Origin of the sequence: Prosthecobacter sp., from assembly GCF_029946185.1 — a bacterium.
Lineage (GTDB): Bacteria > Verrucomicrobiota > Verrucomicrobiia > Verrucomicrobiales > Verrucomicrobiaceae > Prosthecobacter.
On record NZ_JAQSEA010000123.1, the window covers coordinates 1 to 48,353 of the forward strand.

Here is a 48,353-nt window from a genome sequence, read left to right on the forward strand (position 1 = left end):
GTCTCGACTCCCGTGATGGATGGCAGACCGGCGGTGACTCCGGCCCTGCGCTGGTTCCCGGCAAAATCGCCGAGAGCAAGCTCTGGCACGCCGTCAGCTATGCGGACCGCGATTTAAAAATGCCGCCCAAGCGCAAGCTGAAGGAGAGCGAAGTCGCCGACCTCAAGCTCTGGATCGAATCCGGCGCTCCCGATCCGCGCGATGAAGTCGCCAGCACGGAGGGCAAAGCCAAATCCGCACGTGCGGATGACAGCTTCTGGTCCTTCCAGCCGCCGCAGTCCACGCCGCCGCCCCAGGTGAAAAACACCGCCTGGCCCGCGAATGACATTGATCGCTTCATCCTCGCCAAGCTGGAGGAAAACAACCTCACACCAGCGCCAGATGCCAGCCCTGCCATCTTGCAGCGCAGACTTGCCTTTGATCTCACGGGACTGCCGCCGGATCGGATCGCTCTGTCGGATATGACTTATGAGAAGCGTGTGGATGAACTCCTCGCCTCCAGCGCCTTTGCCGAACGCTTTGCCTCGCACTGGCTGGACATCACCCGCTTTGCTGAATCCTCTGGCGGGGGGCGTTCCCTGCCCTTCAAAGACGCATGGCGTTTCCGTGACTACGTCATCGAATCCATTCGCGACAATGTGCCGGTGGATCGCATGATCACCGAACATCTGGCGGGCGATCTGCTTCCAGCCGCAGACGCCGCCGCACGCCGCCGTCAGGTCACGGCCACCGGCTTCCTCGCTCTGGGCCCCACCAACTACGAGGAGCAGGACAAAGGCATGCTGCGCATGGACATCGTCGATGAACAACTCGACACGATGGGCCGCGCTTTCCTCGGTCTCACCATTGGTTGCGCGCGCTGTCACGATCACAAGTTTGATCCCATCTCCGCCCGCGACTACTACGCACTGGCGGGCATTCTGCGCAGCACCAAGACGCTGAGAAATTACACCGACAACGTCGCGCATTGGATCGATACACCGCTGCCGCTCGATGGCGCTGCCGAGACCGCTTTGCAAAAGCACGAGCAGCAGGCGAATGCGCTCAAAGAGCAAATCGCCACGCTCAACAACAGCCTGCGAGATGCCGGCAGCGCCGATCTGAGAGCACGCAAAAACATCGTCTTGAGCGATCTTCCCGGCATCGTCGTCGATGACAGCGCCGCGCAGAAGGTAGGCCTGTGGAAGCAGTCCACCAGCTTCGCCCCTTACATCGGCAGCGGCTACATCAGTGACAAAAACGAAGGCAAAGGCGAGAAGACCGTCACCTTCACGCCCAAGATTCCCAAGACCGGCCGCTACGAGGTGCGCGTGGCCTTCAATGCCGGGCCCGACCGCGCTGCTAGCGCCACCGTCACCATCCTGCATGCGGACGGCGAGGAATTGAAAGCTATCAAGATGACCACGGACTCCCTCAAGGGTCTGCAGTTTGCCACCCTCGGCACGTATCGCTTTGAAGCCAACGGCCAGGGCTTCGTCCTCATCTCCAATGCCAACTCGCAGGGCTACGTGACAGTCGATGCTGTGCAGTTTCTGCCTGCGGATGAAGCCACCCCGAGCCAGCCGGTGGCCAAAAAGGAATCCCCCACCGCGATCAAGCTCAAACAGCGGCTCGCTGCCCTGGAGAAAGAACTCAAAGCTCTGCAAAAGGACCAGCCCGACCGCCCCGAGGCCATGTCCGTGGCGGACGACAGCCTGCCGGAAGACGCCAAGATTCACATTCGCGGCAGCACGCGCAATCTGGGTGCCAGCGTGCCGCGTGGGTTCATCCAGGCGGCGCTGCATGGCGGTGCTCCGGATGTCCCTGCCGAAGCCAGCGGCCGGCTGCAACTCGCGCAATGGATCACCTCACGCGCCAATCCGCTGACGGCGCGCATCATGGTGAATCGGGTCTGGCACTGGATCTATGGCGCTGGGATCGTCCGCACTACGGACAACTTCGGCTCCACCGGCGAAGCGCCGAGCCACCCTAAACTGCTTGACCATCTCGCCATCAAGTTCATCGAAGACGGCTGGAGCCTGAAGCATCTCGTCAAACAGATGGTCATGAGCCAGACGTATCGCATGGCTTCCACGAATGAAGCCTCAGCCGCCCAGCATGCGCTGGATCCCGACAACCGCCTGCTGAGCCACATGAACCGCAAGCGCCTGGATGCCGAGTGCATGCGCGACGCCATGCTCACCGCCGCAGGCACCCTGGATCGTGAATTCGGCGGCCCCGGTGTCAGCGATGTCAAAGCGGTCGATGCGAACGATCAGAAGATTCAGAACATCGAGTACGGCTACCAGTTCCTCGACACCCGCCGCAGCCTTTACACCGCTGCCTTTCGCAATGTGCGCCACCCGCTGTTTGAAGTCTTCGATTTCGCGGACATCAACCAGCCCATCGCGCAGCGCACCACCAGCACCGTCGCCACGCAGGCACTCTTTCTGATGAACTCCCCCAAAGTCATCGAACAGGCGCGCAATGCCGCAGATGTCGTGCTCAAGTCATCGACCGAAAACGATAAGCGCATCGATTGCGCCTTTCAAAACTCCTTGCAGCGCGAACCCACCGCGAAGGAGCAGGTACAAGTCCGCGACTTCCTGGAATCCAGCCTTTCCGGCAACGCCACCGCAGATGACGTGCGCGACCTCTGGGCTCGCTTCATCCAGACGCTGTGGTCCACGCCGGAGTTCCGGTTCTTGGATTAACATTAGAGAAATCTTCAGCGCCACGCCGCTGACCACTGCTTGGCGAAATAGGTCAGAATCATGTCCGCGCCTGCACGGCGGATGCCGATGAGGGATTCGTGCACGATCTTGGTTTCGTCGATCCAGCCACCTGCGGCACCGGCTTTGATCATCAAATACTCACCGCTGACCTGATAGGCGGCAATGGGCAGCGTGGTGGCGCCGCGCAGTTTAGCGATGATGTCGAGATACGGCCCTGCAGGCTTCACCATGAGGATGTCGGCGCCTTCAGCTTCATCGAGCGCGGCTTCGCGCAGGGCCTCACGCGCATTGGCGGGATCCATCTGGTAGGTTTTCTTGTCCCCTGCCTTCGGCGCGGAGTCCAGCGCGCCGCGAAACGGGCCGTAGTAGGCGCTAGCGTATTTGGCGGTGTAGCTCATGATCGAGACGGATTGAAACCCCGCGCCATCCAGCGCAGCACGCAGTGCGGCCACGCGTCCGTCCATCATGTCGCTCGGGGAAACGATGTCCGCACCGGCACGCGCATGGCAGAGGGCCTGCTGGCAGAGCACGGCCACGGTTTCATCATTCAAGATGCGGCCATCATCGGTCACGAGTCCGTCGTGGCCGTCGCTGTTGTAGGGATCGAGCGCCACATCGGTGATCACCGTCAGCGTGGGGTGCGCGCTTTTGAGCGCACGGATTGCACGGGGCACCAAGCCATCATCCGCATGGCAGGCCTCGGCTCCGCGGGTTTTCAGTTCATCCGGAATGCGCGGAAACAACACGACCGCCGGAACACCGAGCGCGTGCGCGGCGCCTGCCTCCTGCACCAGACCGTCGAGGCTCCAGCGCGTGCAACCCGGCATCGACTCAATCGGCGTGTTCGTGGTTCCTTCTTGCAGGAAGAGCGGATAAATCAAATGACCCGGCGTCAGTTCCGTCTCGCGAACAAGATCGCGGACAGCAGGAGACTGGCGGTTGCGGCGGGGGCGGATTGGAAGGTTCATCTGCCTTGAATATAGGCGGCAAGGCAAGCCAAGGGCAAATGCCGAATCAGGCCATCGCAGGCAAAACATTAACCGCAGAAAATGCGAATACGCGTGTTTTGGGATACTCCCGCATGAGACGATCTTGCCGTAGTGGGGTGAAATAGATTATTCCTACTTGCCCGGTGGGCGTAGTCATTTCATTATCATTCCATGCGACTGACCAAACGCGGAGAATATGCATTGCGCACCATGATACGCCTGGGCATTGCCGAGCACCAGAAGGAAGGCGTGATCTCGGTCTCCAGTCTGGCGGAGCAGGAGCACCTGCCCTTCAAGTTTCTTGAGGCCATTCTCTTTGAATTGCGCACCGCAGGCTATGTGGAAAGCATGCGTGGCAAGTATGGTGGCACCCGACTCGCGAAGCCGATGAAGTCGATCAAAATGGGCGAAATCGTACGCTTGATCGACGGCAAACTGGCACCCATCGGTTGCGCCAGCGAGACGGAGTATGAGAAGTGCACCTGCCCGGATGAAACTCACTGTGGTTTGCGCATGCTCATGATCGATGTCCGCAACGCCATCGCCAACATCCTGGACCGTTACACCTTGGAAAATGTGGTGGAGGTCACCCTCCGCAAGCAGCAGCAGTGCGCCGCGACAGCCACCAAAAAGACCACCGCGAAAAAGACCGCCGTAACGCGCCACGCCAATCCGTCGGATGGTTTCCTGGCCGTGCTGCTGGACTCCGTGGCGCAATAAATATTTCACGAGCTTTGGCTCGCTCTGGAATCGCCAGGCCCTCACGGAGTGCGCTGACGCTCATGCACATTCGGCCCTGAGTTGAAGGCCTTGGGGACGCCCTGCCCTCCTCACTGATTTACACCGGGGACAGCATCCCCTGCCCGCTCACTCGCCGGTGATCCTTACCTCGTAATAGCCGTAGGTTCGCTGAAGTTTTGAGCGGAGGATGCCGGACTTGTAGAAGATCGGCGGGCCGCTTTTTCGCGTATGCGGCTCGTAGATTCATGCTTAGCACAAGCCTGCCGTCCTTCGCCAAGGCGTTCTTTTTATCCCAAGTCCACGGACACCAGCTTCCCACATTGGCGGTCCACTTCTGCGGGTCGGCTTCCATCCCGTCAAACTCATCGGAGAACGCGGGTTTCGCCACCCACTGGCCAGTTTGGCCCACCGGGTTGGTGCCTTTGGATTGAGCAGGTTCCGCAGCATTGGCATTCAGCGTCCCGATCAACGGTTTGGCGAGGAGTAACAGGCGTTTAGTTTTCGTCATCTCAGCCTGCAGTCCACGATGCATCGCGACATCTATCGTGGGGGTCTAGGCTACCCAAGTCGTCGCGGGGAGCGCCAGCGGCGGGGAGCTTTGGTCAGGGCATCCATGGAGAGGGCAAGACCCCAGTCATTAGCAGCTGCTTTTTCGTATATGCAAATAAGTTGCATTTTAAGCACTGTGAATATATTGCAACTTTGTTGCATGTGAGCGGCCCCACCAATGATCTCACTGACCACTCAGGGATCGCCTCTTCATCTCGCCTTTCTTCATCCCAATTCACCCAAACTCATGCTTAAACCCAAACTTCCAGTCACTGTGCTCTCCGGCTTTCTCGGCGCGGGCAAAACCACTTTGCTCAATCACATTCTACGCAACCGTGAGGGGCGCAAAGTGGCTGTGATCGTCAACGATATGAGCGAGGTCAATGTCGATGCGCTGCTGGTCCAATCAGGCGATGCACACCTCTCGCGCACCGAGGAAAAAATGGTGGAGATGAGCAACGGCTGCATCTGCTGCACGCTGCGTGAGGACTTGCTGCTGGAGGTCTCCAAGATGGCGCGTGAGGGACGCTTTGACCACCTTGTCATCGAGTCCACCGGAGTCTCCGAGCCGATGCCGGTGGCGGAGACCTTTACCTTCAAAGATGAGACCGGGCACTCCCTCTCCGACATCGCCCAGCTCGACACCATGGTGACGGTGGTGGATGCGCGGAACTTCCTGAATGACTACTACAGCACCCATGATTTGCAGGATCGCAATCAGGGCGTGGGTGAGCAAGACGGGCGCACCATTGCGGATCTGCTCACCGACCAGATCGAGTTTGCCAACGTCATTCTCATCAACAAGACCGATGCCGTGACGGCGGAGGAACTGAAGGAGGTGCGCGGCATCATTCAGGTCCTCAATCCGAAAGCGCGGGTGCATGAGACCGTGAAGTCTGAGGTGCCGCTCAGCACTGTGATGGGCACGGGTTTGTATGAACTCAGCGAGGCGGAGCAAAGCCATGGCTGGCTCGACTCCCTGCAAGGGCACACGCCGGAGACTGAGGAGTACGGCATCAGCAGTTTTGTCTTTCGCTCACACCGCCCGCTGCACCCGGAACGCTTTTCGGCGTTTGTTCATGGCACCTGGCCGGGGGTTATTCGTGCCAAGGGGATGTTTTGGCTCGCCACACGCATGGAGCTTGCAGGCTTCCTCAGTCAGGCGGGCGTGATGCGCTCGACGAAAGCCCTCGGCTTCTTCTGGAGCGCGGTGTCTCAAGCGGAATGGCCGGAGGATGCTGAATCTATCGCCGAGATCGAAGGGAACTGCCGTGAGCCTTATGGCGACCGGCGAAATGAGATTGTCGTCATCGGTCAGGACATGGATCGTGAAGCCCTGCTGGCGGAGTTCCAGGCCTGCCTGCTTACTCCGAAGGAGATGAAGGGCGGGCCTGAGGCATGGGCTAGGCTGCCTGATCCTTTCCCCGCCTGGACACCCATCGAACCCGAACACGATCATGCGCACTGATCCCACTGTGTTGATTGTAGGTGCCGGCCCGGCAGGCCTCGGCTGTGCGGTGGCACTGAAGCGCTGTGGCATTGAAAACGTGCTCATCTTGGACAAGAGCGGCGTTGGCGCATCTTTTGAAGCCTGGCCCAAACAGATGCGGATGCTGACGCCGGCATTTCACAGTAATGCCTTCAGCGTGGTGGATCTGAATGCGATCACCCCCGGCACTTCACGGGCGAAACATCTGCATGTACAGCATCCCACAGGGGCGGAGTATGCGCTTTACCTGAAAGCCGTCGCGCATCAATACGGGCTACGGTTCCTTCATGCTGAGGCGCATTCCATCCAGCGCAGCGCGGATGGCTTCGTGGTGGAAAGCTCCAGATGCCTTCTCTCGCCGCGCTTCATCATCTGGGCGGCTGGGGAATTTGGCCGTCCTGAGACGGGTGGCATCGCCGGGGCCGGCCTTTGCCTGCACAGCTCCAAGGTGCATGACTGGTCTGCGTTGCAGGGGGAGAAGTTCACCATCGTCGGCGGCTTTGAGAGCGGCATTGATGCTGCGATCCAGCTTGTCTGGCTGGGCAAGGATGTACACGTGATCTCGCGTGGCGAACCCTGGGCCGTGCAGTCTGCCGATCCCGGCCGCACACTCTCCCCGTTCACGCGTGATCAGCTCAAGCGCTGCATCTGCGATGCACCCGGCAGCCTGCGCTTCTACAAGCATGCTGACATCGCGCGGGTTGCCAAAGTCCACGACGGTTATGAACTCACTACCGTGGATGGCACTCTCTTTCACAGCCCCACGCGACCGATTCTTGCGACGGGCTTCCGCAACAGCATGAAAATGGTGCGCCGGAATTTCGCCTGGAGGGGCGATCAGGCGGTGCTGGATGAGGCCACCGATGAATCCACCCTCACACCCGGCCTGTTTTACTCCGGCCCGTCGCTAGTGCATGGGAATGCAGCGTTTGGTTTCATCTATCAGTTCCGTTCTCGTTTTGGCATCATCGCCCGCACCATCGCGGAGCGCATGGGGCTGGAATGGCAGGAGCCGCTTCGGCTCTGGCGCGAGCGCGGCTTCATGGTCGAGAATCTCAGCTGCACCACGGACTGCAAGCGTGGCGGAACTGCCGAAGCAGAGAACAACCCCCAATTATTCGCGCATGCAGCCGCCTAACATCGCCAACCAACGCGGTCTGCTCAACGACGTGCATCGTGGTCTTGGCCAGCAGATGTTCTTCTGGGGGCGGGATGTGATGACGTCCGGCAATCTGCTGATCGACCATGGCTTTGAGCGCCAGCCTTCGCCGGGACATCAGGGCACAAGCTGCTACCGCAAAGCGTGGCGCGGAGGGCTGATCGAACTGCATGGGCACTGCGCGGGCTGGTATCCGCAGGAGGCGTCCGAGGCCCCAGGCTTCATGTTTGTGCGCACGCGCAGGTGCAGTTATGCGCATGAGCAAAACCAGCCTGTCGACCCCGGCTGTTATGAGACGCACCAGAGCAAGCTGAGCCTTCAGACGCAGATGGATGCCGCGCGCCATTTCACGGCCTGGCTCACCGAATATGAAGAGTGGATCATCCAGCAAGCGGGCCTCACACATCGCAATGAATGCTTCGCGATGTTTCGCAAGCTTGCCGACTCAAAACCCTGGCTGCCGCCGCAGCAGGCCCTGAACTGGTGGCAGCGCTTTGCGGCGAATGACGCACGCCTTGTCCGCGCCCGAAACTTTGCCAGTTGCTCACAGGCAGTCCATGCAGCCCTGCGTTGAAAAGTCTCTGCATCACCATGAACTCCCGCCACCACATCACCATGGCTGACAGCAATGCCGAGCTCAGGGACAAGATTGTGAGCGGCCTGCAAGAGCGGGGAATGCGGCGCACTCCTGCGTTGGTCAATCTGATAGGCGAGATGGTCGCACACACCCAGCCAGCCTCGCTGCATGACTGGTCCAAACGTCCCGGCCTGTCTGAACACGATCCGGCGACGATCTACCGCATCATGATGAAACTGGAGCATGCCAAGGTGGTGAGGCGCGTGAACATCAGCGAGCGCTGCTCATACTTCCAGATCATCTTATCTGACGCTCAGCCGGACTACCTGGTATGCACAGACTGCGGCGACCTCCAAACGGTAGAAACTCCGCCCGAACTGCGCGCCATGGAGGAACGGTTCATCGTCCAAGCCGGTTGGCAGGGTGTTCGGCACGAGCTGGAGTTTTTTGGGCTGTGCCCGCATTGCGCCCAAAAGGATAACGCCCAACAATTTGTTATCGCAAATTAATTGCGTTATTAATCCAGCGCTGTAAATCAGACCTCGGCTCAACCGAACCCAATCAGTCCCTTATCCCCGCGCTTGAACACCCCTCGTGACAATGACTCGAATCCCTCTGCAACTCCCGTTGTCCGGCTCACCGTGGAGCGGGCGGACGGGACTGTCAGCCCGGTACCAGAGGGGGAGTTTCGTTCCGGCGCAGGCAGGCTGCTGTTTGTGCGCCGTGGCAGCCGCATCGAAATTCGCTGCCCTCGCAGCAAGGAACTTTTCCTTATCCATTTCAGCCTTCATTCGTCCACTGGGACGAATTGAGGCAACCAATTTCGGAAGGTGATCATCACCATCTGGAAAAACTCGAGGCCGGAGGTCGCAGAACCCGGAGCCCTTCAACATGAAACAGACCCAAACCAAACATCATGAAGGTATCCAATCATATTCTCGCGACACGCATGGCGCGTCGTTACAACCAGCAAGGCCTGACGCTCATTGAGCTGCTCGTCGTGCTTGTCATTCTGATCGCCCTCGCAGGCATCCTCATCCCGCAGTTGCCGAGTATGCTCGTCCGCACACACGCCGCTGCTGGCTCGACCAACCTCTCCGAGGTGAACAAGCGCATCCAGGAGTTTGAGCAGCTCTACTTCCAGCAACCCTCGCTGCTGGATAATCTAGTTGCTTCGGGTGGGGCTACGTTGGTGGACTATCTTCCAAACGAAGGGGGTGCGGCTGGCGGTGAACTGGTGCCCTTGGCACTTGATGCTGATCAGGCAGCCTCCTTGATCGGAGCAGGTATCAACACGTTCTCGGCTCTTCTTGAAACGGCTCCTGCCAATGCAACATTCGATCCGTATGATGGTGTAGCAACCATTGCTCCGGCTGCCACGGTTTCTGTTGCAAGTGTTACTCAGGCTGCTGTTCAGAGGACTCTTCGTCCAGGTTCGGTTGCAGGTGATGTCTTTGTTGCCTTTGGCGTGGGTCAGCGCAGCGAAATGATCGGGCGTACTATCAGTGAAGCGCCATATCACTTCGGTGAAGGCTCTGGCGACACCCCTGACGCGGTTTATTCCCGCTTCCTTGCTGTTTACAAAGTCGAGGACGCTGCTGGTGCATTGGAACGCGCTGAATTTGTGGGTGTTCTGTCGATCCATCCTGACAGACTTGGAAATGCAACAGATCACGTTAACGAGTTTTTCGAGAATGACCTCTAGTCCCTACGGCATCGCCTGATGCTTCCCAGCGCCCCGCTATTTCGAGGAGCTGCACGCCCCGCCCGGCATGTCCGGGCGGGGTCATTTAAAAGGAGAACGCAGATTCCATGCTCATCAAACACTCTCATCACAGACGCAGCGCGCAGCATCATTTTGCCGCAGCGCTGACGTTGCTGGAACTGCTCATCGTGCTGATGGTGCTCATCGCCGTGGCGGGCATCGTCGTGCCGAATGTCACCTCGACTCGCAACTTTGCGCAGCAAACCGCAACGGAGCAAACTTTGATCAACGTGCGCACGGCCATTTTGGGTGCGGATGGAAAGAAAGGCCTGTGGCATGACCTTGGTGAGCGCGATGAGTACCTGCCGCTGACGATGGCGGATCTCTTCATCACAGATCCCAGCACGTCACCATTGTCATTCAGTCTTCCAGCGAACCTGCAAACTTATGATCCCAACAGCCGCCTAGGCTGGCGGGGCCCTTACTTGATGAATGGCCCTACGGTGCTGGATGGCTGGGGGCATCCGGTCGTCATTCAAACACCGGATGCACATTACATCCGGCTCGTTTCCACAGGCGAGGACGGCGTTCTGGACACTCCGCCCGCCGTGAACTTGCCCCCCATCGCTGACTGTGGCGATGACGTGGTGCTTTTCCTCCGCGTGGCGGACACCCGGACCCCATGAAATTTCAACGCATACGCTTCAATCAAAACGGACTCACCTTGCTGGAGCTGCTCGTCGTGCTGACCATCCTCGTCGTGCTCTCCACCGTGGCCATCACCAGCACCAGCGGCGTGGCCGATCAGGCCCGCTACGAGGCCACGCAGCGCGCGCTGGAAAACATCCGCGAGGCGGTGGTCGGTCCCGCCAATCAGCGTGACGCAGACGGCTCGTTGCTCATCACGGGCTTCGTCGCCGACATGGGGCGGCTGCCACTGGCGACCTCAGAAGCCGTGACCGGTGGCACTATTTTCACTCTCGCAGAGCTGTGGGAAAACGTGAACGGCATGGCCGCCCACGCCGTGCGCCAGGCGTCCGCAGATTATGTGGATGATGATGCCGAAGCGGATGCTGAGGTGTATCTCGCCACCGGCTGGCGCGGCCCGTATCTCCAGCTTCCGCCGGGAAGCACTTCCCTGCGGGATGGCTGGGCGGCGGAACTCGCTAATCCTGATGGCGTGGTGAGCGGCTATCCGAATGCGCTGCTGCGGACTCAGGCAGGCGTGGACATCTCCGCCATCACTGAGCAGATCGGTCAGATGCATTCCTTCGGGGCCAATGCCGCCGAAAATGGAGCAGACACCGGCTATGAGCGTGACTTGAGCGTGATGATTTCCGCTGCTCAAACCGCAGCCACGGAAGCGGTGACCATCGAGGTCCGAAACGCCGACGGCACGCCTGCGACTGCGGTGCCTGCGGATCAAATTATCGTACGTCTCTTTGCTCCTGATCCGGCAACGGGCTTGATCACCGTGACTCGTGAGGAGGCAGACTTCACAGCCAGCACGCTCACCCTTAACTTCTTCCCCACCACACCCGGCCCGCGTGTGCTGCGTGCCTACTATGACACAGGCAATGACGGCAGCATTCAGCGCTCTTCCGTCATCGTGCCAGTCATGCTGCGGCACGGCGGCAACATGCGCACGATCATTCTCACCGTCCCATGAGCCGCACGCTACTGCTTGTCACTCCCAGCTTCATTGCGCGCGGCGACTTCGATGCACAGGGCCGGCTGGCTGCTGTCGCGCAGTCGGTGCCGCATGCGAATGTGACGGACGCGGCCTCGCTCACGCTGGCGGCGCTGGCTTTGCTGAAAGCTGCACCGCGCCGCGTGTGGGTACTGACCACGGCGGCGGTGACGGCGGTGATCGAGACCACGCCGGGCCGGCTGCAAGGACTGGACGAGGGGGAGCTGGCCTCGGCCCTCGCCTATGAGGCGGAGGCACTGACCGGGCTGCCAGCGATGTCCAGCCAGACGAGCGCACGGCATCTGCCATCCGAGCATGCGGGCAGCGAATCATGGTGGGTCACGCAGATCTCCCAGCGGGTGCGGGGGGAGATCGAAAGCGAGATCACCCAGCGAAGGGCGCGGCTGGAGGGCATCGCGCATCCGGGCGGTTTGCTGCCGCAGGGCAGTGGCAGGGAGGGCTTAGAGCTATGGCATGATCTGCTATTCATGCACCGTCCGGCGGGCTTTGACATTCTGCCGGTGGATGAATCTGCCTCTTTGGAGGCATTGATGTCGCGGTTCCCCCCTGCATCCAACCAACAACAGCGCTGGATTTTAACAACGATGCATGCCATGGCGCTGACTGATGTGGAATGCCACAGCCTGCATGATGATACCATGCTGCGTGGCTGGCTGGTGGCGGCCCATCAAATCCTGACCGCGCAAACGCCTGCCGTGCCCGTGCTGCTGCCACCTGTGCAGCCGATGAGCGCGGTGAGCCGTGCGTGGCTGTCCGTGGCGGCGGCGGCGGGTGTGCTTATGCTCTGCGCTGGTCACTGGTGGCTGGCGGAGCAGCGGCTGCAGTCCGCCCAAGCGGAGATCAAAACGCTCACCTTGATCGCCAAGCAGCGCGATGAGCTACAGACGCTTTCCGCCGAGATGGGCAAAGTGCGCGCGGACCTCAATGCCGCGCGCCTGCACCAGGCACAGGCCCTGCGTGGCTTTGGTGCGATGCTTGCCGCCGTGGCAGACCTGCGCCCGGAAGGGCTGCTGGTGCGCGCTTTGAAGGAGCCCGGCAGCGCAAGTCCTGGCGGCAGCAGTTTGCGCCATCACGGCACGGAAGCTGTGATTTCCGGCATCTGCCTCAAGCAGGCGCTTGCCGCAGAATTTTCCAACGCGCTGGGCTCCCAGCTCGCTCCGCATGGCTGGAGCGTGCGGCCTGCGCGCACCACCGCCCGCCTGGTAGGCAACACCCCCGTGTGGGACTTTGAGATTCCGCTGCGGCTCGACGGCGGCAGCAAGACCACCAGCACTGCACAAGCCGCTTCCCAACCATGAAAGCGAAAGCCCGGCCTCCTCTAACCGCACGCGAGCGTGTGCTGCTCCTCATACTGCCCGGCGCGCTGGTGCTGGCGCTATACGCCGTCTTCATCAACAACAGTCATCTCGATACGGTGAACAAAGTCACGCAGCAAAGTGACAAGCTGCTCATCCAGGTCGGAGCCATGAGCGCGAATCCGCAAAAGCTCGCCGCCGATCTCCAACGGGTGAAAACTGAACTGGCGGATCTGAAACACAAGCTGGCCGCTTTCTCCGAGGGCGGCAGCGATGCGGTGCAGCGCTCCGAGGCTGTAGTGATGGTGGGGGCGCTGCTGCGCAAGCATGCCATGGTCGTCGTCGAAGAAGGCCCGTCTGCACGGCAGCTTGCTTCATCCGCCCCCCCGCGCGCAGGCACCAAACAGGCGGCACCTGCCAGCGCCGATGCTGTGTGGCAGGTGCGCTTCCTCGGCACCTGGAGCGGTGTGCAGGCCGCGCTAGAAGCGCTGCCCAAGATCGAAAACTCCGCCTGCCTGCCGCTAAGCCTCAGCATGGCGGAACCTGCAACCCCAACCTCTATGCACGAGTGGACGCTGCGCCTGCGATTGTGATGAGTGCCGCCGCCTTGCACCTCGAATCCCTCCTCGACCGATGTCTCGACATCGGGGCCTCGGACATGCACCTTGCCCATGATGCACCACCCTACTTCCGCGTGCAGGGGATGCTGACGGCTGATGAATCACTCCCCCGCGTGTCGGAAGCACAAATGGAACACTGGGCGCGTGATCTCACCGGCCAGGCCAGCGGCCCTGTGGTGCGTGAGAACGGCAGCTATGATGGCGCATTGACGAGCATGAGCGGCGTGCGTTTCCGCTTCAATATCTACAAGGTGCAGAGCCGCATTCACCTCGCCCTGCGTCGGTTGGACGACCATTTTCGTCCGCTCTCTGAGCTCGGTCTGCCGGAGTCATTGAACAAGCTCTGCCTGCAGCCCTACGGTCTTGTCGTCATCGCCGGCCCCACGGGATCGGGCAAAACGACGACGCTGGCGACACTGCTCGACCACATCAATCAAACACGGCGATGCCATCTCATCACCATCGAAGACCCGGTGGAGTATGTGCATGAGTCCAAGATAGCCCTGGTGAACCAACGCCAACTCGGACTGGACACACCGAGCTTCAATGACGCGCTCGTGGCCTCGATGCGGCAGGACCCCGATGTCATTCTCGTCGGTGAAATTCGCGACCTCACCACCATCCGCACGGCCATCACCGCTGCGGAGACTGGACATCTCGTTTTCACCACGGTTCACGCGGGAGATTGTGTGGGTGCCATCGAACGCATGGTGTCTGTCTTCCCGGCGGGAGAGCAGGATGGCATCCGCCGTCAGCTTGCGCTGGTGCTGCGGGCCGTGGTGGCTCAGCACCTGCTCGTGGCAGATGGCAGCGCGCGCAAACCGAGGAACAATGGCAACGGCGAGGCTGAGATGAAAGGCCGGCGGGTGCTTGCGGCAGAAATCTTGATCGCGAACCAGGCAGTGGCCAATCTCATCGCCACGGGCAAGAGCAATCTCATCTACTCCGCCATGGAATCCGGCATGCAGCAGGGCATGCAGACCATGGAGCACAGCTTGGCCAGCCTGTACCTGCGGGGTGACATCTCCGAGCAGACTGTCAACGCCCTCTCCCGCCAGCCCGCGCAGGTCTTTGAGCGCGCCAGCCGCATGCGCACACGCTCCACTGAATCCGCATGACAACCTCTGCCTCCAGCACCCACTCTTTGCTCGATCTCGATGCCGTGCGCATCGACACGGTGCAGGCTCTGCGCCTGCCTGCGAGCATCGCGCTGCGGCGCAGGCTGCTGCCTTTCGCCGTGCATGAGGGGCATGTATGGCTGGCCAGCCAGCATCATGAGAATGAGGCAGGGCTGCGGACCTTGCAGCGCTACTTTGAGTCCCCTCTGCGCGTGGTGAGAGCGGAGCCGGGATCGCTGAGCCGCGCTTTGGAAAAACTCTACCGCGATACTCCGCTGGCAGGCGCGAGCACGCTCAGCCGCTACACCGAGCGCGGGGCCGCCGCAGCGACAACGGAGAACGCGGATGGGGAGTCGGATGCCACGCAGCTTGCCAATGAAATCCTGCGCGCCGCCATGCTGCGGCAGGCTTCGGACATTCACTTCAACCCTGGTGAAAAAGAACTGCGCATTCGGCTGCGCGTCGATGGCATGCTGGAAGAGGCCTATCGTCTGCCCATGAGCGTGCATGGCGGTCTGCTCAACCGTTTCAAAATCATCGCCGGACTGAACATCGCGGAGCGCCGGGCCTCTCAGGATGGAGCCTTCCGCCATAATGAGGGCGGCGCACGCGGCCTCGTCGTCGATGTACGCGTGGCAACGATTCCCACCCGTCATGGAGAGCGGCTGACCCTGCGCCTGCTCGCGGTGGACAGCAGCCGCTTCAGCCTCAGCGCCCTTGGCATGAGCGCCGCGCATCATGCAATGTTTAGTGACGCCATTGCCAAGCCGCATGGCCTCATCCTGCTGACCGGCCCCACGGGATCAGGCAAGACGACCACGCTCTACGCCGCGCTGCGCGAACTCATCGCCGCCGAGGTGCAGAACATCATCACCATCGAAGACCCCATCGAAAACGAAATACCCGGCCTCGTACAGGTGGAGGTGGACAGCGCGGACAAGGTGAACTTCGCCAGTGCGCTGCGCAGCATGCTGCGCCATGACCCCGATGTGGTGATGATCGGTGAGATACGCGACCGTGAGACTGCTGACATCGCCATCAAGGCCGCGCTCACCGGGCATCTGGTGTTTTCCAGCCTGCATACCAACTCCGCCGCCGGTGCCGTGGTGCGCCTGGCGGAGATGGGAGTGGAGCGTTTTTTGATCGCCTCCACACTGCGCCTCGCAGTGGCACAGCGGCTTGTGCGCAAGTGCTGCGACCACTGCCTGCAGCCGCGTGCGATCCGCATGGATGAAGCCGCACTGCTGGCGCAGCCCGGATTGCAGGGAAAAGAATGCTTTGAACCCTCCGGCTGCCTGTACTGTGCCGGACGTGGTTATACCGGACGCATGGGCTTGTTTGAAATGCTGCCTGTAGATGAGGAATGGTCGCAGACCATTGCCCAAGGTGCTGATGAGGCTGCGCTGACCGAGCGCATGCGCCAGCGCGGCCTCCCGCTGCTCGTCCACGATGCCGCCGAAAAGCTGCGCTCCGGCAGCGTGTCCATGCCTGATGTGCGCAGTGCGGTGACCGTCTGGTAAAATAACGTATGCCCGCCTTCCTCTACCATGTCCGTGATGCCTCCGGAGCCCGCCTCTCCGGCACGCTGGAGTCCGCCTCCAGCGCGGCAGCGGCGTCAGATCTACGCGGACGCGGCATGGTCGTGCTCAGCGTGGAGGAAGCGCAGGAAGGAACCATCCGCTCGCGCGGCTGGGCACCGTCCGAACTGCTGTGGATTCGCTCGCTCGACATCGAGATCAGCCTCTATCAGCTTGCCACGCTGCTGCGCAGCGGACTGACATTGCTCAGCGCCCTGCGCCTCGTGGCAGAGCAGGCGGAGCGTGGTCGACTGCGGCGAGTGTGGGAGGAGGTCGTCATTGACGTGGAAGGCGGGCGTACCTTTGCCGAGGCTCTGGCACAGCACCGCTGCTTCAACCGCCTCGTTGTGCAGCTTGTAAGCGTGGGGGAGCAGACCGGCCATCTAGGCCCAGTGCTGGAACGTGCCGCGGTGGTGCTGGAGAAGAAGCGCACTCTGCGCGCCGGCCTGCTGACCACGCTCATGTATCCCACCATCGTGTTCCTGCTCGCCATCGGGCTGGCGGTTTTTATGGTCATCGGCGTGCTGCCAAAGCTCCAGGTCTTCCTGCGGGCGATGGGCAAGAAACTGCCGCCAATGACACAGCGCCTGCTCGACCTCAGCGATTGGGTTCAAATCAATGGCATCACCACCGTGATCGTCAGCGTCACCCTGCTCATCGCTTTGGTGATGCTTTTCCTCTGGCCTGCGGGCCGCGCAATGATCGATGCACTGGCACTACGCCTCCCTTTGCTCGGGAAAGCCTTGCGCACCGCAGGCACGGCCATGTTTGCCACCAGTTTCTCCGCGCTGCTCAGCAGCGGCGTCACCCTCATTGAGGCATTGCGGGTGAGCGAACGGTTGATGGGGAACAGACGCCTCTCTGCCATCGTCACCACCGCGCGTGAGCAGGTCATGCAGGGAGAGCCGCTGGCACGGCACTTGGATCGCAAGCACGGCTTCATGCCCATGCTCCCGCGCATGGTCGCCGTAGGTGAGTCATCAGGCACGCTCGACACCGTGCTGGATGAAGTCGCACGCTTTCACGAGGCGCAGCTCGACCGCCTGATCAAGCGCCTCAGCGCGCTCATCGAGCCCGTCGTCATCGTCACTGTCGGCACCGTGGTGGGCTACGTCTATATCTCCTTCTTCATGGCCTTATTCGCCGCCAGCGGCCCCGGCAACAATCTTCACTGACACTTCTCTCATGCCTATGAAACACCTGCTAATGATTTACGCCTTGCTGACGGCCGCCGCCTTGGCGCAGCAGCCGCACCCGGAGCCGCCGAAACCGCAGGCTGACCCCACCCAACCAGACGAGGCCTTGCAAAAGCTGCTCATGGCTTCGGTGCAAAACACAGCCTCCTTGATCAACGTACCTTCCGTGCAAATGCGTGGCAAGATCATTCAAAGCAGCGGGCAAGGGCTTGTCATCATCGAGGTGAATAAACAGATCCTCGCCTTGAAGAAAGGTTCGACGCTGAGTCTTTCAGGTCAGTACAGCCACCTCAGCCTCCAGCTCACGGAACTGACCTCCGAAAATGCCACTATCGAGGTGCTTCCCCTGAAACAAACCCTGCGCCTGCAATGAAATCACTGCTCTTTCTCCTCATGTTTGCCGTCAGCGCGTCTGCCCAGATGACGCAGATGGAAGTGATCGATCTGCGTCAGGTGCCGCTGGCGGATGCAGCGCGCATCTTGTCGGAGGCCGGCGGCTTGAATGTCGTGGCCTCTGTTGAGGCAGGGAAGATGCCTGTCAGCCTCTATCTTGCCAATGTCACGCCCCGCGCTGCGGTGGAAGCCCTCTGCCGCTCGCACAATCTCTGGTTCAAGGATGACGAGCAGTCTGGCATCATTCGAATTCACACTCCCGAGGAGTACAAACGCGACCTTGGCAGCTTCCAGGAGGAAGTTACCGAGGTCTTCGACATGCGCTTTCCCAATGCTCAGTCCTTTGGCAATGCCATTCGCGACCTCTACGGCAACCGCGTCCGCATCAGCCAGAACTTCCAGCAGCAGAACAACCAGGAGACTCAGGAGCTGCAGCAACGCTTTCAGCGGTTTGACATTGTCGATGGCCGCAGCCAGAACATCGTGGCCGGCAACAGCGGCGGCGGCGGCAATGGCAGCTCCAACAACAGCCAGACGGGCCAGAGCAATCGTAACGGCCTCTCAGGCTCTTCTCTCAACTCACTCTTCGGCTCGGGCTCGCAGAACAACCTCGGCAATCGTGGGCAGAACCAGCAGAGCCTCCAGCCCCAGCGCGTCGAAGGTCTCACCGCCGAGGAAATCCAGTCTTTGCAGCTCAGTGCCGCTGAGGAAGGAGCCGCCGCTGTGCAGCGCATGCTTGATGACCGCGTGGACATCTTCGTCACCGTCATTCAGCGGCTGAACAAGGTCATCGTCCGCACCAGCGACAGCCGCGCGATGCAGCAGATCAAAACGCTGGTCAAAAACGTGGACGTGCCCACACCCACCGTACTGCTTGAGGTGAAGATTCTTCGCGTGAGCCTGAATCAAGGCTTCACCAGCGCCGTGGATTATCTCTTCGACAACGGCCGTTTCCAAGCAGGCTTTGGAGCGAATCCTGTTCAACCAGGCAATCTCAGCTTCCACTTTGCCAGCGGCAACTTCAACGCCCGCATCCAGGTGTTGGAGCAGAAAGGTCAGGTGCGTGTCGTGTCCACACCCACGCTCCTCATTGCCAACAATGAGGTCAGCCGTCTCTTCATCGGGGAGGAGCGACCGCTCAATCGCAGCTTCAACGGCGGAACAATCGTGACCGGAGGGGTGAACAACGCAGTGGCCACTGGCAGCACCGACATCGAGTTTCGCCCCGTGGGTACGACGCTGCTCATCACGCCCAATATCAACGCTGACAAGACCGTCACCCTGCGCCTCTTGCAGGAGAACTCCAACATCAACGTCAACGGTGCCACCGTGCTGGTCCCCAGCAACAACGGCTTCACTCCCCAGACCATCGACACCGTACAATCCCGCACCGTCAGCGGCACCGTCGTGGCAAGAGATCGGGTGCCCGTAGTCATCGGCGGCCTCATTGACTCCAACTTCAATGATACCCGGGCGCAAGTCCCTCTGCTGGGCAAGATCCCTGTGATTGGCTTCCTTTTTGGCAACCGTCAGAAAACCAAGGCTCGTGAGGAACTTGTCCTTCTAATCCGTCCGCATCTGGTCGATCCAACGGAAGGCGGAGCCATTGCCAGCAAAGAGTTTCTGGATACCAACAACATCAACGCACTCCAATCCATCGCGACAGAAAATGCAGTCAACGACAGCTTGGAGAAAAGCTTGCCGCCGCCCGTTCCCTCGCAAGTAGAACCCGCCTCCAAAAATCCGCAAGGGCAGCCAAGAAAACGAACGCTGATGGACATTTTCAGAGGCCGTCATTGATGGGCGCACGGGCTTATAGCGTCTTATGATTCCGCTTGTTTTAATAACCGGCTTTCTTGGCAGCGGTAAGACCACACTCGTGCGCCAGCTTGCCACGCTACTCGAAGCCAGCGGCGTCGAACGGCACTACATCCTCAATGATTAGGGTGGTTCGAGCATCGATGCTGAGACTCAGCGCTGAGGTGGACACCATCCTTTGGCCAGGATTGCGTAAAGTGAAGCTATGATGCTCACGGGGTGTGCTGCTTGAGATCCTTCGGTGAGCTTGTCTCGATAATGAACGAGCATAGTCCCAAGCTGGAACCAAAGCAGACTGTCAATTTCCACCCTAATGTGAGCCGAATAGCTTATTGTGAGGCGGACGAACGATAAACTCAAAAAAGTGTCCGAGAAATGTCCGGGTTGAACTTCAATCCGACAACAAAAAAAAATATAACTCATTAATAATGAGTGGCGCACCCGTCAGGATTCGAACCTGAAACCTTCTGATCCGTAGTCAGATGCTCTAATCCGTTGAGCTACGGGTGCGTTGAAACTTTCTGTCCCGTTGTGTTTGAAACAGCGGGCAACGAGAATAGACCAGTGCGTTGTTTTGTCAAACTCTGTGGAGAGATTTTCTTCACTTTTTGCAAACTCATCAGCGCGACTGCTCGTACGCATGCGCGACACGCAGCACGGTGGCTTCATCCAGCGCTTTGCCCACGATTTGCAGACCGACAGGAAGCGCCTTGCCTTCCACCTCCACAGTGCCGCACGGCAGACTGATGCCGGGCAGTCCGGCCAGATTGACGGGAATGGTGAACACGTCTTCCAGATAAGCCGCCAGCGGGTTGTCTTTGAGCTCGCCCAGCTTGTGCGCAGGCGTGGGGCTGGTGGGGGAAAGGATCACATCCACCTTCTTGAAGGCCTCGGTGAAGTCGTTGCGGATCAGCGTACGCGCCTTCTGCGCACGAATGTAATACGCGTCATAGTAGCCGGAGCTGAGCATGTAGGTGCCCAGCAGGATGCGCCGCTTCACCTCGGGGCCGAAACCTTCCGAGCGGGACTTGGTGTACTGCTCCAGCAAATCCCCTGCACTGCTGCTGCGGTGGCCGTAACGCACACCATCAAAGCGGGCGAGATTGGCCGATGCTTCGGCGGGAGCGAGCACATAGTACGTGGCGACGCCAAGCTCGGTGTGCGGCAGACTGATTTCTTCAATGATCGCTCCCAAAGACTCCAGCTGGCGGATGGCGGCCTGCACACTGGCGGACACTCCGGGATGGATGCCATCGATGTAATACTCTTTGGGCAGGCCAATGCGCAGGCCCTTGATGTCGCGGCCAAGGGCTGCGGTGAAATCGGGAACTTCGACATTCAGGGAGGTCGAGTCGTGGGCGTCGTAACCACAGAGGTGATTCAGCAGCAGCGCGGAATCCTCCACTGTTTTGGTCAGCGGGCCGATCTGGTCAAGCGAAGAGGCAAAGGCCACGAGTCCATAGCGGGATACTCGGCCATAGGTGGGTTTGATGCCCACGCAGCCGCACAGCGCTGCGGGCTGGCGGATGGAGCCGCCGGTGTCCGAACCCAAAGCCGCAACGGCAAGATCCCCCGCCACCGCCGCCGCACTGCCGCCGCTGGAACCGCCCGGAACGCGGGAGAGATCGCGCGGATTGCGCGTGATGCCGAGGGCAGAGTTCTCCGTGCTGGAGCCCATGGCAAATTCATCCATGTTCAGCCGGCCAAACGGGATGGCACCGCCGGCACGCAGCTTCTGGATGGCGCCTGCGTCGTAGGGCGCGGTGTAGTTTTCAGCCAGGATGCGCGAGCCGCAGGTGCAGGGCTGGCCGGTCACGTTCATGTTGTCCTTCACCGCGATGGGGATGCCGCCCAGCGGTTTGGTGATATCGGCGCGGTCGGCTTCCGCGAGTGCGGCTTCGACGTCCCAGGACAGATAGGCACCGATCTCCGCATTGCCTGCTTCGATGGATTTGGCGACATCCAAAACGATGTCTCTTGGCGTGATTTCACCCGCAGTGAGGCCTTTGCGCAAGGCTGCGATGGTGGAGGAGGCGAGCATAGGAAAGAGAAAGAGCGGGAAGCAGTGCGGCGGTTGGACGGTTACTCGATCACCTTGGGGATCTGGATCTGGTCGGCGAAACGTTTCGGCGCGTTGGACAGCGCCTGCTCCTGCGTGAAGCCCGGGCGGGGTTCATCCGCCCGCAGCACATCATAGACGGGCATGGCGTGGGCCGTCGGCTCCACTCCATCCAGATTGTACCGCGTCAGTGTGTCGATGTAGGTCAGAATACCATTCAACTGGGACTCGTAGCGCGTCGCTTCTTCGTCGGTAAGCGTAAGCCGGGCCAGCTTGGCCACATGGTGGATGTCTATCTGATGAGCTTCAGGCATGAGGAAACAGTCCTTTCTTGCCAGCGGGACAGATGCTTTGCAAACAAAAGGCACAGACTGTTTGCAGTCTGTGCCTTGAAAAACTCGCCTGTTGGCTGTTACCAGCCCTGGGAAGAGGAATACGGAATCTCTGAGCGGAAGCCCACTTCAGGAGCGAACTCGGTGTAGCCCCACCAAGTGTCCACATTTTCCTTGTGGTGATAAGGTGGGCGGTAGGTGCGCTTCCAGCTCGGGATTGGGAAGGTGGCAATCTCATAGAGACCGTAGCCAGCTCTCACCAGAGTGCGCTTGGTTCCTTCGACAAGAAAGTCAGAGGCTGCGGCGATGGAACCGTCAGACTCGTTGGTTTTGCGCCAGACAGCCGGGTATTCAAACCAGCCAAACATGATGTTGCCGATACCGCGGCTGAGTTTCCGGCTCCACGTAAAGTGGTGTCCGGCAGGAGACTGGATGTCACCATAAGCGATGCTTGAGAGGGCGCAGAGGGTGATGGCTAGGAATAGAAAACGATTTTTCATGTGGCTTAATGATGATTAACAAAATTTGCGCGTCTTTGGCAACCATTAAGTTACGCTTTTTTACATTGTTCGTTTCCGCCTCGTCACGGGTACGCAGCGTTCTCCCCACACCACGCTAAATGAGAGTCAACGCAGCCCTGTTCTTGGTTGCCGGCTGCGGATTGCAGCAGCGGGGCGGACAGGAGGAAGATCACCCACGTACAGCAGTGCGCCAGATCATGCTCCAGTCATAAAGCGGCCTTCGCAGTATTATATACCGGTGTGAAACTCAGACTCACTGCCGGTTCCGCATGCCGCGCCACTCGGCACGATGATTTTGCGCCCAGTCATTGAGGGCGTACTCGAACCCGACGTCATGGCCTTCCCGCTCGCTGGCGAGCCACTTCAGCCTTTGAATTTCCTCCTGCTCAGCAAGGAATTCGCCATAGGGAGTTCCAGCTTGTGCGGTGATGGAGGGGCTGTTCATCTGCCACAGATCCATGAGTTCACCCAAGATTCAAGCACGAGCTGCCGGGAGCTTGGAGCTTTCCAAAACCGCCCCTGAGCTAAGGATTTTTTCGACCTGTCAAAGAAAGGAAATGACAAGATCTGAGCACACCTTATATAATCAGTGACTTAAAGTCACACGTTCACGCCGAAGTAGCTCAGTGGTAGAGCATCGCATTCGTAATGCGAGGGTCGCGGGTTCAAATCCCGCCTTCGGCTCCATCAACGCGTGTTTGCTATGACCCATCCGAGCATTGCTGACAATGATCCGCCACGCCGCAGCCGAGCCCGGCGGCGGGAGGCCATGATCAACGCCATTGCCACGATTCTCGGCTGCATGGCCTTGGTGGTCATGATCGCCACAGTCGTGCGGGTCGTCATGATCAAGCTCTGGGAGTCCGCCCGGGTCAATCCGGAGTACGCACAGTCAATGTATGAAAAGGATCAGGGGCAGCACTGGTCAGGCGATACCAAGGAGCATCCAGCCCTTCTGGGCAGTCCCTCAGAAGTCCACCCATCAACAGACGTCCCCAACCGTGAGATCCCAGCCTCTGGCGTTTCCCAGTCTAGTTCACTGAAACTCATGGCTGTCGGCACGCCAAGCCCCACTGCCATAGAAGACATCGAGAGTAAACGGCCCAAAATTGAACACGCTCTCCGGGGGTTTTATGAGGCCACCAGCTTGGACCAGCGGCTCGCTTTTGCCCGTGACCCCCAGCGCGTGCGCGCTTTGATGGAGAACTACGATCGCAGGCATCCGCAAGTGCCACTCGAGTGGAAAAATCTTGGCTGGATTCTGCCAGTGGAGGAGGAGGGTTACCGTTTCGGATATGCCCAGGCCGTCTTTACCAATGCCGAGCCTGTCAGCCTCATCATCGAAGAACTGGTGGACGGCACCTTCCGGGTGGACTGGGAAAGCTCAGTGCGTTACGGCGAAATCGACTGGGAGGAATTCATCAAAACCCAGCCCTCAGCACCCACGCTCTTGCGAGTCATCGCCTCTAGGCCTCAGAACATACCACCAGAGGCCCCTCCCATGGGCAGCGACATGCTCGAAATCACGCATCCTGACGATAATGACGTCGTCTATGCCTACTTTGATCGTAAAGATCCTAAATTTCAACCACTTCTCCAGCAACTGCAGAGCGGAAACTGGAAAGATGTCCCTCTAACTTTACGACTTTGCTTTCCAGGCCCACCGGGCAGCGGCAAAAACGCACGGATCGCAGATGTCGAAGGCAAGGGATGGCTGATATTGCATGGAACCAGGAGCTAGACTGTGAGCAAACCTACACGAAATACGAAAAAGGCGGCCCAAGGTAAGGCCAGGCCTGTTGCGACAAAATCCAAAAAAACCGTGGCCTCCAAAACCAAAGCCAAACCCGCGCCAGCCAAGAAAGCGCTGGCACAGAAGAAACCGGTTCCCGCCAAGAAGCCTGCGGCTAAAAAGCCCGCGCCTACCAAGGCCGCCCCCAAGAAGGTGGTCAAAAAGTCTCTTCCCCCAAAGGCTGTGGTGAAGAAACCTGCGGCCAAAGCTCCCGCGGCAAAAACCAAACCCGTCGCGGTGAAGCCCGCTGCGGCACCCACCAAGTCTGCTACAAAACCGGTCGCTAAAGCGGCTAAACCGGCCGCCGCAGTCAAAACGCCTGCGCCCCCTGCCCCAGCGAAAGCGGCTCCCGCCGTCAAGGCTCCTGCAGCCGCTGCGCCAGCCAAAAAGCCTGCTGCACCACCTGCGGAAGTGGCAGCACCCGCCACCGCCCCTGTGGTCGCCGAGGTCAAAAAAGCTCCTTCACAGCCGCTGCCGCCTCCCGGCCCCACCAAGTCTGGCGCATTGTTTTACGACTCCCACATGCACACCCCGCTGTGCAAGCATGCCTGGGGCGAGCCGGAAGAGTACGCCCAGCAGGCCGTCAAGGCGGGCCTGAAAGGCATCATCTTCACCTGCCACTGCCCCATGCCCAACGGCTTCTGGCCCACGGTGCGCATGTCGGAAAGTGAATTCGAAATCTACCTCGCGCTCGTGCAGCGCGCCGCCGACGCCTTCAAGGGCAAGCTCGACGTCCGCCTCGGCATTGAGAGCGAATACTACCCCGGCTGTGAGGAATACATCGCCGCCCTGCACAAGCGCGCCGACTTCCATTACGTGCTCGGTGCCGTCCACTGGCAGGCCAAGGAATACCTCAATAAGTACGAGACCGGCACCATCGAAAACTTCCGCCGCACCTACTTCGAGCATCTCGCCAAGTCGGCTGAGTCCGGCCTCTACGACTGCGTGGCCCACCCCGATCTGGTGAAAAACTACCATCCGGACTCCTGGTGCTTTGCCATTGTCAAAAATACGGTCTCCGGTGCCCTCGATCGCATCGCGGCCACCGGCGTGGCCATGGAACTCAACACTTCCGGCCTCAACAAGAGCTACTCCGAAATGAACCCGGGCAATGAAATGCTGCGCATGATGGCGGACCGCAAGATCCCCATCGTCCTCGGATCGGACTCGCATAAGGCTGTTCGCGTCGGTGAGCATTTCGTCACCGCCTTGAACCACCTCACTGAAGCAGGCTACGAAAACGTCAGCTACTTCCTCAACCGCCAGCGCATTGATCTCCCGATCTCCGAGGTGCTAGCCAGTCTGAAGAAAGCCGCTGACCACAACGCCTAATACTGCCCCATGGTACGCACAGGCATCGGTTACGACGTCCACCCCTTTGAAGCAGGCCGCCCCCTCGTCCTCGGCGGTGTCACCATCCCGCATTCGCATGGCCTCAAAGGCCATTCGGATGCGGATGTGCTCAGTCACGCCATCGCTGACGCCGTGCTCGGCGCTCTTGGCGAGCCCGACATCGGCCACTGGTTTCCCCCCAGTGATCCCACCATCGAGGGCATCTGCAGCCTCAGAATCCTCGAAAAGTGCGCCCAGATCGCCGCAGAGAAAGGCATGCGCATTGAGAACGTGGACTCCTCCCTCATCGCTGAAGCCCCCAAGGTGAATCCCCACGCCGCCGCGATGAAAAAGAACATCGCCGCCGCTCTCGGCATCCAGCCAGATCAGGTCGGTGTCAAAGCCACCACCAACGAACGCCTAGGCTTCGTCGGTCGGGAGGAAGGCATCGCCGCCATGGCCGTCGCCTGCCTCAGCAAAATCTGATCCAGCCGACCCGGCTGCTCCGCCTTTTTTGTCTTCTTGCCAGCATCTCAGCAAGAGTGGAAAGAACTCGTGCTCCGTCCTCGTGTTCACTTCGCATTCGTCATTCCTCATTCTGATTTCGTCATCCCCTCATGTCCGACTCCGCTGCTGCTGCCGCTCTCGTCTCAGGTTACAACAAACTCAAAGCTGCCCTCGGCAAGCGCATCGTCGGGCAGGAGGCCGTCATTGAGCAGGTCTTCATCGCCATCGCCGCCGGCGGCCACAGCCTGCTCGAAGGTGTGCCCGGTCTCGCCAAGACCCTGCTCGTCAAATCGTTCGCGGATGCCATGCATCTGAGCTTCCGCCGCATTCAGTTCACGCCCGATCTGATGCCTGCCGACATCACCGGCACCGAGATCATCCAGGAAGATGCCGAAACCGGCCGCCGCAAGCTCGTCTTCCAGCAGGGCCCCATCTTCTCGCAGATCATTCTCGCGGATGAAATCAACCGCACCCCGCCCAAGACCCAGGCCGCGCTGCTCGAAGCCATGCAGGAAAAGCACGTCACCGTCGGTCAGGTCACGCATGAACTGCCCAAGCCCTTCTTCGTCCTCGCCACGATGAACCCCATCGAGCAGGAAGGCACCTACCCGCTCCCCGAAGCCCAGAAAGACCGCTTCCTCTTCCTCATCAAAGTCGATTACCCCACCCGCGACGACGAACGCGAAATCATCAACCGCACCACCGGCGGCGAAACGCAGGAAATCGAAGCCGTCCTCACTGCCGAGGAACTGCAGGCCGCGCAGCAGCTCGTCCGCAAGGTGCCTGTGCCAGATCACGTCATCGACTTCGTCCTCGATCTCGTCCGTTCCACCCGCCCCACCGAGCCCGACGCTTCCGAATACGTCAAAACCATGCTCAGCTGGGGTGCCGGCCCACGTGCCAGCCAGATGCTCGTCCTCGCCGGCAAAGTCCGCGCCTTGCTCCGCGGCCGCACCCACGTCACCACGGACGACATCGAAGCCCTCGCCGCCCCTGCCCTGCGCCACCGCCTCGTCCCCACCTTCCACGCCGAAGCCGAAGGCATCACCGTGGACCAGATCGTCGCCGAGTTGCTCAAGAAGACGAAGAAGAGTGAAACGCGCGTGCTGTAAAATGCAGTCAAGAGGTCAATGAATAGTCAAGACGGTCAAGACGCCGCAAACAAACCCTCTTGACCACCTCTTGACTCACCCCTCACCCCTCACCCGTGGCCACGCTCTCCGACATCCTTCACGCCGAAGACATCACCAGTCTGCAGTCCCTGCAGCTCTTTGCGCGTACCGTCGTCGAAGGCTTCACCACCGGCCAGCATGCCTCGCCGCACAAGGGCTTCAGCGTCGAGTTCCGCCAGCACCGCCCCTATGTGCAGGGCGATGAAATTCGCCGCCTCGACTGGAAAATCTTTGGCCGCACCGACCGCTTCTACATCCGCGAATTCGACGAAGAGACCAATCTGCGCGCCACCATCGTGCTCGATGCCAGCGGTAGCATGGGCTACCGCGGCCAGAAAGGCGTACTGAAATTCGACTACGCCCGCAAGCTCGCCGCCTCCCTCGCCTACCTGCTCATGTGCCAGCAGGATGCCGTGGGCCTCATCACCTTCGACTCCAAAGTGCGCGACATCATCCCCTGCCGCACCAAAATCACGCATCTGCATCTGATGCTCGAAACCATGGTCAAGACCGAGCCCGGCAAAGACACAAGCCTCGCCCCCGTGCTCGAATCCCTCGCGCAGCGCCTCAAGCGCCGTGGCCTCGTGATCCTCATCAGCGACTTCTTCGACGACCCCGCTGCACTCCTTCGCTCCATCGGCATCCTGCGCAAAAAAGGCCACGAGATCATCGCCCTCCAGCTCTGGGACCGCGACGAAATCGACTTCCCCTTTGGCAACTGGGCCCGCTTCGAAAACCTTGAAAGCGACGACGACTTCCTCCTCCTCGATCCCGCCACCATTCGCCAGCGCTACATCGAAGCCCAGCAAAACTTCGCCACGCAACTCAAAGACGGCTTCCGCAAACACCAGGTCGATTACTTGAGCCTGCCCACGGATGAATCCCACTCGGCGGCGCTGCGCAATTACCTCGCGCTCCGCATGCGCTGACACCCTGTTTGCCTTTTCCGACTCCATGAGCCACCTTCCATCATGAGCGCCGCCGTTCTCGAAGCCGTCCTGCAATCCCCGGACCTGCCGGAGATTATTCAGCACGCCCTGGGTGTATTGGCCGCCGAGCGCAAGCTGCGAGAGAAGTTTTACGCGGACATCACGCCGGAGCACAAATGGGAGTTCATTCAGGGAGAGATCATCATGCACTCCCCCGCGCTCAACCGGCACCTGCAGGCCAACCAGGCCCTTTTCAAGCTCATGGAAAGCCATGTGAGCACCCAGCGGCTGGGAACTGTGCTGATCGAAAAAGCCATGACCAGTTTCCCGCGCAACGACTACGAGCCAGACCTGATGTTTTTCGGCCTAAGCAAAATGGGCCTCATCTCGCCGGACACGCTCAGGTTTCCCATCCCCGACCTCATTGTCGAAGTGCTCTCTCCCTCGACAGAACATCGCGACCGCGGCATCAAGTTTGAAGACTACGCGCTGCATGGTGTCGGCGAATATTGGATCGTGGACACCGTCGCGGAGACCGTGGAGCTTTACCGCCTTGAGGGCAGCAGCTATCCGCCCGTGGCGGCTCAAACAGACGGGCTTCTTAGCAGCGCAGTCATCCCCGGATTCGAAATGCCCGTACGGGCCATTTTTGATTCTGCAGTCAACGCCGAGGCCATGCGCCGCATTTGGAATCAGGAATGAGCTTCCTCAACGGCATCCTCCTCGCGGGCGCAGCGGCCTTCCTCATCCCGCTGCTCATCCACTTGTTCAACAAGCGGAAGGTCACCACCGTACGCTGGGGTGCCATGCACCTGCTGCATGAGGTCATCCGTCAGCGAAAGCGCAAGATGAAGGTCGAGCAGCTCCTGCTGCTCATCACCCGCATCGCCATCCCGATTGTGCTCGCGCTCTGCCTCGCACGCCCGGTGCTCACCGCCCTGCGTTCCCTCGGCCTCGGCAGTTCTTCGCTCATCGTTTTGCTGGACGACTCCTTCTCCATGCGCGCCCCCGCCGCACAGACCACCCTGCCCGGCGGCACCGTCATGCAGCAGGCACGGCAGGACATGCAGACCATGCTCACCGATCTGCCAGACGGCTCCAGCGCGCAGGTCGTCCTCTCCGGCGGCACACCGCGCAAGCTGCTCGATCAAGCCACTTCGGACCTCGATCTCGTGCCCAAGCAGCTCAGCGATGTGCCCTCCATGTCCGGCCCGCTGGCCGCGAATGACGCCTTCCAGGCTGCCACTTCGGCTTTAAAAGACGCACCCAATGCCGCGCGCGAAGTCGTCATCGTCTCCGACTTCCAGGAAGCCGACTGGAAAGCCATCGCTGAGGGTGCTGCACTGCCTGCACTGGAAACTCTCTCCAAGCAGGAGCCCAAGCCGCAGATCACCTTCTTCCGTGTCGGCAGCGATCTCGCGGAAAATCTCAGCATCGCCAGCGCAGACATCTCCGCACTCGTCGCCGCCGAGTCCCAGCCCATCGGTCTGCGCGTCCGCATCAAGAACCACGGCAAGCGCCCCTGGCAGGACATCCCCGTCCACCTCGAAGCCGACGGCGCACGCCTGCGCACCGCGCGCGTTTCCCTCGCCCCGGAAGGCGAAGCCGTGCTCTCCTTCACCCATGCCTTTGATAAAGTCGGCGACCACTCGCTCTCCGTCCGCCTCGAAGGCGACAGCTTCGCCGACGACAACGCCTTTCACTCCATCGTGCAGGTGCGCAATCAGCTCAACGTCCTGCTCATCGACGGCAGCCCCGGCAAAGAACCGCTCAGCGGTGCCACCGACTTCCTTGAGATCGCCCTCACGCCGCACACTGTCGCCGCAGCCTCTCACAAGGATCTCATCCGCACCAAAAAAATCGAACTCCGCAAACTGCGCGATGACGATCTCCGCCAGCAGGAAGTCATCATCATGGCCAACGTCCAGCGCCTGCAAGGCGGCAGCATGAAGAGCATCGATAAATTCGTCACCGACGGCGGCGGCCTGCTCGTCTTCGCTGGCCCGGACTGCGACCTCGACTGGTACAACCGTGAATTCTACCGCAAAGGCGAAGGCCTCTACCCTGCCGCCATCAAAGGCCAGGCCCGCGCCGATTCCGACTCCCTGCCCGCGCGCATCCTCATGCAGCGCTTCACCCATCCCGCCGCGCTCTACTTCAACGACGCCCGCGCCGGACGCCTGCAAGACGCCGAATTCCGCCACTGGTTTGAATTCGTACCGCAGGGCGATCAGACCCAGCGCATCTTCAACCTCGACCGCAACGTCCCCCTAATGATCGAGAAAAAGCACGGTCGTGGCCGCGTCATCGCCGCCGCCACCACCGCCAATGCCGCGTGGAGCAATCTGCCTCTACAGCCCTTCTTCGTCCCGCTCATGCAGCGCCTCACCACCTACCTCGCCACGGAAGGCAGCGCGCCTGCTTGGCAACTTGTCGGTGCCACGATCCGTCTGCCACTCGAAAAAGCCGAACTCGGCTCCGAGTTCACCCTGCGCGATCCTACCGGCCAGACTCAGACGCTGAAGTCCGCCAAGGAAGGCGAATCCGTCTTCGTCCAGAGCCCCGCCATCACCCAGCCCGGCATCTTCCAACTCCAAAAAGTCGGCACCGAAAAGACCACCCTGCTCGCCTTCAACATCGACGGCACCGAGTCCAATCTCAAAGCCCTGCCGCCCGCCGAAATCCAAAAAATCGCCACCCGTTACGACGCCGCCTACGCCGACACCCTGCCCGCCTACCAAGCCCTCGACCGCACCCGCCGCCACGGCAGCGAACTCTGGCAGCCCCTGCTCATCGCCCTGCTGGTCCTTCTCTTCGCCGAAGTGCTGCTGCAACAACACATCGCCAGGGGCTGAAACAGGCATAACGACCGATTGAAACACCGCTCTAAAAAACGTATTTAACTGCATGCACGCTGCGGCCCCATCCACCAACTCCCTGCTTTCCCGGATCACGATTGATCCCGAGATCTGTCATGGCAAGCCCACCATTCGCGGCCTTCGCTATCCAGTGGAGTCGGTGCTCGAATACCTTTCCAGCGGCGACAGCTTTGAGGAGGTACTGGCCGAGTTTCCTGATTTGGAACGAGATGATCTGCGCGCCTGCATTGAGTTCGCGAACCAGTCGCTCAAACTTCGGAGCTGGCAGCTCATCGCAGCATGAAGTTCCTGATCGATGCTCATCTGCCACCAGGTCTGCGCCAAGTTTTTGCGACGGCAGGGCATGATGCCCTTCACACGCTTGATCTTCCAGATCAGAACGCCTCGCGTGATGGCATCCTCAACAACGTCTCCATGGCCGAGCAGCGTGTAGTGGTCACCAAAGACACCGACTTCTACTATTCCACCAACGCGTCTCCGTCATCGCCTGACTTCCTTTCTCAATGACCCCGCAAACCGAAACCACCCTGCGCTTCACCGGCGGCTATCCGCCGCTCCCGGTGATCCTGCTCGCGTTCGGTCTCGCCGCGCTGATGTGGTTCATCTACCGCCGTGAGTTAAAATTCATCAGCAGTCGTGCCGCGCAGGTGCCCGCCATCCTGCGTTCGCTGGCAGTCTTCATTCTCGTGCTCGCCCTCGCGGGTCCGATCCTCCGTCATGTCACCACCTTGCGCCAGTTGGGTCGTGTCGTGGTCGTGGTGGACAGCTCCGCCAGCATGCAGCTCACAGACGAAGCCCCCGGTGTTGCCGCAGGCACTTCCAAAGCCCGCTTTCAGCGCGCCGAAGATCTCCTGCTCAAAGGCACCACACCTCTGCTCAAAAAACTCGCTGAGACTCAGGACGTGGAACTCGTGGCTCTGCGCGGCATGAACACGCAGCGGCTGTGGTGGTACCGCCAGGGTGGCAAGGACACCTCCGGCGAAATGCCCGCTACGTTTGAGCTGCCAGCCACCTCACCCATCACCAATCTCGATCAAACACTGCGCGCCGCCCTCGGCCCCGCCACCGCAGGTACCGCGCTCGTCGTGCTCACTGACGGCCAGCACAACTCCAGCGGCTCTCCCGAAGAATTCAGCACCGCGCTCAAGACCAGCGGCACGGCCATTTTCACCATCGGCTTTGGCACCGAAATCCCACCGCCGGATCTCGCGCTGCTGGCCGTCACGGCTCCCGAATCCGTCTTCTCCAAGGAAAACTTTCAGGGCCGTCTAACCGTCAACGATAGCATGCCCGCTGGTGTTCCCGCCACTGTGCGCATCGAAAGCCAGGGCAAGGTGCTGTGGAAAAAGGATTTCACCACCACCGGCAAAGGCGAGAAGGGTTTCGACTTCATCTTCCCCGTCGCCGAACTGCCACCACCTGCACCCGGCCAGCGCGACAAAACACTGCGCAGCGTGAACATCCTCATCTCCGCCAGCGGCGACCGCGCCGCACTGGAAAAGACCCGCTCCAACAACGCCCGCGAACTCTCCATTCACCTGTTGGAAAAGAAACGCAAGGTGCTCATCCTCGACGGACGCCCGCGCTGGGAAACACGCTACATCCACAACCACTTCGACCGCGATGAGCGCTGGCAGGCCACCATCATTTTCGATGACATGTCCGACAATGCCGCCAATGGCACTCTGCAAAAAGACTTCCCCAAAACCCGCGACGACCTGCTCAGCTACGACCTCATCATCCTCGGTGAAGTCACATTGAACCGCCTTAAAGCAGAGAGCCTCGACTGGATCATCGAGTTCGTCGAAAAGCGCGGCGGCGGTTTGATCATGATCGACGGCCAGCGCGGCAAACTCCACGAATGGAGCCAGGGCAAAACCGCCCCTCTCATCCCGGTCAAGTTCACTGCCAAAACCACCAAGCTCACGCCCACCAGCCTCGAACTCACCACAGACGGTCAGCGCTTTGATGCCCTCCGCCTCAGCGACAGCCCCAGCGCCAACACCGCGCTCTGGCCCACGCTTTCCAAAGTAAACTGGCACGCCAATGTCGAGGCCCTGCCCGCTGCCATCACGCTCGCCAAAGCGCAGCAGCCTGCCATCGTCTTCCGTCAGGTCGGAGCCGGGGCCGTGCTCTATCTCGGCACCGATGAACTCTGGCGCTGGCGCTTCCAAGTCGCCGATTTGTACCATCAGCGCCTCTGGATGCAGCTCGGCGCATGGATCGCCGCGCCGCCATTCCAGATCGACCAAAAGAAACTCTCCGTCGGCACCGACCGCCTGCGCTACTCACCCGGCGAAGCCTCCGAAATCCGCGTGCGCGTCCGCAATGACAAAGGCGACATCATCGCCGATGCCCAGCCACGTGCCTACCTCCTGCACGACGGCACCGAAGTCGCCACCCTCCAGCTCGAAGCAGACCCCACCCACATCGGCGTCTATCGCGCCCTCACCCCACCTCTCAAAGCAGGCACCTACGAGATCGCCGTCGCGGAAAGCCCCAGTGCCCCGCGCAGCGATGCACGCCTCTCCCTCCACGTCTCCGACACCGGCAATCCCGAGTGGGCCACGCTCACCATGAATCGCACCCTTCTCGAAACCATGGCGACCAACAGCGGCGGCCGCTTCCTGCGCGAAGAACAAGCCGCCACCGATCTCCCCGGCCTGCTGCAAAGCATCGACCGCAAACAAGTCATCACCAAAGAGACCAATCTATGGTCCAGCTGGTGGTGGTTCGGCGCCGCCATCCTTCTTCTCACCATCGAATGGCTCATGCGCAAACGTTTGAAACTCGTCTGATCATGGCCACCTCAAACGATCTCACCCAGCTCGCCGTCCGTGTGTCACCGAGCGCCAGGACCTCCGCTTTCGCCGGCTGGACCGCCGATGAAAAAGGCCGCCCAGTCCTCCTCGTGAAACTGGCTGCCCCACCCGTGGACGGCAAAGCCAACACCGAACTCATCCGCTTCCTCGCCGAGTCCCTCGACTGCCCCAAAAGCCAGATCACCCTGATACGCGGCACCTCCAGCCGCCAGAAGACCCTCGAGCTTCCCGCATCACTGCTGGAACGTCTGCCGAAGTAGCTGTGCTCAAGTTTTGAGCCAGACTTCAAGACAGCTTAGTGCAACCTGGAGGTGAAGCTCACGTCGGCGTGATGATGCTAGGGTGTTGAAGATGCCTCAGCTCCCAGCTGTGTCGCAGGGCCTCGCTGCCGCTGTTTATTGCGAATGACTATGCTCACTTCGGAGGTCAAAATGAACAGCACTCCAACACACACGACCATAATAACCTTTGTACCCCATGGAAACTTGATGAGACAGACCACGAAAAGTAGAACCATCGGAACAACGAGCCCATAGAGTAGCCCCCCCGACCAGCGGCAGCACCCCATTGAGGTGCAGCCCTAGAACAATAGTCGCGATCACCATCGCCGTCGTCAGCACAGCAACACCGAGTCCCATCAGCCATCGAAGGCTTTTCTTTCGTGTTTTTTGCTGGATTTTCATGTCCTTACAGGTGTCGTCACCCCCGCGCCCGCTCCAGCAGATTCATCATCAAGAAAGACAGCAGCAGCGCCAGTTGTTCGCCCTCATCGGCCGGGCCTTCCTGCACCAATCCAAAGCGGCCTTCGAAGAAGGCGGACTGCTTGGTCAGACGCAGTGTGGTGGCACCGCCTTCGCCACGCGTAGCGATATAACTCGGATGCAGCATGAACCCGGCGAACATTCCCACGACGGGGATCTCTCCCACCATACCATCCAGCATTTTCGTCCATGGATTCGCTTCCTGAATCGCAAAAGTCGGCGTCTGCGCACCGGGAGCGAACACATCGTAGTGCGCACGCCACATGGATTTCAATCCGCGCCGCCCCACCGCCCCCAGCACCTGACCACTCGGAGATTTGAAAGTGTAGCGCGCCGACCAGTCGATGATGCGGTCCGCCTCAATCGTCGCCAGCAGCGTCTGCCGCGTGTCATCCGTAAACACCTCCACCTTCTCCTTAAAGCGAAACAGCTTCTGCTTCACGTAGCAGACCGTCCTGCCACCGGCATCCGTCACATAGATCTGCGGCGAAATCGCCAGGAGTTTGAAACGGAAAGTAAGCGGGTAGTTCATGCGAGCGCCAGTGTGGACTGACGGCACGCGCTTGCAATGATATAACCGCGCTGGGTTTGCAATCAGTGGACGAGGCTCAAGGCTCATCACGCCCAACCAAACTCCCCAGCAGCGCATTCACACACGCCGCAGCAAACTCCGGCGCATTGATCTCGCACTCCATTTCCACCAGCGGAATGCCAGCACGCAGGTGCTTCCGGATCGCCGCAAACAAAGCCTCATCCGCAGCCGCATCATAGAATGGCTTCCCCTCCGCACTGATGATGCTGATCGCCTTCAGCGGCAGCAGCACCGTCACCGGACCGGTGTAAGCATTCGCCTTCTCCGCCAGGATGCGCCCCAGCTCTGCGCACTCAGCCGCGTTCGTCCGCATCAGCGTCACCTGCGGATTATGGATGTAAAAGTGGCGTCCTTCAAATTTCGCCGGAACACTCGCACGCTCGCCGAAGTTCACCATGTCCAGACACCCCGGCGTGATGATGGCCGGAACACCCACCTTCCCCGCCGCATCCAGTCGCGAAGGCCCCGCACCGAGAATGCCGCCCACAAGTTCGTCCGCCCATTCCGTCGTGGTGATGTCGAGCACCCCCGCAAACATGCCGCTTTCAATCAGCGACTCCATGATCTTCCCACCCGTGCCGGTGGAATGGAAAACGAGCACTTCATACCCAGCGTCTTCCAAGATCTGCTTCGCCCGGTTCACGCACTCCGTCGTGTTGCCAAACATCGAGGCCGCAATCAGCGGCTTGTCTTCACCTTCAGGCACCGTCGTTTCCACCATCCCGCAGATCGCCCCCGCCGCACGCGCCAGCAGCACTCGCGAGATGCGATTGATCCCGCTCACATCCACGATGCTCGGAAACATCACGATGTCCTTCGTGCCCACATACGGGGCCACATTTCCAGCCGCTAGCGTAGAGACCATCACCTTCGGGAATCCGACCGGCAGCGCCCGCATCGCCGCCGTGCCGATCGCCGTGCCACCACCACCACCGAGGGAGATCACACCCTGCACCTTGCCGCTTTCGACCAAGGCCGACAAAAAAACCGCAGCCGCACCCGCCATCGCCGTCACCGCCTCGCCACGATCCTGCCGCACCATGATCCCCGCGAGATCCACCTGCCCCGCCGCCGCGACCTGCTCCCGCGTCACATCCGGCTCCACCTGCGGCACCTCCCCGCTGCCCGTATCGATGAGCAGCGTCTGATGCCCGCGTGCGCGGATGATTTCCGCCACGTAGGCGTGTTCGTAACCTTTGGTGTCGAGCGTGCCGAGAACTGCGATGGTTGCCATGGTAGCAGAATAAAAGCGGCTGCCAGAAGAACAGCAACCGTTTCACACCACCTCCTATCCGCCCTCCACCCAGCTTGACGTTCTGAATCGCTCAAAAAAATCCTCCGTGCCTTTGCACCGGCTTATGACATAGTCACGTATATGCCAGCGGCATCTCCAGTTTCATCAGCACCAGCGCCTCAGCAGGACCGGCTTCGTCTCGCCAAAGAGGCATTCGAAACCTACCGCACGCGCTGCTTCTGGTCGTTGGCTCCGGATTTTGCAGTGAATGAAGCCACACTGCCAATCCTCATCGCGGGACTGCGTAAACATGGAGACCGGGCAGCTTTTCAGATCGCCGCCCAGCTATGCCTCTAACTGCTTTCCAGCACGAGGTCTTCACCACCCTCCGGCGCAGCCGCAGCCCGGACAGCTTCGTCTTCGGAGCCACCGTGCTCAATGCGACAGCGGCAACACCGCGCTATTCACGAGACATCGACCTTTGCCACGATCTGGAAACCGCCGTGGCCGAATCTGCGGCGGCTGATGAGGCGGCGCTGCTCGGTGCAGGCTACACGGTGACTTGGCAGCTTCGCCAGCCCATGTTTCAGCGAGCCACCGTCACCCGGCACGACGGCAGCGTAAAACTGGAATGGGTCTATGATTCTGCCTTTCGCTTTTATCCCGTAGAACCAGATGCTGAACTCGGCTGGCGGCTGCATTTTGCCGATGCTGCCACCAACAAACTGCTCGCACTTTCAGGGCGTGCCGAGCCACGCGACTTCGTGGACGCCATCCATCTGGATGAAACTTACCTTTCGCTTGGCACCCTCGCCTGGGCTGCCGCAGGCAAGGATGAGGGGCTGAATCCCCTTCTCATTCTCGATCTGGCGGATCGTTTCGCTCGTTATCGCCAGACGGACATCGACAGCCTGCACCTCGCCGCCCCTCTGAGCCTGCCAGAGTTAAAGGCCCAATGGTCTCAGGCCATCGAAGCGGGCCGTCAGCTCATTGAAAAGCTGCCAGCGGGGGAAATTGGCTGCCTCTACCTCGATCCGCTGACGAATTCACCCGTCACCCCGGTTCCAGGCTCGCCTGACATGGATCGCCTCATCCGCCATCGCGGCTCCGTGGGTGGTTCATGGCCGCAGCTGGTCAATCGGTAATTTGGGAGAAAAACCCACCATTTTTCACCCCCGGTCGCCTCCGGCATTGAACACGTCGGTTTCCTCGCCAAGTCAGGAGGTTCCCACCCATGTCCCAAGCCGTCTTCCGCACCATCCCCCTCCGCGAACTCAACGCCGACCAGCTCCTCGACCTCTCGAAGCGCATGAAGCTCTCGCTCTCACGCGCCGACATGCTCGCCGTGCAGAAGATTTACCTCGACGAAGGCCGCGAGCCCACGGACGTCGAAATGGAAGTCATCGCCCAGACCTGGAGCGAGCACTGCAAGCACCGCATCTTCGGCGCGAAGATCCAGCACACGCTCGATGGCAAGGAAGAAGTCGTGGACGGGCTGTTCAAGACCTACATCCGCGCCGTCACGGAGGAAATTTGCAAAACCAAGCCCGACTTCGTGCTCGGTGCCTTTGAAGACAACGCCGGCTTCGTCCGCCTCGACGCCGACAAAGCCGTCTGCCTCAAGGTCGAAACGCACAATCACCCCAGCGCCATCGAACCCTACGCAGGTGCCAATACCGGCCTCGGCGGCGTGATCCGCGACATCCTCGGCGCAGGCAAAGGCGCGAAACCCGTCGCCTCCATCGACGTCTTCTGCTTCGGCCCACCCGACATCGAGCAGGAAGACATCAAGGCTAAGGACGTCATCCACCCCCTCGGCGTCATGCGTGGCGTCGTGCGCGGCGTGCGCGACTACGGCAACCGCATGGGCATCCCCACGGTGAACGGCGCGATCCAGTTCGACGACACCTTCATCTACAATCCGCTCGTCTTCTGCGGCACCGCAGGCATCATCCCCATCAAGGACATCGCCAAGGAAGTGAAGCCCGGCCACCTCCTCGTCGCCGCCGGCGGCCGCACCGGCAAGGACGGCCTCAAAGGTGCCACCTTCTCCTCCGCCTCCCTCACCACCGGCTCGCACGAAGAAGACCAGACCGCCGTGCAGATCGGCAATCCTATCGAAGAAAAGAAGGCCGCTGACTTCGTGCTCGCCGCCCGTGAGAAGGGCCTCATCCAATTCGTCACCGACTGCGGAGCAGGTGGCTTCAGCTCCGCCGCAGGCGAAATGCTGCGCGATACCGGCGGCGAAGTCTGGCTGGAAAACGCCCCCCTCAAAGCTCCCGATCTCGAAAGCTGGCAAATCTTCATCAGCGAATCCCAGGAGCGCATGGTCATCGCCATCGACGAAAAAGACCTCGCCGCGATGCACGAACTCGCCGCCATTTATCAGACCGAGCTCTGCGTGCTCGCCAAGGCCGACGGCTCCCAGCGCCTCAAAGTCCTCCACCATGGCACCACCGTCTGCGATCTCCACGTCTCCGCCCTTCACGAGGCCCCGCGCCGCGAGATGAAGGCCAAATGGCGCACCCCGCCCGCCGTGAAGCCAGTCGTGCCCGTGCGCCCAGAATCCTGGACCGACACGCTCAAGACCCTGCTCGCCGATTTCTCCATCGTCTCCCGTGAGCCGATCATCCGCGAGTACGACCACGAAGTGCAAGGCAACACCGTCCTCAAGCCCCTCGCCGGTGCCAGCGGCGACGCCCCACAAGACGGCAGCGTCATCCGTGTCGATGGCAGCGATCAACTTGTCGCCCTCGCCTGTGCCTTGCTCCCTGAGTGGGGCAAGACCGACCCCCACCTCATGGGCCGCGCCGTCGTCGATGAGTGCGTGCGCCAGCTCGTCGCCATGGGTTCCAACCCGGACCGCATCGCCATCCTCGACAATTTCTGCATGGGCAATCCCGACAACGAGCGCGAGCTCGGTGCCCTCGTCGAATGCACCAAGGGCATGGCCAAGACCGCCATCGCCTACGCCTCCCCCTTCGTCTCCGGCAAGGACAGCTTCTACAACTACTTCATCACGGATGAAGGCCCGGTCTCCATCCCCGTCACCCTGCTGCTCAGCGGCTTCGGCGTCGTGGAAGATGCCAAACACGTCATCGGTGCCTCCCTGCGCCGCGTCGGCAGCAAGATCGCCATCCTCGGCAAAGCCAGCGCCGGACTGCGCGGCAGCATCGTCGCCAAGTACACCAAAGGCATCGGCATGGACGCCGGCCCCGACTTCTGCGAAGTGGAAAGCCTCGCCGCCTACCGCCGCTACTTTGAACTCGTGAAGCAGGGAGCCATCCTCAGCGCCCACGACATCGGCGAAGGCGGCCTCGCCGTCGCCCTGGCCGAAATGGCCTTCAGCGGCAAAGGCGGCATCCGCATCGCCACGGACAAGATGCCCGCCCACGCCGGCCTCACCACCGCAGAGCTCCTCTTCGGCGAAACTCCCGGCCGCCTCCTCATCGAGATCGCCCCCGAGCACGTCAGCGCCGCCGAAGCCTCCGGCCTCACCATCATCGGCGACTCCACCCGCGATCCTTACCTCTACATCTCCCACAACGGCACCACCCTCATCGACTCCCCCGTCGATCAGCTCAAGCCGCTCTGGCGCGACGGCTTGGTGAAGTATTATTGAAAAAAACAGGGCCGCCCTGTTCCATTCAGAACTCGCTCACGGAATCAAATCCACTGCATCCGCATGGTTTGAGACAGCCCTTGATCCAAGGTCGCAAGTCGGCCTTGGCGTCTTCTTGCCAGTTCTGCCAGCCAGGCATCCGTGACCTGCCGATGACCTTGCAGCCTGCGGCACGCCACCTCTTGATAGCTGAATCCCTCTTCCCAAAAATGGTATCCAGCCATTTGGCGTAGCAAGCTGAGGGTTCTCCATGCTGCTTCCGCCGAAGAATCAGGCGCGGACATCATGTGCATGCGCAACAGCGTCCCCTCGGTCACGGCACAGGTCGCAAACTCCCGGCTCTGCGCATAAAACCAAGCCACCGCGCGCTTATTCGTCTTCAAGCCGGGCCACATCATCGTTCGTGATGGACTTGCCGCCCTGCACCAGCGGAAAACGGATCATGCTGGCACCTTGCCCAGCCACCGCGCACAGTGGCGAATTTGTTCGAACCAATGCCAGCGCATCCCTCACCAACCGTTCCAGTCGGGAAGCAGTGACGGCATCAAGTTGCTGAAGGGTTTGATCGACTTCGAGGGCAAGACCACTCATATGCAAGAATCATAAGGCGACATCTCGGATCTGCAAATCCCAAGTCCCCGGCCGAAATGGCCTTCAGCGTCAAGGTCACCCCCACTTCGCCTCGGACTAGATGCCCGCCCACGCCGGCCTCACCACCGCAGGAAAAAAAAGATGCCGGGCGTCACTTAAGCAAGTACCCACATAATGCTTATTTACAATGGATTGAATCAGTCGGCTGGTAGCGCGTGACCAGCGTAGGGCGGCAGCGAATTCGCGGAGGGAATCTGGCAGCCGCCTGCGGGCAGCGCTGGTAGGTGGCAGGCCTGGGAGGATCGGGGAAGGGTCACCACCTTGCACGCGCCAACAAGAACAGATGAGAACCCTTCTAACCATTTGCTGGTCAATGTTTTAAACGGATCTCCTCACAAAATGCCCGGCATCTTTTTTACGGCATCTTTTTTACGCCGTCAGATGCAACGCATCACTCGTGCGGATAAAACTCAGTCAAACTGTCCAATCTTCGATCTTGATACCGTCCACGCGGCTGAACTCACCTTTGTTGTTTGTCACGAGTGTCCAGTCGTGTTGGAGCGCGATTGCGGCGATCTGCATGTCATGGGGTCCGATGACCTTTCCCTGGGTTTCCAGTTCCTTCCGCAGACGTCCGGCGATGGCGGCGGATTCGTCGTCGAAAGGCACGGAAGCATGACGGCTGAAAATCGTCTCCAATTTGGCAAGACGGGCAGCTTTGTCCTCATATCCCTCAGCGCCGTGGTATAATTCTTCTTTAACCACAGAACACAGCCAGACCTCCTCTGGCGGCACCTCACGCAGTTTTTCTTGCAAAGCCTGGCAGCGACCTTTCAAGAGTACGATCCAGTGGTTGGTATCGAGAAGCCAAGGCATTACCACGTCTCCCTTGTTTCATAAGGCAGCTCCACAGGCTCATTCCATTCGGCACCTTCAAGCGAGCCGTAAAGATGCTTCCAGTATGATTCAAAGTGGTCTTTAACCGGTTGCACCTCGTTCTTCCGTGGCATCAAAGAACGCAGTTGAGTCAAAATTTCCTGCGCCACGCTTTCAGGCGCACGGGCAATTTCCTCGATGAGCAAAGTTCGAGCAGACATGGGTCGATTATCCCCGGAAAAGGCAGGCAGGTCAAGGCAGGCTTGCCAATCTGGCTGTGCTACACACCGCGATTGATCCGCACCAACCGCCCCTTTCCTAAGGTGAAATTTGGGAAAAGCATCTGCCCCACGCACAATATCCACCGCATGTCCTCACCCAGCGCCCTCCTAAAAGCCCTCGCGCTCCTGCAAGCGCTGTTCCTGCTGCCTGCGAGCCTCTTCGTATTGTGCTGCGCGGTCACATGGCAGGGCATGCTGCTAAGCACCTCGGGCCTTCTGCTCGCGATCTCTCCACTGCTCTTCTGGATCGGTGACGAACGTGGCTCAGTGCTCCAGATGCGTTTGGGAAAACTGCTGCTCGGCATGGCCTGCGCAGGAGCCGCCCTCGTCCTCTGGCAAACACCGGATGCACACACACCGGGGACGGCCAAGATTCACTCACGCTTTTCAGACGGTGGCTGGCGCTATGACCGCTTTTCGATGGGCTCCGTGCTGCCGGAGATTGATCAGATTCACCTCGGCTATGCCGTGGCATCCGCGTTCGATCCCTTCTTCAATCAGAAGCAGCGGCGTGATCTGTCTGCAATGACCGACACGATATATGCCGAAATCAGCACCGACCTAGACTTCACCGCCGTCGGCTCGGCGCTGCCCACCATCTACCATGAGATCCGCTTTGGGGACTTCCGTGACGGGCATTACTTCCATTACATCCCAGCCAAGGTGGACCGAGGCAAGCCCACACCTGCCCTCGTCTTTCTCCATGGCAGCGGCGGCAACTTCAAAGCGTACATCTGGCTGCTGTCAAAGCTGGCCGATGAGCTCGGCATCACCATCATTGCCCCCACGTTTGGCATGGGAAATTGGGAGAAGAAGGGCGGCTACGAGGCCATCACTCGGGCCATTGCCGATGCGGGGAAACACGCGGCGATTGACCCGGATCAGATCCACCTCATGGGCCTCTCCAATGGCGGCAAAGGACTCTGCCTCGCCGAATCATCCTCCGGGCCGAAGTTCCGCTCGCTCATCTTCCTTTCTGCCGTGCTGCATGGCCGCATCAAGCCGGCGGAACTCGCCACACGTTTGCAGCCGCGCCGCGTCCTCATTCTCTCCGGCGGCAGCGATGACCGCGTGCCTTGGAAGTATGTCTCCGGGTATGCGGAAAAGCTGAAGTCGGGCGGGCTGGACGTCACCGCCCACCGCTTTGACGGCGAAGATCATTTCCTGTTTTTCCGCCAGAGCGATGAGGTGTTGAAACTCGTTGCAGGCTGGATTGCTGCCAGCCCGGCGGCACGCATGCCGCCACCGCATTGAATTTCCACGGCCTCAGCGCGGTCTGCGCTTCTCGGCCATGGCGACTTCAGCTGCCTGAATGAGCTTCTGGAGCTGGACGTCATCCGGCTGAATGCGTGCAGCGGCTTGATAATGGTCCAGCGCCCGATGCGGCAGACCGGTTTGAAAGTACACCAGCCCCAGTGCTTTATGCGTCTGTGGATCTTCCGGGATGGAGGTGAGGATGTCCCGGAAAATGGAAACGGCTTCATCGTACCTGCCCACTCCTGCGAGACTGAGGCCCAAGGTGAAGGCCACCGGCGGCTTGGTGGTTGCAGTTTTGTCGATATTGATGAGCTGCAGCGTGATGTCGAGCGCCTCCTTGGGGCGGTTGAGCCTGAGCAGCGAATTGGAAAGATTGAGCAGACCGTTTTGAAAGCGCGGTTCCACTTTGAGCGCCTCGCGGAAGCAGTGCACCGCCTGCTCGTTCTTCCCGGCGTCGGAATAGGCCGCGCCCAAATTTCCCCAGGTGCGGTATTTGCCCGGACTTTTGGCAACCGTGTCCTCCCACAGGCTTTCACGCGTCCGCCAGACATTGTTGCGAATGCAGGTCTTCCAGGAAAGCGCCCCCACACACAAGAGCGTGAGCACAGGAATCCCCACCCGCAGCATCTTGCCACGCAGGCCGCTGCTGCTGATCCGCACCCAGTCCAGCAGGCATGCCACCAGAATAAAAATTCCGATCGATGGCAGGTAGGAGCGGTGCTCCGCCACCAAGTCCGGCAGCGGCGTCAGCCCCGACGACACGGAGATGGTGATGAAGAACCAGCACACGCAGGCAAAGCCCAAAACAAAGCGCACATCCCCCTTGAACCGGCGGAACAAGCCCCATGCTGTCAGCACGATGCCGCTCAGCACCGCCAGTGCCAGCAGCACCGGCCCCTGCAGAAGAGAACTATAGAGCGGCCATTCAGGATCGAGATTCATCCCCTTGGGCCAGAACATCTGCCTCAGGTAGTGGGTCATCACCGTCAGTTCGGTCACGAAGTACTGCCAGTGAGTCAGCGGCGCATCGCGTGAGTTGACGATGTTCATGGCGGCATTGAAGTCAAACCCGCCATTCTGCGCTGCCGCCGTCATAAACACCAGCACCGGAATGAGTGGCATGAGCAACAGCAGCGGAAGCGCCCTGATGACAGCCGTCCGCAGACGTGAGCCGATCACCAGCCAGTCCAGCAGCACCGCCACCAAGGGGATCATGAAGGCATCTTCTTTCGTCTGCATGGCAAGCAGCAGGGCCACCACTGCAACACCACGCAGCAGCCACCTCCCCCACGTTGATCGCATAGAGAACGAAGCAAAATACAGACACAAACTTAAGAGTGAAAACAGCACCACCAGTGAGGTGAAGCGCTGAACAATGTAGGTCACGGATTCCGTCGCGAGCGGATGAGCCGCAAAAAGCAGAGCCGCTGCAGCGGAGATAAACAACACGGAACTGCGCTGCAGCTTGACTGCCAATGTCGAACGACGGAGCAGCACAGTCACGAGTGCATAGATCAAGATCGCATTCAACGCGTGAATGGCGACATTGATCAGGCGGTACGAGTAGGGGTTGAATTCATCCAGCTTATAATTCAGGCGAAAACTCGCATAGGCGACCGGACGCAGGACGGCATTGACGGCATAATCGGGATCAGACCCCATCCTTAACGGACGAGTCACGAACTCATTGAAGTCCTTCAGATAGTCAAAGGTGTTGCCACCTCGGAAGAACGGATTGTCTTTCAGATAGGTGTGGTCGTCGAACGCCATGGGAAAATCGGCCGTCCAGACATAAAGGCTGGCACACAGCCCCATCAGCAAAGCCACCAGAGCAGCATGCACCCAAAACCATGATGCACGGGAAGGTTTGACGGACTCTGGCAACTGCGGTGCAAGAGCCTCAGGAGCTGGAGCGTTGAGAACAGAAGGCCTCGTGACGGAGGGCGTGACGTTTTTACCGCTGGGATGCTTGCTGCGTGTGCGTTTTGACATGGCTTCGGTAAAGGTGAATTTAGAATTCCCGTACTTTGCCCCGAAACGCACCCCTTCATCAAAAGACAAGACCTGTAGCGTCAGACGCCACCACACCTAAAGCAATCACACAGTCCCAATTCAGGCACCATGGTCACGAACCCATTGCCCCGCACGCAAATACAGTTCAGCGGCACTGCGCAACTGAAGCTTTTCCTTAATTCGGGCACGGTATGTCTCCACGGTTGATTCCCCCAAATTAAGGGTTTGGGCGATTTCACGCGTACTTTTGCCGCGGCCCAGCATTTGAAACACCTCCAGTTCGCGGTCAGCAAGGGTTTCCATCCCGGCCAGTTCCGTGTTGCTGCGCTTCTGCGTCATGCGCTCCAGCAGCTTTGCCGTCATCTGCCGACTGGCATACACGTCACCTTTCATGACACAGCGGATCGCCTCGATCACCTCCGTGGAGGCTTCGTTTTTGGTGATGTAGCCTTTGGCCCCCGCACGCAGGGCGCGCTCGGCATAGAGCTCCTCATCATGCATGGAGAGCACCAGGACATTGATGTCCAGCCCCTGCGCTTTGATGTCTTTCAGCAGTTCCAGCCCGCTGGAGCCATGCAGGGTGATGTCCACAATGGCAATGTCGGGCTTGGTCTCCAGAATCAACTGCATGGCATCACGAATGTTGTCAGCTTCACCGCAGATGGACATGCCGAGGTCACGGTCAATGAGCTGTCCTAGGTGTTCCCGGAACATGGGATGATCTTCAACGAGTAGAACCTTGTAACTGTTCGCCGCTTTTAATTCATTTTTCTTCATGGTCATGGTGATGTTTGAGTTGTTGGAGATCTTTCAAATTCATCCGGCAGCTGACGAGTGTACCACCGTGAGGTCGCGGCTCGATGGTCAGCACGGCGTGCAGCGCCTGCGCTCGGTAGTGCATCGTGCGCAGCCCCATTCCATCGCCGCGAGTGCTGCGAGGGGTGGGCCGCATGCCTTTGCCATTGTCCTCAACCCGCAGTTCCAGCATTTCGTCCGCGAGCTTCATTGCGACGTGAATCTCCGTCGCACCGCTGTGCTTGACCGCATTTGCCACGGCTTCCTGAGCGATGCGGTAGAGATGCATTGATATTTCCGGGGCGTCGAGAGGCACATCCACACAGTCATTGACCACGATGGGGATGCCGGTGAGGCTGCTCATCATTTTCCCCAGATCCTCCAGTGCCGCCGCCAGTCCACTGCGGTCCACATGCACCGGAAAGATGCCCCGTGCGAGATTGCGCGCCTCCATCACCACCATTCGCAGGGAGCCTTCAATGAGACTGGCGTCGTGAGCGGCCTGGATCCCCTGCGCCTGCAGGTCCTCCGCCAGCACGCGTGCGGCACAACCGATCGCTGCCAGCTGCTGGCAGATGCCGTCATGCAAATCCTGGCCGATGCGCTGCTGCTCATGTTCACTGACACTGACGATGTCTTTTTCGAGCTGCCGCCGCTCTTCCAGCATCTGGATGCGCGCCGCATCCGACTCCTGCTTGTTGCGCAGCGCCGTCACGGCAAAGACCACCACACACAGGTACACCAGCCGGTTCGCCAGGGCCCAGGTGTAGCCCAGCTGCGTCTCATAAGGGGTCGTGCTCATGTTCGCCAGCCACCAGACCACGCCTGACAGCACCGCGATGAACAGTCCCGCCCGGTTTTCCGCCCACCACACCGCCAGAAAAATCGGTACGCCGTAAAAGACAAACCACGTCACCTCAAAGCCGGTGATGTAGTCCAGCCAGCCGATGCCCAGCGTGCAAAGCATCATCACCCCAAGCGTGACCCACACGGACTGGCTGCGCATGGCATTCGTCGCCCTCGCCCACAAGCGCGACAGCCCTGTCTCCATTCCCAGCTCGTAAGGATCTGTAATCGCGCTGGTTTTCACGGCGTCGTTTTCCATCCTTTCACCATACCTGTAAACTCATTGTAATCACGTATATAGTCCTCCGCCTCATACGGGCGCGAGGCCAGCACCATCAGCACCGAATCCGTTGAATGCAGATGCTCCTCCGCCCAGACCATGGAAGGAACCAGCACTCCAAAGGTGGGGCGGTTCAGGCAGAACTCCTCGCGGTTCTCCCCGTCATCCACACGCACGTGGCACTCGCCATGCACGCAGACAAGGAACTGCTCGCACAGGCGGTGCGCATGCTCGCCGCGTGTGCTCATCGAAGGGATGCCGTAGGTCAGAAAAATGCGCTGCGCGACAAAAGGCAGGTCCTCGGTAAATTCCAGCGCCGTGAGATTGCCACGCACAGGGTCCACCACATGGCGCATCTCAAACAGCCGCACGCCGCGCACAGAGCAGGTTTTAATGGTGGTTTCGTGGATCATTCTGGCAGTGGTTTCATATGGGTTGTCAAAGTTCTCACCAGGGTCTGCGGCTTGCCGGAAACGGTCAGAAACGCACGCCCCACATATTCACCGATGAGGCCCAGCATCAGCAGCTGTGCCCCGCTGAACACGGCCAGCGCACCCATCAGCGAACCCCAGCCAAGCTGGCGCTGCCCCACGAAGACGGTTTCAAGCACTACTTCCGCCAGAATCAACGCCCCCAGGACGCAAAGCAGCACGCCCAGCACACTCGCGATGCGCAGCGGCATCACGCTGAAATCAAACAGCAGGCTCAGCGCCAGCCGGATCAGCTTGCGCAACGTGTAGCCACTCTGCCCCCCCTGACGCTCGACATGCGACACCTCCAGCGTGGCGATGCGGTTGGTGGCACCGAGGATCAAACCGTCCACGTAAGGATAGGGACCGCGATACACCACAATCCGCGCCACCAGCTCACGGCGCAGCGCCCGAAAGCTTGAGAGGTAAAGATCCTGCGGCTTGCCGAGCAGAAAAGTAGCGCAGCAGTTCGCCAGCCAGCTGGCCGCATTGCGCGCCCAGTGGTGTTTCTTTTCCGCATAGCGCGAATAGACCACCTCGGCACCCGACTCGCGCAGGTGACGCAGCAGTTTGACCGCTTCACCGGGGGGATTTTGCAGGTCATCATCCAGGTTCACCACGAATTCGCCTCGTGCATGGCGGTAGCCTTCCAGCACGGCGGCATGTTCGCCAAAATTGCGCGCCAGCTCCACCACGGTTACGGGCGCGGGAAAATCCGCCACCGCACGCCGGGCCGCAG

49 protein-coding genes and 2 tRNA genes are annotated in these 48,353 nt (G+C 60.1%); 33 read left to right on the forward strand and 18 right to left on the reverse strand.

Going from position 1 to position 48,353, the window contains the following annotated elements:
* Positions 1 to 2,693 (forward strand): DUF1553 domain-containing protein (locus tag PSV43_RS09930; RefSeq protein ID WP_300196296.1); only part of this gene is annotated, 2,693 nt, incomplete at its 5' end.
* Between the two features lie 14 nt (positions 2,694 to 2,707).
* On the opposite strand, the gene hemB is transcribed toward PSV43_RS09930, so the two are convergent.
* Entirely contained in the window at positions 2,708 to 3,682 is a 975-nt protein-coding gene (gene hemB, locus PSV43_RS09935) for a porphobilinogen synthase (protein WP_300196298.1), read from the reverse strand.
* Between the two features lie 192 nt (positions 3,683 to 3,874).
* Between hemB and PSV43_RS09940 the strand changes: the two genes are divergently transcribed.
* The gene (locus PSV43_RS09940) at positions 3,875 to 4,423 is read left to right on the forward strand and encodes an Rrf2 family transcriptional regulator (RefSeq protein WP_300196300.1); all 549 of its coding nucleotides are present in this window, start codon (positions 3,875 to 3,877) and stop codon (positions 4,421 to 4,423) included.
* A gap of 118 nt (positions 4,424 to 4,541) precedes the next feature.
* On the opposite strand, the gene PSV43_RS09945 is transcribed toward PSV43_RS09940, so the two are convergent.
* Complete coding sequence (locus tag PSV43_RS09945) at positions 4,542 to 4,952, reverse strand: hypothetical protein (RefSeq protein WP_300196302.1); 411 nt, start codon at positions 4,950 to 4,952, stop codon at positions 4,542 to 4,544.
* Positions 4,953 to 5,240: 288 nt separating this feature from the next.
* Here PSV43_RS09945 and zigA point away from each other — a divergent pair, with 288 nt between their 5' ends.
* The 16 genes from zigA to PSV43_RS10025 all read left to right on the forward strand — a co-directional run bounded on the left by zigA (position 5,241) and on the right by PSV43_RS10025 (position 19,778).
* Entirely contained in the window at positions 5,241 to 6,461 is a 1,221-nt protein-coding gene (zigA, locus tag PSV43_RS09950) for a zinc metallochaperone GTPase ZigA (protein ID WP_300196304.1), read from the forward strand.
* Positions 6,451 to 7,620, forward strand: coding sequence for an NAD(P)/FAD-dependent oxidoreductase (locus tag PSV43_RS09955; protein WP_300196306.1), 1,170 nt, complete (start codon positions 6,451 to 6,453; stop codon positions 7,618 to 7,620). The genes zigA and PSV43_RS09955 overlap by 11 nt, the downstream gene beginning before the upstream one ends.
* Complete coding sequence (locus tag PSV43_RS09960; protein WP_300196308.1) at positions 7,607 to 8,215, forward strand: hypothetical protein; 609 nt, start codon at positions 7,607 to 7,609, stop codon at positions 8,213 to 8,215. Before PSV43_RS09955 ends, PSV43_RS09960 begins: the two co-directional genes overlap by 14 nt.
* Positions 8,216 to 8,232: 17 nt before the next feature.
* Positions 8,233 to 8,727 (forward strand): transcriptional repressor, encoded by a 495-nt coding sequence (locus tag PSV43_RS09965; protein ID WP_300196310.1) that lies wholly within the window; start codon positions 8,233 to 8,235, stop codon positions 8,725 to 8,727.
* 72 nt (positions 8,728 to 8,799) lie between these two features.
* Complete coding sequence (locus tag PSV43_RS09970; protein ID WP_300196312.1) at positions 8,800 to 9,030, forward strand: hypothetical protein; 231 nt, start codon at positions 8,800 to 8,802, stop codon at positions 9,028 to 9,030.
* 104 nt (positions 9,031 to 9,134) lie between these two features.
* Positions 9,135 to 9,923: a prepilin-type N-terminal cleavage/methylation domain-containing protein gene (locus PSV43_RS09975; RefSeq protein WP_300196314.1), complete on the forward strand. Its 789-nt coding sequence runs from the start codon at positions 9,135 to 9,137 to the stop codon at positions 9,921 to 9,923.
* 107 nt (positions 9,924 to 10,030) lie between these two features.
* Positions 10,031 to 10,609 (forward strand): type II secretion system protein GspG, encoded by a 579-nt coding sequence (locus tag PSV43_RS09980; RefSeq protein WP_300196316.1) that lies wholly within the window; start codon positions 10,031 to 10,033, stop codon positions 10,607 to 10,609.
* Complete coding sequence (locus PSV43_RS09985; RefSeq protein WP_300196318.1) at positions 10,606 to 11,592, forward strand: prepilin-type N-terminal cleavage/methylation domain-containing protein; 987 nt, start codon at positions 10,606 to 10,608, stop codon at positions 11,590 to 11,592. Before PSV43_RS09980 ends, PSV43_RS09985 begins: the two co-directional genes overlap by 4 nt.
* Complete coding sequence (locus tag PSV43_RS09990) at positions 11,589 to 12,932, forward strand: hypothetical protein (protein WP_300196319.1); 1,344 nt, start codon at positions 11,589 to 11,591, stop codon at positions 12,930 to 12,932. The genes PSV43_RS09985 and PSV43_RS09990 overlap by 4 nt, the downstream gene beginning before the upstream one ends.
* Positions 12,929 to 13,522: a hypothetical protein gene (locus tag PSV43_RS09995; protein ID WP_300196321.1), complete on the forward strand. Its 594-nt coding sequence runs from the start codon at positions 12,929 to 12,931 to the stop codon at positions 13,520 to 13,522. Before PSV43_RS09990 ends, PSV43_RS09995 begins: the two co-directional genes overlap by 4 nt.
* The gene (locus PSV43_RS10000; protein WP_300196323.1) at positions 13,522 to 14,667 is read left to right on the forward strand and encodes a PilT/PilU family type 4a pilus ATPase; all 1,146 of its coding nucleotides are present in this window, start codon (positions 13,522 to 13,524) and stop codon (positions 14,665 to 14,667) included. Before PSV43_RS09995 ends, PSV43_RS10000 begins: the two co-directional genes overlap by 1 nt.
* Positions 14,664 to 16,187, forward strand: a complete 1,524-nt coding sequence (locus tag PSV43_RS10005) for a GspE/PulE family protein (RefSeq protein ID WP_300196324.1) — start codon at positions 14,664 to 14,666, stop codon at positions 16,185 to 16,187. The genes PSV43_RS10000 and PSV43_RS10005 overlap by 4 nt, the downstream gene beginning before the upstream one ends.
* 8 nt (positions 16,188 to 16,195) lie before the next feature.
* Positions 16,196 to 17,419 (forward strand): type II secretion system F family protein, encoded by a 1,224-nt coding sequence (locus PSV43_RS10010; RefSeq protein ID WP_300196326.1) that lies wholly within the window; start codon positions 16,196 to 16,198, stop codon positions 17,417 to 17,419.
* A 16-nt stretch (positions 17,420 to 17,435) separates the two neighbouring features.
* Complete coding sequence (locus PSV43_RS10015) at positions 17,436 to 17,813, forward strand: hypothetical protein (RefSeq protein WP_300196328.1); 378 nt, start codon at positions 17,436 to 17,438, stop codon at positions 17,811 to 17,813.
* Positions 17,810 to 19,633 (forward strand): hypothetical protein, encoded by a 1,824-nt coding sequence (locus tag PSV43_RS10020; protein WP_300196330.1) that lies wholly within the window; start codon positions 17,810 to 17,812, stop codon positions 19,631 to 19,633. Before PSV43_RS10015 ends, PSV43_RS10020 begins: the two co-directional genes overlap by 4 nt.
* Before the next feature lie 25 nt (positions 19,634 to 19,658).
* A complete protein-coding gene (locus PSV43_RS10025) occupies positions 19,659 to 19,778 on the forward strand; it encodes a GTP-binding protein (protein WP_300196332.1) in 120 nt (39 codons plus the stop codon).
* Between the two features lie 306 nt (positions 19,779 to 20,084).
* Here PSV43_RS10025 and PSV43_RS10030 read toward each other — a convergent pair.
* The 5 genes from PSV43_RS10030 to PSV43_RS10050 form a co-directional block, all read right to left on the reverse strand.
* Positions 20,085 to 20,161, reverse strand: a tRNA-Arg gene (locus PSV43_RS10030).
* Between the two features lie 109 nt (positions 20,162 to 20,270).
* A complete protein-coding gene (gene gatA / locus PSV43_RS10035; protein WP_300196334.1) occupies positions 20,271 to 21,692 on the reverse strand; it encodes an Asp-tRNA(Asn)/Glu-tRNA(Gln) amidotransferase subunit GatA in 1,422 nt (473 codons plus the stop codon).
* A 41-nt stretch (positions 21,693 to 21,733) separates the two neighbouring features.
* Positions 21,734 to 22,024, reverse strand: a complete 291-nt coding sequence (gene gatC / locus PSV43_RS10040; RefSeq protein ID WP_300196336.1) for an Asp-tRNA(Asn)/Glu-tRNA(Gln) amidotransferase subunit GatC — start codon at positions 22,022 to 22,024, stop codon at positions 21,734 to 21,736.
* Between the two features lie 98 nt (positions 22,025 to 22,122).
* Positions 22,123 to 22,542, reverse strand: a complete 420-nt coding sequence (locus PSV43_RS10045) for an exosortase system-associated protein, TIGR04073 family (RefSeq protein ID WP_300196339.1) — start codon at positions 22,540 to 22,542, stop codon at positions 22,123 to 22,125.
* Positions 22,543 to 22,816: 274 nt separating this feature from the next.
* Complete coding sequence (locus PSV43_RS10050; RefSeq protein ID WP_300196341.1) at positions 22,817 to 23,008, reverse strand: hypothetical protein; 192 nt, start codon at positions 23,006 to 23,008, stop codon at positions 22,817 to 22,819.
* Between the two features lie 167 nt (positions 23,009 to 23,175).
* Here PSV43_RS10050 and PSV43_RS10055 point away from each other — a divergent pair.
* From PSV43_RS10055 to PSV43_RS10110, 12 genes are all read left to right on the forward strand, one after another.
* Positions 23,176 to 23,250 (forward strand) — tRNA-Thr (locus tag PSV43_RS10055).
* A gap of 130 nt (positions 23,251 to 23,380) precedes the next feature.
* Entirely contained in the window at positions 23,381 to 24,304 is a 924-nt protein-coding gene (locus PSV43_RS10060) for a hypothetical protein (protein WP_300196343.1), read from the forward strand.
* Between the two features lie 81 nt (positions 24,305 to 24,385).
* Positions 24,386 to 25,687, forward strand: coding sequence for a histidinol-phosphatase (locus tag PSV43_RS10065; protein ID WP_300196345.1), 1,302 nt, complete (start codon positions 24,386 to 24,388; stop codon positions 25,685 to 25,687).
* 9 nt (positions 25,688 to 25,696) lie between these two features.
* Positions 25,697 to 26,173: a 2-C-methyl-D-erythritol 2,4-cyclodiphosphate synthase gene (ispF, locus tag PSV43_RS10070; protein WP_300196347.1), complete on the forward strand. Its 477-nt coding sequence runs from the start codon at positions 25,697 to 25,699 to the stop codon at positions 26,171 to 26,173.
* A gap of 131 nt (positions 26,174 to 26,304) precedes the next feature.
* Positions 26,305 to 27,306 carry a MoxR family ATPase gene (locus PSV43_RS10075; RefSeq protein WP_300196349.1) on the forward strand — a complete coding sequence of 334 codons (1,002 nt, stop codon included), beginning with the start codon at positions 26,305 to 26,307 and terminating at the stop codon, positions 27,304 to 27,306.
* Positions 27,307 to 27,401: 95 nt separating this feature from the next.
* Positions 27,402 to 28,295: a DUF58 domain-containing protein gene (locus PSV43_RS10080; RefSeq protein WP_300196351.1), complete on the forward strand. Its 894-nt coding sequence runs from the start codon at positions 27,402 to 27,404 to the stop codon at positions 28,293 to 28,295.
* A gap of 42 nt (positions 28,296 to 28,337) precedes the next feature.
* Positions 28,338 to 28,997: a Uma2 family endonuclease gene (locus PSV43_RS10085; protein ID WP_300196353.1), complete on the forward strand. Its 660-nt coding sequence runs from the start codon at positions 28,338 to 28,340 to the stop codon at positions 28,995 to 28,997.
* Positions 28,994 to 31,150, forward strand: a complete 2,157-nt coding sequence (locus PSV43_RS10090; RefSeq protein WP_300196355.1) for a BatA domain-containing protein — start codon at positions 28,994 to 28,996, stop codon at positions 31,148 to 31,150. Before PSV43_RS10085 ends, PSV43_RS10090 begins: the two co-directional genes overlap by 4 nt.
* A 52-nt stretch (positions 31,151 to 31,202) precedes the next feature.
* Positions 31,203 to 31,457, forward strand: a complete 255-nt coding sequence (locus PSV43_RS10095) for a DUF433 domain-containing protein (RefSeq protein WP_300196357.1) — start codon at positions 31,203 to 31,205, stop codon at positions 31,455 to 31,457.
* Positions 31,454 to 31,681, forward strand: coding sequence for a DUF5615 family PIN-like protein (locus tag PSV43_RS10100; RefSeq protein WP_300196359.1), 228 nt, complete (start codon positions 31,454 to 31,456; stop codon positions 31,679 to 31,681). The genes PSV43_RS10095 and PSV43_RS10100 overlap by 4 nt, the downstream gene beginning before the upstream one ends.
* Positions 31,678 to 33,972, forward strand: coding sequence for a VWA domain-containing protein (locus PSV43_RS10105; protein WP_300196361.1), 2,295 nt, complete (start codon positions 31,678 to 31,680; stop codon positions 33,970 to 33,972). The genes PSV43_RS10100 and PSV43_RS10105 overlap by 4 nt, the downstream gene beginning before the upstream one ends.
* A gap of 2 nt (positions 33,973 to 33,974) precedes the next feature.
* Complete coding sequence (locus tag PSV43_RS10110; RefSeq protein ID WP_300196363.1) at positions 33,975 to 34,256, forward strand: DUF167 domain-containing protein; 282 nt, start codon at positions 33,975 to 33,977, stop codon at positions 34,254 to 34,256.
* A gap of 135 nt (positions 34,257 to 34,391) precedes the next feature.
* On the opposite strand, the gene PSV43_RS10115 is transcribed toward PSV43_RS10110, so the two are convergent.
* From PSV43_RS10115 to PSV43_RS10125, 3 genes are all read right to left on the reverse strand, one after another.
* Entirely contained in the window at positions 34,392 to 34,679 is a 288-nt protein-coding gene (locus tag PSV43_RS10115) for a hypothetical protein (protein WP_300196365.1), read from the reverse strand.
* A gap of 16 nt (positions 34,680 to 34,695) precedes the next feature.
* Complete coding sequence (locus PSV43_RS10120; protein ID WP_300196367.1) at positions 34,696 to 35,289, reverse strand: hypothetical protein; 594 nt, start codon at positions 35,287 to 35,289, stop codon at positions 34,696 to 34,698.
* A gap of 76 nt (positions 35,290 to 35,365) precedes the next feature.
* Positions 35,366 to 36,583, reverse strand: a complete 1,218-nt coding sequence (locus PSV43_RS10125; RefSeq protein WP_300196369.1) for a Tm-1-like ATP-binding domain-containing protein — start codon at positions 36,581 to 36,583, stop codon at positions 35,366 to 35,368.
* A 347-nt stretch (positions 36,584 to 36,930) separates the two neighbouring features.
* Between PSV43_RS10125 and PSV43_RS10130 the strand changes: the two genes are divergently transcribed.
* Both PSV43_RS10130 and purL read left to right on the forward strand, forming a co-directional pair.
* Positions 36,931 to 37,728 carry a nucleotidyl transferase AbiEii/AbiGii toxin family protein gene (locus PSV43_RS10130; protein WP_300196371.1) on the forward strand — a complete coding sequence of 266 codons (798 nt, stop codon included), beginning with the start codon at positions 36,931 to 36,933 and terminating at the stop codon, positions 37,726 to 37,728.
* 89 nt (positions 37,729 to 37,817) lie between these two features.
* Complete coding sequence (gene purL / locus PSV43_RS10135) at positions 37,818 to 40,205, forward strand: phosphoribosylformylglycinamidine synthase subunit PurL (RefSeq protein WP_300196373.1); 2,388 nt, start codon at positions 37,818 to 37,820, stop codon at positions 40,203 to 40,205.
* Positions 40,206 to 40,574: 369 nt separating this feature from the next.
* On the opposite strand, the gene PSV43_RS10140 is transcribed toward purL, so the two are convergent.
* From PSV43_RS10140 to PSV43_RS10150, 3 genes are all read right to left on the reverse strand, one after another.
* Positions 40,575 to 40,796 carry a hypothetical protein gene (locus PSV43_RS10140; RefSeq protein WP_300196375.1) on the reverse strand — a complete coding sequence of 74 codons (222 nt, stop codon included), beginning with the start codon at positions 40,794 to 40,796 and terminating at the stop codon, positions 40,575 to 40,577.
* A 474-nt stretch (positions 40,797 to 41,270) separates the two neighbouring features.
* Positions 41,271 to 41,672 carry a type II toxin-antitoxin system VapC family toxin gene (locus PSV43_RS10145; RefSeq protein WP_300196377.1) on the reverse strand — a complete coding sequence of 134 codons (402 nt, stop codon included), beginning with the start codon at positions 41,670 to 41,672 and terminating at the stop codon, positions 41,271 to 41,273.
* Entirely contained in the window at positions 41,672 to 41,893 is a 222-nt protein-coding gene (locus PSV43_RS10150; RefSeq protein WP_300196379.1) for a hypothetical protein, read from the reverse strand. The genes PSV43_RS10145 and PSV43_RS10150 overlap by 1 nt, the downstream gene beginning before the upstream one ends.
* A 147-nt stretch (positions 41,894 to 42,040) precedes the next feature.
* Between PSV43_RS10150 and PSV43_RS10155 the strand changes: the two genes are divergently transcribed.
* A complete protein-coding gene (locus PSV43_RS10155; protein ID WP_300196381.1) occupies positions 42,041 to 43,207 on the forward strand; it encodes a hypothetical protein in 1,167 nt (388 codons plus the stop codon).
* 12 nt (positions 43,208 to 43,219) lie between these two features.
* Here the strand turns inward: PSV43_RS10155 and PSV43_RS10160 are convergent, their stop codons facing one another.
* The 5 genes from PSV43_RS10160 to PSV43_RS10180 form a co-directional block, all read right to left on the reverse strand.
* Positions 43,220 to 45,202, reverse strand: a complete 1,983-nt coding sequence (locus PSV43_RS10160) for a tetratricopeptide repeat protein (protein WP_300196383.1) — start codon at positions 45,200 to 45,202, stop codon at positions 43,220 to 43,222.
* A 120-nt stretch (positions 45,203 to 45,322) separates the two neighbouring features.
* Positions 45,323 to 46,000 carry a response regulator transcription factor gene (locus PSV43_RS10165; RefSeq protein ID WP_300196385.1) on the reverse strand — a complete coding sequence of 226 codons (678 nt, stop codon included), beginning with the start codon at positions 45,998 to 46,000 and terminating at the stop codon, positions 45,323 to 45,325.
* Positions 45,987 to 47,123: a sensor histidine kinase gene (locus PSV43_RS10170; RefSeq protein WP_300196387.1), complete on the reverse strand. Its 1,137-nt coding sequence runs from the start codon at positions 47,121 to 47,123 to the stop codon at positions 45,987 to 45,989. The genes PSV43_RS10165 and PSV43_RS10170 overlap by 14 nt, the downstream gene beginning before the upstream one ends.
* Positions 47,105 to 47,557 carry an FdtA/QdtA family cupin domain-containing protein gene (locus tag PSV43_RS10175; protein ID WP_300196389.1) on the reverse strand — a complete coding sequence of 151 codons (453 nt, stop codon included), beginning with the start codon at positions 47,555 to 47,557 and terminating at the stop codon, positions 47,105 to 47,107. The genes PSV43_RS10170 and PSV43_RS10175 overlap by 19 nt, the downstream gene beginning before the upstream one ends.
* A partial coding sequence (locus tag PSV43_RS10180) for a glycosyltransferase (protein WP_300196391.1) occupies positions 47,554 to 48,353 on the reverse strand: 800 nt, incomplete at its 5' end. The genes PSV43_RS10175 and PSV43_RS10180, both read right to left, overlap by 4 nt.

Coding starts and splice junctions, on each gene's coding strand:
- hemB (WP_300196298.1), bottom strand. CDS start 3,682: ATGAACCTTCCAATCCGCCCCCGCCGCAACCGCCAGTCTCCTGCTGTC.
- PSV43_RS09940 (WP_300196300.1), top strand. CDS start 3,875: ATGCGACTGACCAAACGCGGAGAATATGCATTGCGCACCATGATACGC.
- PSV43_RS09945 (WP_300196302.1), bottom strand. CDS start 4,952: ATGACGAAAACTAAACGCCTGTTACTCCTCGCCAAACCGTTGATCGGG.
- zigA (WP_300196304.1), top strand. CDS start 5,241: ATGCTTAAACCCAAACTTCCAGTCACTGTGCTCTCCGGCTTTCTCGGC.
- PSV43_RS09955 (WP_300196306.1), top strand. CDS start 6,451: ATGCGCACTGATCCCACTGTGTTGATTGTAGGTGCCGGCCCGGCAGGC.
- PSV43_RS09960 (WP_300196308.1), top strand. CDS start 7,607: ATGCAGCCGCCTAACATCGCCAACCAACGCGGTCTGCTCAACGACGTG.
- PSV43_RS09965 (WP_300196310.1), top strand. CDS start 8,233: ATGAACTCCCGCCACCACATCACCATGGCTGACAGCAATGCCGAGCTC.
- PSV43_RS09975 (WP_300196314.1), top strand. CDS start 9,135: ATGAAGGTATCCAATCATATTCTCGCGACACGCATGGCGCGTCGTTAC.
- PSV43_RS09980 (WP_300196316.1), top strand. CDS start 10,031: ATGCTCATCAAACACTCTCATCACAGACGCAGCGCGCAGCATCATTTT.
- PSV43_RS09985 (WP_300196318.1), top strand. CDS start 10,606: ATGAAATTTCAACGCATACGCTTCAATCAAAACGGACTCACCTTGCTG.
- PSV43_RS09990 (WP_300196319.1), top strand. CDS start 11,589: ATGAGCCGCACGCTACTGCTTGTCACTCCCAGCTTCATTGCGCGCGGC.
- PSV43_RS09995 (WP_300196321.1), top strand. CDS start 12,929: ATGAAAGCGAAAGCCCGGCCTCCTCTAACCGCACGCGAGCGTGTGCTG.
- PSV43_RS10000 (WP_300196323.1), top strand. CDS start 13,522: ATGAGTGCCGCCGCCTTGCACCTCGAATCCCTCCTCGACCGATGTCTC.
- PSV43_RS10005 (WP_300196324.1), top strand. CDS start 14,664: ATGACAACCTCTGCCTCCAGCACCCACTCTTTGCTCGATCTCGATGCC.
- PSV43_RS10010 (WP_300196326.1), top strand. CDS start 16,196: ATGCCCGCCTTCCTCTACCATGTCCGTGATGCCTCCGGAGCCCGCCTC.
- PSV43_RS10015 (WP_300196328.1), top strand. CDS start 17,436: ATGAAACACCTGCTAATGATTTACGCCTTGCTGACGGCCGCCGCCTTG.
- PSV43_RS10020 (WP_300196330.1), top strand. CDS start 17,810: ATGAAATCACTGCTCTTTCTCCTCATGTTTGCCGTCAGCGCGTCTGCC.
- PSV43_RS10025 (WP_300196332.1), top strand. CDS start 19,659: ATGATTCCGCTTGTTTTAATAACCGGCTTTCTTGGCAGCGGTAAGACC.
- gatA (WP_300196334.1), bottom strand. CDS start 21,692: ATGCTCGCCTCCTCCACCATCGCAGCCTTGCGCAAAGGCCTCACTGCG.
- gatC (WP_300196336.1), bottom strand. CDS start 22,024: ATGCCTGAAGCTCATCAGATAGACATCCACCATGTGGCCAAGCTGGCC.
- PSV43_RS10045 (WP_300196339.1), bottom strand. CDS start 22,542: ATGAAAAATCGTTTTCTATTCCTAGCCATCACCCTCTGCGCCCTCTCA.
- PSV43_RS10050 (WP_300196341.1), bottom strand. CDS start 23,008: ATGAACAGCCCCTCCATCACCGCACAAGCTGGAACTCCCTATGGCGAA.
- PSV43_RS10060 (WP_300196343.1), top strand. CDS start 23,381: ATGATCGCCACAGTCGTGCGGGTCGTCATGATCAAGCTCTGGGAGTCC.
- ispF (WP_300196347.1), top strand. CDS start 25,697: ATGGTACGCACAGGCATCGGTTACGACGTCCACCCCTTTGAAGCAGGC.
- PSV43_RS10075 (WP_300196349.1), top strand. CDS start 26,305: ATGTCCGACTCCGCTGCTGCTGCCGCTCTCGTCTCAGGTTACAACAAA.
- PSV43_RS10085 (WP_300196353.1), top strand. CDS start 28,338: ATGAGCGCCGCCGTTCTCGAAGCCGTCCTGCAATCCCCGGACCTGCCG.
- PSV43_RS10090 (WP_300196355.1), top strand. CDS start 28,994: ATGAGCTTCCTCAACGGCATCCTCCTCGCGGGCGCAGCGGCCTTCCTC.
- PSV43_RS10095 (WP_300196357.1), top strand. CDS start 31,203: ATGCACGCTGCGGCCCCATCCACCAACTCCCTGCTTTCCCGGATCACG.
- PSV43_RS10100 (WP_300196359.1), top strand. CDS start 31,454: ATGAAGTTCCTGATCGATGCTCATCTGCCACCAGGTCTGCGCCAAGTT.
- PSV43_RS10105 (WP_300196361.1), top strand. CDS start 31,678: ATGACCCCGCAAACCGAAACCACCCTGCGCTTCACCGGCGGCTATCCG.
- PSV43_RS10110 (WP_300196363.1), top strand. CDS start 33,975: ATGGCCACCTCAAACGATCTCACCCAGCTCGCCGTCCGTGTGTCACCG.
- PSV43_RS10115 (WP_300196365.1), bottom strand. CDS start 34,679: ATGAAAATCCAGCAAAAAACACGAAAGAAAAGCCTTCGATGGCTGATG.
- PSV43_RS10120 (WP_300196367.1), bottom strand. CDS start 35,289: ATGAACTACCCGCTTACTTTCCGTTTCAAACTCCTGGCGATTTCGCCG.
- PSV43_RS10125 (WP_300196369.1), bottom strand. CDS start 36,583: ATGGCAACCATCGCAGTTCTCGGCACGCTCGACACCAAAGGTTACGAA.
- PSV43_RS10130 (WP_300196371.1), top strand. CDS start 36,931: ATGCCTCTAACTGCTTTCCAGCACGAGGTCTTCACCACCCTCCGGCGC.
- purL (WP_300196373.1), top strand. CDS start 37,818: ATGTCCCAAGCCGTCTTCCGCACCATCCCCCTCCGCGAACTCAACGCC.
- PSV43_RS10140 (WP_300196375.1), bottom strand. CDS start 40,796: ATGAGTGGTCTTGCCCTCGAAGTCGATCAAACCCTTCAGCAACTTGAT.
- PSV43_RS10145 (WP_300196377.1), bottom strand. CDS start 41,672: ATGCCTTGGCTTCTCGATACCAACCACTGGATCGTACTCTTGAAAGGT.
- PSV43_RS10150 (WP_300196379.1), bottom strand. CDS start 41,893: ATGTCTGCTCGAACTTTGCTCATCGAGGAAATTGCCCGTGCGCCTGAA.
- PSV43_RS10155 (WP_300196381.1), top strand. CDS start 42,041: ATGTCCTCACCCAGCGCCCTCCTAAAAGCCCTCGCGCTCCTGCAAGCG.
- PSV43_RS10160 (WP_300196383.1), bottom strand. CDS start 45,202: ATGTCAAAACGCACACGCAGCAAGCATCCCAGCGGTAAAAACGTCACG.
- PSV43_RS10165 (WP_300196385.1), bottom strand. CDS start 46,000: ATGAAGAAAAATGAATTAAAAGCGGCGAACAGTTACAAGGTTCTACTC.
- PSV43_RS10170 (WP_300196387.1), bottom strand. CDS start 47,123: ATGGAAAACGACGCCGTGAAAACCAGCGCGATTACAGATCCTTACGAG.
- PSV43_RS10175 (WP_300196389.1), bottom strand. CDS start 47,557: ATGATCCACGAAACCACCATTAAAACCTGCTCTGTGCGCGGCGTGCGG.